The following is a 42892-nucleotide window of genomic DNA, read 5'->3' as shown; positions in this document are numbered from 1 at the left end:
CCATGGCTCATCTGCATCTGGGATTGTTGGCCTATTGGCTGGTAAACACGATCCGACATCAACTAAAGCCACATGGCATCAATAGCGGTTGGCGTGAGATCGTTCGTACCATGAACACCCAAAAAGCGGTGACCACATTGGCGCAAAATCAGCAGGATCAAGTAATCATGATTCGTCGATGCTCTGAGCCAAACCAAAATGTCCGCAAGCTTTACGATGCCCTAAAATACAAATACGCTCCCTTTACAAAGCGAAAATCTGTAGTACACAAATCGGAACTTGAAAATGAACAATTCATTGAAATACAGGCGATGGCTTTGGGATAGCTGCAAAGTGGGTTAAGGAATAACGCTTAAAATATCCGGATTTTTTGACATTAATGTAGATTTTTGAATGATAATTTAATAAGTATAGCAATGATTGTTCTGGGGGATAGTTTTGTTAATTTCTGATTGTAACAACATTTGTCTTTTCGGAATCACTCTTCAATCCTTTGTGTTAAAAAGGATTTTTCGTTTTTATCCTGCTGCGCAGTTGCCCGATTGGATCACGACACCTCTATCTCTCCGCCATACCAGCTCATGCTGTAATGCCGTCCCCAATTGGCTTTAGTTGCTTTCACATACGCCCAGCAGCGAGCCGTTTTAAAGCCAAGTGGCATTTTAAATCTGCAGATTCCTTCCTTGCGATATACGCCATCGAGCCTTAATGCGCGGTGCCAGTTGTCGCCTCATAATACGGGTATCACCTTGTCGTATGCATGGGCACCATCAATTGCTGACGTATCCCATTTGAGTTCAAATAAATCTTCGTTTTTGCTGATTGATAATCCGGGGGGGAGTACAGCATTCCCATAACTGATGATTGCTTGATGAAGGTCAATGGTCACATCGGGATATCCTCCCTTCATGGAAAACCCCATATTGTAAGACATGGCAGCACTATGCCCGCTCTTTTTGCCTCCAAATGTGGTAAATGTTTCATTCACAATATCCCGAAAGGGTTTCAGAAATCGACTGGCGGCACTAAACCGCATGCGATGTTGTTGCTGAGCAGGAGTTTGGGGGTTAAGCACATCTGAAGGTTTGGTCCGTACCAGCTTCTGTCCCTGTGATTCATAAAATATCAAATTGCCAATGGCGCCTTTGATGTTGTTTTGCGATGATAATCGTGCCATATATATAATGTTTAAGGTTTGAATTTACGGGTTACAATGCTCGATGACCTGTTCTTTCCCTCCACACACTTAGATCCTTCATATCAGTCACATGATTACATCGAGATAAATCTAAGAAATTTATTAATAATTTCTTAGGTATTTCCGTGTTTAGCTCAGAGATAATAGAGAGAAAACACGGAGAAGACACGGAGATGCCTCGAACATGGATGCTTGTTAGACTATCGCAATTCTGTGTGTAATGTAGCAAATTAATGAGACTGGAGCCTGTTCGTAGACTTCTGACTTCTTAAAAATACAAATTTCGAGTTGAATAATGCATTCAAGCATCAAAAGGTTCATTGTAAATCAGTAGCGTTAACGAAATGAGATGTTTAAGAGTTTTTTAAAACTTTTCAGCCCTTAAGCAGATAATCTCGGTAGGATGAAGGGGAAAATGTTTTGTTTTGCCCCATACCGGGCAAAAGACCAACCAACCGGTTGCTTGCGGCCGATCATTTTTCACTACGGGAAAATTCCAAACATCGTCTAAGAATTTGTTATTTATGCCCAGCGCCAAGAACTCTTTTATTGAGATTATTTGTGTAGCCATTCTTAATGTTGTGAATATAATTCTCAACTCTTGATTCGCATTTCTATCACAACAACTTCAAATTCGTATGATTTGCGGGCAAGAAATAGAAATACAAATATATTAAATGATTAACACATGAAACGTGCCTTGAGTATCGCCAGATCGACGAAGTCAAAGCCTCACTCACAACCAAGAATCGCAGATCTGCGAAACCAATGATTATTGGCAAGTTCCATTGAAACAACCAGGACAATCACCAATCGACACACAGGAAGAAGATTCAAAATCCTCATTGTTTTGCGTCTTGAGACTCATGTCTTAATACTTTCTTAGGTTGAATCATCAGATGTCTGTTGGAGATCTTCTGTGTTTTCAATATTTTTAATTTTAGCTTTTAATGTTTGTTTTAATGGACAAAAAGCGATAAAATTGTCTATTATAATGGACAATATGACATCGAAAACACTACTGCCACTTCATCGTCGAATGCTATTGGAGATGGGAGAGAATATAAAAATGGCGCGATTGCGGCGTAGGCTGACCACCACGCAGGTTGCCGAGCGTGCTAATATTACCCGAACGACATTGTATGCCATTGAACGAGGGGCTGAGACCGTCAGCATGGGCGCTTATTTTTCGGTGTTGGTTGCTTTGCGTCTGGAGCATGATATTTTATTGTTGGCCAAAGATGATGAATTTGGCCGCAAATTGCAGGATGCTGAGCTGGTTGTGAAAAAAAGAGCTCCCAAAAGAAAGGCTGAACATGAAGGTAAATAAAAATATAAGGCGTGAAATTGAGGTGTATGCCAATTGGGATGAGCAGAAACCTCCTGTATTGATGGGGCGACTATATGCCGAGCCTGTTCGTGGAAATGAGATCTTTTCTTTTGAATACGATAAATCGTATTTGAAGGATGGCATGGCCTCGGTTCTCGATCCGGATCTTCGATTGTATGGTGGTACGCAATATCTTGCACAAGGGAAAGAGAATTTTGGGTTGTTTTTGGATTCTTCGCCGGATCGCTGGGGGCGATTGTTGATGCGTCGTCGTGAGGCTGCACTGGCTCGTTATGAATCCCGGCCTGAAAGAACCTTGCTGGAGTCTGATTATCTGCTGGGCGTTTTTGATGAGCAGCGGATGGGGGCTTTGCGGTTTAAAACCGATGCAACGGGGCCTTTCCTCAATGATGATGTTCGGTTGTCATCACCGCCATGGATCAGCCTGCGAACCTTGGAAGAGATCAGCCTAAAATTGGAGAACGAGGATGCCGTCGATGACCCTGAATATTTGAAATGGTTAAACATGTTGATTCAACCGGGTTCCTCTTTGGGAGGGGCACGTCCCAAGGCCGGTGTCCATGATCCTGAAGGACATTTGTGGATTGCAAAGTTTCCAAGTCTTTCTGATGGGATAAATATCGGTGCCTGGGAGATGGTTGTTCATCAACTTGCGGTGGCTTCCGGAGTCAATATGGCGCAAGCCCAGATTCATAAATTTTCAAGCCCGTATGATACATTTTTGACCAAGCGATTTGACCGGAAACAGAGTGGGGGGAGAATTCATTTTGCATCTGCCATGACACTATTAGGGTACTCCGATGGAACTGACTTCCATGATGGGGTGAGTTATCTCGAATTGGCTGAGTTTATCATTCAGAATTGCTGTGAAGTAAATGCCGATTTGGAAGAAATGTGGCGTCGGATTGTTTTTCATATTGCGGTGTCCAATACCGATGACCATTTGAGAAATCATGGTTTTTTATTGACGAAAACCGGATGGCGACTCTCTCCCGCTTTTGATATCAACCCGAACCCGGATGGACGTGGATTGAAACTGAATATTTCAGAAAACGATAATTCGCTTGATCTGGAACTGGTCATGAGTGTGAAAGACTATTTCAGAGTGTCGGATAAAAAGGCTGATCAAATCGTCGGAAAAATCAGTGAGTCCGTTTCTCAATGGAAGTCTGTATCCTCTCGTTTGGGCATCTCAAGAAATGAACAGGAGTTGATGGAAAGGGCTTTCGGGCGGGTTTAGTTCAATCTTGATTTTTGATACGTGTTGATTATTAGGTGGTTTTGTTGAATTGTGGCGCACCGCAATCTGTGTAGCATTTATACCAATCCATGTCTCTTTGGTTAAATGTTTCACCTTTGTTCTAATGAAGATGTACTGGTGAAGCATTGGTGAAACAAATATAGAAAAAAGACGAAAATTGTTGAAGTGGTGAAACAACAAACCCCTTTGTTTAAAGGGGTTTGAAGGTGTGCGAAATCTCGCGAATGTCATTTTGTGGAGCTGGAGGGAATCGAACCCTCGTCCAAACCCGGAAGCCATATGCTTTCTACATGTTTATTCTGTCATTGATTTTCGTGTGTGGTCCGGAGGCAGACACCCTAACCACGCCTTAGCTCCTTTAGTTTCACCTGTTGGCCGGAGCTGCCATCAGGCTATTCCCGATTTATCTACACCTCAGTTTCGGGCCGCTTCAGGACATTAGCACCCGGGAGATGTCTCGTCCCCGCACCTAGTGCAGGGATGAAGCTAATCTACTATGATTCGATTAAGCAGCGAGAGCGTAATTGTTTTCGCCAGTTATAAGTTCGAGGCCTGAGATTTAAGAGCGGGAACCACAACGCTCTACATGCTTACATACCACTTTGCCAAGCTGTCAAATCCAGGTCAGCCCCATGGTAATGGTGCAAATATAAGCGAAATGTTGCAAAATGCCAAAGGCGAAAAAAAGCTCCGGAAGTTTGCTTCGCGTTTGCTGATAATCCTGGTGCCATACCATTCAGCAAAGAGAAGAAGACGAAATATTTTTAGACAGAGTCAGAATAAACGCAAAGGCGCGAAGGCGCTGAGTTATTTTGTTACGCCATGCGTTTAAATAACAAAGCAGATAACTCAAACTTGTTATATATTAGGATGAGATGAAGAAAGATATTCAGATGGCATTTAATGGTCTCATCACTCTTTTCTATCTGTCTAATATCTCAATATCTTCTTTTCTCTCTTGTTTTCTCTCTGCATCTTCGACTTAGCATTTCAATTGCTTCAGTTGCGCGATGGTTTCAATCGGGTCGGTTGAGCGGAACACGTAGCTGCCAGCCACCAGCACATCGGCACCGGCTTTGAGTAATCCCGGCGCAGTGTGGTTGTCTACGCCACCATCGACCTGAATGAGTGCCTGTGAATTTTTTTTAAGGATGAGCTCTTTGAGTTGCTCAACTTTGTGGTAGGTGTTTTCGATAAACGATTGACCTCCAAAGCCGGGGTTTACCGACATGAGGAGAACCAGATCTGCTTCGGTGATGATTTCTTCGAGCAAGGAAACGGGCGTGTGTGGGTTGAGGGTGACACCGGCTTTCATGCCTTGTTGTCGAATGGTTTGCAGTGTGCGGTGCAGATGTGGGCAGGCTTCGTAATGCACGTTGAGCCAATCGGCTCCTGCTGCCTTAAAGTCTGCAATGTAGCGGTCGGGTTGCACAATCATCAGATGTACGTCAAAAGGTTTGTTGACCTTTCCTTTTAGCGATTGCAATACCGGCAAGCCGAACGAAATGTTGGGCACAAACATGCCATCCATAATGTCAAGGTGCAGCCAATCGGCTTCGCTGCGGTTGAGCATGTCGAGGTCTGTTTTTAAATCCGCGAAATTGGCGGCGAGTAACGAAGGTGCGATCAAATGGTTCATGATGGTATGTTCAGGTTTGTTTGTGCAAAAATAATGAAAACATGCCATGCTGTTCCCCTGGGCTTTGGCTGTTGCCATAAAAAAAAGGGAATGACATTAAGCCATTCCCATTTTTTATCTGTTTAAAATTAGCTCCCTCATCCCCAAGAGGCACATTGTATTTGTTTCATCATTTTACAGATGATGCCTTTGCACCTTATCGCTCCTAAACGTCTCCACTCATAAACTATCAGTTTGTACTTCCGTCAATCAACATGCTTCTGTATGTTGAAGAATTAGATGTGGCTCGTTCAATATGTTGAAAAAAGAACTAAGACGTATGATGATTTTAATCATCTTCTTGTGTGTCGCTTGGTGACCGTTATGATTGTTTCATCAATTTATGAATTGATGGGGTCGGAGCAATATAAATTTGTAATGAATGACGATTGTGACCTTTTGAATTTGATGTGGATGTATTGGGTTATTGACCTAAATATGAACGCAATACTTTGCTTCTGTAGGTATGTTTAAGGCGTTTGATCCCTTTCTCCTTGATTTGTCGGACGCGTTCACGGGTCAGGTTAAAAAGTTTCCCAATTTCTTCAAGTGAATAGGGAGGCTCGTTACTCAGTCCATAGTAAAGACGAATGATGTCAGCTTCGCGATGGGAGAGGGTCGACAGGCAACGGTCAATCTCTTTGCGCAGAGAGTCGCTCAAAAGGTAAGCATCGGGACTTTCAGTGTCCTGTTCCAAGAGAATGTCATAGAGGGTGTTATCCTCGTCGCGTTTCAAGGGGGCATCCATCGAGACATGGCGCGATGATACCTTAAGAGCATCTTTCACCTCGCCGGCTGCAATTTGCAGCACATCGGCAATTTCATCGCTGGTTGGCTCACGCTGAAACTCTTGTTCCAATCGGGCAAATGTGTTATTTACCTTGTTAATGGCGCCGATTTTATTGAGCGGTAAACGCACAATGCGTGCCTGTTCGGCCAAAGCCTGAAGAATAGATTGACGAATCCACCAAACAGCATACGAGATGAACTTAAAGCCGCGGGTTTCGTCAAAACGTTGTGCAGCCTTGATGAGACCCAGGTTGCCTTCGTTGATTAAATCGGAGAGCGTGAGTCCCTGGTTCTGGTACTGTTTGGCCACCGATACCACGAATCGAAGATTCGAATTGACCAATCGTTCCAGCGATTTGGCATCGCCCTGTCGAATTAGTTTTGCCAATCCGACTTCTTCGTCGGTACTGATGAGCTTGACTTTTCCAATTTCGTGCAGGTATTTGTCCAAAGCCGGAGTCTCCCGGTTGGTCACCTGCTTGGTGATTTTTAACTGTCTCATAATCGGTTTATGTTGGTTTAGGATAAAAAGGACGACAACCCGTTGGCGATTGTCATATTTTAAAATTGCATATTTTTTTACGTTTCCAATTGCAAAAGGATGTTGTTTTTGACGAATTTTTGGTCAATGGCTATTTTTTGTTTGTAAAACTCATGTTGAATGTCTATTTTTGCTCAAAATCCCCTTAGGATATAAGGATGGGGCTACCCATTATGATCTGTTTCCTGTTCGAGGGTCTGGTTTTTTCCTTTTTTTATTCTTTTATTTCTGCTTAATTTCCAAAGTATTTTTATGTACGACATTTTAGAGCTAAACGAAAAGCTCCTGCCTGATTTAAGGCAAATTGCCAAAGATTTGAACATCAAACGAGTTGAGTCTTTTAAAAAACAAGAGTTGATTTATAAAATTCTTGATGAACAAGCCATTCAGGCTTCTGTTGAAAAGAAACCCGAACGCAATAATGACCAGCGAAATGCCACCGCTCGCCGTGGACGTCCTCCAAAAAATAAAATTAACGAAACGCTTGCTGCCAGTGCTGTTGAAATAAAAGATTCAACCGTCATTGACGAAAATGCACCTGTTGTTGAGTCTGTTGAAGCTGCTGAATCGGTGAGTGAGCCGGTTGTTGCTGAAACGACTCCTGATGAAACAATTTCCGTTACTCCTGTTGACGAGAAACCCCGCAAAGTCCTCGAAATTCGCAAGTTGCCACTCATTAAGAAAAATGTGGTGGTTGAGAAGGTGGATATGTTGGAGGATACCGTTGATGAACCCATCGCAGGCATTGATGATGTTGTGTCGAATGCAGATGCAAACCCAGACACTGTTGTTGGGGTGGCACCAGCCGATGAAGTAGTTGTTCGTGAAGAACGGTCGCTTACGGTGGGTCGAAAAAACCAAAATGCCAATGTTGAACGTCAGCCGCGTCAGCAACGTAAAGAAGAAAAAACATACGAATTTGAAGGCATTGTTACTGCTACCGGAGTTTTGGAAATAATGCCCGATGGATATGGCTTTTTGCGATCATCGGATTATAATTATCTGAACTCACCTGATGATGTGTATGTATCTCAATCACAGATTAAATTGCTGGGGTTGAAAACCGGTGATACCATTGTTGGTGGCATTCGTCCTCCCAAAGAAGGTGAGAAATATTTCCCGCTCATTAAGGTTGAGCAAATCAACGGTCGCACGCCTGATTATGTGCGTGATCGATTGTCATTTGACCATTTGACGCCAATATTCCCCAATGAAAAGTTTAATCTTACCGGAGGGCGTCGTCCCGGTTTGTCAGTTCGTGTGGTCGATTTGTTCGCACCCATTGGAAAAGGTCAGCGTGGTTTAATTGTTGCGCAGCCAAAAACCGGTAAGACCATGTTGCTTAAGGATATTGCCAATGCAATTGCAGCCAACCATCCCGAGGTGTACATGATTATCCTGCTCATTGATGAACGTCCCGAAGAGGTGACCGATATGGCTCGCAGCGTCAATGCCGAGGTGATTGCCTCGACCTTTGATGAGCCTGCCGAGCGTCATGTCAAAGTGGCCAATATCGTGTTAGAGAAGGCTAAGCGTATGGTCGAGTGTGGTCATGATGTGGTGATTTTGCTTGACTCCATCACTCGTTTGGCTCGTGCATACAATACTGTTTCACCGGCATCCGGTAAGGTGCTGTCTGGTGGTGTGGATGCCAATGCGTTGCACAAACCTAAACGTTTCTTTGGTGCAGCTCGTAATATCGAAGGTGGGGGGTCATTGACCATCCTGGCCACAGCACTGACCGATACGGGATCTAAAATGGACGAAGTGATTTTTGAGGAGTTTAAGGGAACAGGTAACATGGAGTTGCAACTCGATCGTCGTTTGTCTAACAAGCGTATCTTCCCGGCTGTGGATGTGAATTTGTCGAGCACACGTCGCGAAGATTTGTTGCTTGAACAAGATGTCATGAACCGCATTTGGATTCTTCGCAATTATCTTTCTGATATGACTCCGGTTGAGTCCATGGAATTCTTGAGCGACCGCATGTCTAAAACCATGTCTAATGAAGAATTTTTGATTTCGATGAATGCTCGATAATCAGAGCTTGATGATAATTGTCCCGATATCTTTTTGAGGTATCGGGATTTTTTTTGTATGCGATGTTGTTTGGCTGTTTGTTTGTCGATGCCAATTATTTGTTTTTGCATGTTTCTCGACGAATGATTAAATTGAGTATCGAATAAACAGCAAAGTCATGACAAAGAAATTGTTTCAAGTCGATGCTTTTACCTCTGAAGCATTTAAGGGGAATCCGGCCGGAGTGTTGTTGTCTGATACACATTTGGACGAATCGTTTATGCAGCAAATGGCTGCAGAGATGAATTTGTCAGAAACGGCATTTGTGACTCCGGGGGATGATTGTTTTAATATTCGTTTTTTTACACCCTATGCCGAAATCATGTTGTGTGGTCACGCCACATTGGCTGCAGCTGCGGTATTATACGATCAGCGCATGGTGGCGGAGGGTGATCCCATTTTTTTCAAATCATCGCATCATCATCTGTATGTAATGGGCGATCGGCATCATCTTAAAATGGACTTTCCCATTTTAGGTGTTTCATCCGTGCCTGTCACCGAGGATTTTACAGATACGACCGGATTGATGCCCGATGCGCTATATCGGAGTGAACATGGATGGTATTTGGCCTGGATGAAAGGCGTGGAAGATGTGCATCGTGCCCATCCGCGTATTCAGCACATGCGTCATTCAGAATATGGTCATTTGATAGTTGCTTCGCGGCCTCAGCAGCGTGAAGGGTATGATTGTTTTGTAAGGGTGTTTGTGCCGGCATTGGGAATTGACGAAGACCCGGTCACCGGTTCTGCGCAATGCGTTATTGCACCTGTTATGAAAGAGCGTCATGGTTTGGATTATTATACTGTTTTACAGGACTCAAGCCGTTCTGGTACCATGAGTGTTCGTTGTGTGAATGACGAGCGAATTGAAATAGAGGGCAGTGCTGTCATAATTTTTGAAGGCGTGGTTCGTGTCTAGTCTTTATGTTTGTGGCTATGCTTTAGAGGGAAATAGACTTATTGAAATAGGCACTTTGTATATAATCTTAAAGTCCCAACGTGGCGAAAGCGATCACTGCCTGTTTGGTTAAGTGCTGTGTCCAACAACGCTTTCGCCCCTTTGGGGCTTGTTCTTTACCACTCTCTTTTCCTATGGCTACGCCCAGGGCTGTATGATTATGCCCCGTTGGGGCTATGAGGCCAAGCCTTTTTGTAGGCGACTTGACTATATTGTCCATATGCCTATTTCAATAGACTTTTTAATCGCAGAATCTCTTTGGGGTGAACGGTTGTTGATAAATACGATAGTTTTGTGTTGATTCATGCGAATCTTTAGGATTATTAGGAAAAAGAGGCATGCCATTCACTAAAATTGTGAACGACATGCCTACTATATAACTCTTTTGTGTTATCTGCTTTGTTATTTAAACGCATGGCGCAACAAAATAACTCAGCGCCTTCGCGCCTTTGCGTTTATTCTGACTCTGTGATAGATAAATGCGCATGAATTTATCTGTTTAGCATCATGCGAATGCTTTGCCTGAACTAATTATTGAACGGTGATGATGGTGGATAATTTGTTGGCAGCGGCTTTCATTTGTGTCATGAAATATTCAGGATTGTTGAATTGTTCATCCTGATAACTCCAACCACTGAAGAAGTAGTGTTCGGCCGGATTATTATTTGTGGTGTTAATTTCTACCAGGTAGGTTTCGGTAATTCCATCACCGGTCATGCGTGATGTGTAGTTTTTATTAAAACTTGCTTTGGGTGTTAAAAGGCCTAATCCTAGATTTTCCCCCTTGTAGGCTTGAGCGCCATGTGTGCCAAAAATTTTGTAAAGCCCATGTTCGTCACTCATAAGCGCAAGGTCATGCTTGTGAACAATGCCTGTGACAATTTTTTCATTGCCTCGTGGGTTTAATAACCATGTCTGGCTCCGGTAAAAATGTTCTCCTGCATATATGGATATGCGGTGACGGACATCATAGGTGATGCTATCGGCTGTAGGAATGCCTTTAAAAGTAAATTCGAGGATGGTGCGTACAGGGCCTTGGGTAATAAGGTTTACATCTCCTTCGAGACAGGGACCTACGCGATACATTGTGTCGCCTGTGGCAATGGCAATAGCTCCGGCACCAAGCGAGTTAGCCACTTTCAGGATATCCATGCCCCAATTGTCCATTTCGTGGTAGTTTTGGGTGCGAATACCGGCACTGTCGAGCGCCATTTCATTGGTTTTTTTTCCAAAAATATCAATGCCGTTGCGGGCGTCGTAGTAGTTTCGGAATCCCACCAAGTCGTTTTCCCATGCCGGACCTTCCATTTGGTAAATTTCAGAGATGGTAGGGCTATCGTTCGATTTGAGTCTTTTCTCGCCGACGATATCGCGGTAAGGGGGCTGTTGTGAGCCAAATCGATAGTTTGTACGGGTGGGGAATTTGGGGCGTTGATTCTCGTCAATGGCCTTTAATTGCACATGGGTGTTTGCTTTAGCCGGGAGATTCATTAATAATACCATTTCGTCCCATTCTTCGTCACCATTCATGTCGTCGAACTGACAAGGGATGGTGTCGCCAGTGTCGGTGATGGCTAATATTAGCTGACTGTTGCTAAGTTTAGGAAGTTTGTTGGTGATGGTGGTGCGAGGAACCGTCACAGACATGTCTTGCAATGGTTGTTCGCCAGGGTTGGTAATGGTGAGGATGGGGCTTGTGCTGCAAGCTGTCAGCAAACCTGCCAGGGGAATGAGTTTCGAAAGTTTCATTAGCATTAAATATTAGTGTTTGAGTGTCAACACGCAAGTTACTTGAATTGATTAATTCGCCTCCTGTATATCGATATTGAAAGCATGATTCAATTTATTCGTTCGCCATTGGGTAAGCCAAGGAGGGATGAAATTATAATTATCTCGCAGGATTTAGTCCTTTACTCTTGTGAGTGGTAGCGGATAACCGGAGATAAAAACACCCATGATCGGAAGTTATCCGTTCATGGGTGAGTTCAAAATGTCAAATAACGATAGGATTTAAATATCCATTAAATCAGTCAATAATGTCGTTTTCGCCTTTCACATAGCCGAAGTTGGCCAAAATACCACCATCTACGTAAAGCACATGACCGTTGACAAAATCGCTGGCCTTAGAAACTAAGAACAGAGCTGCTTTGGCCACATCTTCGGGTTCTCCCCAACGTCCGGCGGGAGTGCGGGTCATCACCAGGTCGTTGAATGGGTGTCCGTTTTCGCGGATTGGACCAGTTTGTGCGGTGGCAATGTAACCGGGGCCAATGCCATTGATCTGGATGTTGTATTTGGCCCATTCGCAGCACATGTTGGCAGTCAGTAATTTCAAGCCGCCTTTGGCTGCTGCGTAAGCAGACACCGAGTTGCGACCGTACACGCTCATCATCGAGCAGATGTTGATAATTTTACCACTGCGTTTTTTAATCATACCCGGTGCCACGCGTTTGGCCACGATGAGAGGTGCGACCAAATCAACATCAATCACCTGTTGGAAATCGCTGATGGGCATGTCTAAAATAGGAATACGCTTGATGATCCCCGCATTGTTGATGAGGATATCTACTGATCCCAAGTCTTTTTCAATTTGTGAGATCCCTTTGTCAACGTCGGCTTCTTTGGTGACGTCGAACACCAGTGTGTAGACATCCACACCGGCTTTGGCATATTCAATTTTGCAGGCATCGAGTTTCTCTTGCGAGAGGTCGTTGACACAAATTTTGGCACCGGCTTGTCCCAATAATTTACCCATAGCCATTCCAATACCGTGTGTTGCGCCGGTAATGAGGGCGACTTTCCCTTTGAGGTCAAATAATTCCTGAATCATGGTGAGATGTTTATTTTAATTCATTTGGTTGACGAATGTCCATATCGCTGTAATCGAGGTTTTCACCGGCCATCCCCCAAATAAAGGTATAGTTGGATGTTCCGGCGGCACTGTGGATGCTCCATGATGGTGACAATACAGCCTGGTCGTTATTCATAAAAATGTGTCGTGTTTCATCGGGTTGACCCATGAAGTGACAAATGGTTTGATTGGCCGGTACTTCAAAGTAGAAGTAAGCCTCCATGCGTCGGTTGTGTGTGTGAGCAGGCATGGTATTCCAAACGCTGCCTGGTTTCAATTCTGTCATTCCCATTTGTAATTGACAGCTGGGAACCACACTGTTAACAATTAGTTTGTTGATGGTTCTGTGGTTCGACGACTCCAGGCTTCCCATTTCCACCACTTCAGCTTCGGCTTTGGTGACTTTCTTTGAAGGATAAGCATGGTGTGCCGGCGCTGAGTTGATGTATAATTTGGCCGGAACGTTTTTGTCGGTCGATTCAAAGATTACCTCCTTGGTTCCCATCCCAATATAAAGGGCTTCTTTGTATTTGAGCTCATAAACCACGCCATCGGCTGTGATTTTGGCATCTCCACCCACGTTGATGATTCCCATTTCGCGACGACGAAGAAAGAAATCGGCTTTAAGTTCCTCAATGGTTTCGAGTTTGAGCGCTTTGGTTACGGGCATGGCACCCCCAACGATGTAGCGATCGTACATTGAATAAACCAGTGATATCTCATCTTTTTCGAAGAGGGTAGGGATTAAAAATTCTTTGCGGATACGCGTGGTGTCATAGTTTTTAGCATCCTCGGGATGGGAGGCATAGCGAATTTCGTATTTCATCTCTTTTGAAATTAATATGTTGATACTAATGAAGATTGTCTGACAATTAAGCGAACGGGGATGATGTCGGTGTGGTCGTGTGCATTGTCTTTGTTTTCAATCATGTCGATGAGTGCCTGAGCAGCTCTTGTGCCCATTTCAAAGGCATTTTGCTCAACCGATGTGAGAGACGGAGTCATGATTTCAGAAAACGGTTCGTTGGCATAACCCACCACAGCCACTTGCTCGGGGACTGCAATGTTGAGGTTTTTGAGTTCCTGAATGGCTCCAAGGGCTGCATAGTCGCCTGCGCAAAAAATAGCATCGGCATTTAAACTCATAATTTTCCCAATATTCGCAGCACCACCGTCGCGGGTGATGGAGTTGTCGAATACCAGAGCCTGATCGGGTTGGATGCCATGGTCGGTAAGTGCTTGCATGTATCCCCTGAGACGCTCACGATACACATTTAAGTGGGGTGCTCCAGTGAGATGCGCAATGCGCTTGTGTCCCGTCTGAATGAGATGTTTAACCGCCAGATATGCTCCGTTGAAATTGTCGTTAATGACTTTGGGACCATGGACAAGATCGGTGACGCGGTCGAACTGTACCAATGCAATACCCTTGTTTTGCAGGTTATTCAGGTGTTCAAAGTGGGTTGTTTCAGCCGCGATGGATAAAATGATGCCGGCCACGCGATTCTTCATAAAGGCTTGTATCCCTTCTACTTCCTTTTGGTAAAGTTCTTCGGTCTGATAAATAAGAAGGTTGTAGCCGGCAGGATTGACAATGCGTTCAATTCCGCTAATGGCATTGCTAAAGAAATGACGGTTGATACGCGGGATGATGATTCCGATAGAACCACTACTGCCTTTGCGTAACATTGAGGCCATCACGTTTTGATGGTATCCCATTTTTTGAGCCGTTTCTTGTACTTTCTTTTTGGTCTTATCATTTACCCTGGGACTATCGCTCAATGCGCGAGAAACTGTCGATGGGGTAATGCCCAACTCTTTGGCGATATCACTGATGGTTATATTATGAGATTTCATATACAGTTTTGATGCTTACAAAAATACAAACGTTTGTATTAAATGGCTACTAAAAAGTCGTTTAATTTTCAGGAATGTTGTTTGTGTATTCGTAATGTGCATTAATTCAGGCGTATAATCTTGATATTGAAATTCTCTTCGATTGTAAATGTTCATTTTAATGATGGTTTTAATGCCATGAGCGCATGTCTTGAGTCATTCGACTGGATATTTTTTTTAAAATAATTCATTTATTTTATAGATGGATTCAGAATTAAGTCCTATATTGCAGCATCAAATTTTTATTAAAATGAATACAGGAACAGTTAAGTTCTTTAATACAACCAAAGGATTTGGTTTTATTAAAGATGAGTCTTCAGACAAAGAGTACTTTGTACACGTAACCGGTTTGAAAGACACCATTAAAGAAAATGACCAAGTGTCTTTCGAATTGCAAGAAGGACGCAAAGGTTTGAACGCCGTGAATGTAAAACTAGTTTAATTTATATATTACACTAAGTTATTGCAGTATCAGAAGAGCCTTACATTTTTGTAAGGCTTTTTTGTTGTTATACACTAAATGTTTGCTTTGGTCGTTATTTTTGTGATTCAGAGTCAGAATAAACGCTGAGGCGCTCATCGACGTAGTCGTTTGGCTATGCCAAGAAAGGTGCTGAGTAAATTTTAACGCTTTGCGTTTAAATATGATAGCAGATAACTCAAACGAGTTATGTCGTTGTTAGTCTGTAAGGTTTTGGTTCGTTTTTGCGAAATTTGAGGTTTGAAATTTGTTGTCAATGAAGTTTTTTTTGTTTTTTAGTCTGGGGATGTATCTTCTTTTTGCGTCAGGTTGTGCTTCTCGTGGCTCAGCAAGCGGAGGACATAAGGCTTTTGCAGCTGGGGAATATGCCCGTTCAGCCGGGATATATAAAAAAGCATTCTCAAACGAGAAAAATAAATTCACCAAAGGCGAAATAGCCTTTTATATGGGCGAGTCGTATCGACGCATCAATCAGCCCAATAAAGCTGCTGCGGCTTATTCGCGTGCCTTGCGCACGGGATTTGATCACCCTCGGATGCGTCTGTATTATGCGCAGTCGTTATTCAAAGCCGGAAAAGTGAAAGACGCGTTGGCTGAATTTGAAAAGATTCTTGAAAAAAGTCCCAATGATGCTTTGGCGCATGTGGGGCTTGCTTCGTGCAAAATGATTGAGCAACCCGCAAAAGCACCGCGCTGTGACGTGAAAAAATTCGATGCCATTAACTCCAAATTTAGTGATTTTTCACCTGCCTTTTCCATGGAGAGTGAGCCTGAGATTTACTTTTCTTCCATGAGGTCGCTTGCTAAAAAACGTAACATGAGCCGCATTACCGGTCAAGGCGGCGGAGACATATATTATATCTATAAAGATGCCAAGGGAAAATGGACAAAGCCCGAAATTGTTGACGATCCCGTAAGTACCACCTTCGACGAAGGTGCGTTGTCGTTGTCGTTCGATGGGAAAGAGATGTATTTTACCCGTTGTCGCTATGACCAAAGTAAAGTGATTGGGGCGGAGATATTTCGCATGAAACGCAGTGGCGGGCGATGGTCCGAACCCGAGTTGGTTCCCCTTGCCGGTGATAGTCTGGTGGTGGCGCACCCGGCGATTTCTCCGGATGGACTTACCCTTTATTTTGTTTCCGACATGCCCGGCTCGGTGGGAGGGAAGGATATATGGAAAGTGACACGTGCCGATGTTACCAGTGATTGGTCGCAACCTGTGAATGTTGGTGCGCCGGTAAATACTCACGGCGATGAGATGTTTCCCTATGTACGACACGATGGGGTGTTGTTTTTTAGTTCCGATGGACATCCCGGATTTGGCGGACTGGATGTATTTAGGTTGACGGAACAGGAATCCGGACCGGCAGTGGTTGAAAATTTATTGATGCCCATTAATTCCGGAGGGGACGATTTTGGGATTGTTTTTGAACGAGGTGTTGAGAAGGGATTGTTTTCTTCATCGCGTGATAATGTCAAAGGTGTTGATAATATCTATGAGTTTCAGTATCGACCGGTGTCCTTGGTTTTCAAGGGGCGTCTAACCCATGGTGATTCATCGGCGGCTCCTGAAGGTGCATTCGTTCGGGTGGCCGGTAACGATGGTGTTATTAAGAAGTTAGAGGTACAGCCAGACGGTGTATTCACATTCGATATTCAGCCCAATGTTGATTATGTGTTTTTGTGTGGGGCGCCCGGATATTTGAATCATCGTGAGAAATTTACGACCAACGGCGTGGGTGACGATAAAGTATTTGACTTTCGCATTGTGCTCAAACCCCGATAATTGTGTTGTTGGTGATTCGCTGTTTGCAAGATGAACGTAAATGGTTGTTGAGCTCATATTGTTCCATTTTTTCTAACATGCTTCATTTGCAGCAACGATTAATGAGGTGTTAAAACCTTGAATTTGTTTTGTTGTCACATTGTTTTGGCAGATATTTATCAGAATCAAAAGATCTGAGAAATGAGAAGTGATATACGATTTGGAATTCTTGGTACCGGTGGTATTGCCACAAAAATGTCGGAAGCGTTACCATTGGTCGAAGGTGCTACCATGTATGCCGTTGCCTCGCGGTCACAACAGCAAGCCGATGCATTTGCTGTCAGACATGGTTTTGAAAAGGCTTATGGATCATACGAAGCCTTGATAAATGATCCCCATGTGGATGTGGTTTATATTGCCACACCTCATAATTTGCATTTTTCTAATACCATGATGTGCATTGATGCCGGAAAGCATGTCTTGTGCGAAAAACCTTTTGCTGTCAATGCCCGTGAAGTACATCAGATGATTGATCGGGCGCGTGATAAAGGTGTCTTTTTGATGGAGGCCATGTGGAGTCGTTTCTTGCCACATATCATTCATGCTCATGAAATTGTGCAATCGGGTCAATTGGGTGACATCCGACTGTTGGTGGCAGATTTTTGCATCCATCGGCCAATGACGAATCCCAAGGATCGGAAATTTAATCCCGAGCTCATTGGTGGCGCATTGATGGATATTGGGATTTATCCTATGTTTTTGGCCGAGTTTATGTTGGGTAGTCCGCTCGATCAAGTGGCCATGGCCGGTTTGGGGGTGACGGGAGTCGATATGAATTGCAGTGCCGTGTTTCAATATCCCGGTCAGGCGCAAGCAGTTCTTTATAGTTCATTTTTGGCAGAGTCCGGAACCCGTGCCGCTATTTATGGCGAAAAAGGAACGCTCTTGTTTGATGATTTTTGGTTTATGCCCGGGAATTTACGTTTTGTGGATGCTCAAGGAAAAGAAACATCCATACCATTCGAGAAAATTGGAAATGGTTATCAATATGAAGCAGCCGAAGTGGTGCGTTGCATTCGTACCGGGTTACAACAAAGTGAGTTCATGAGTTGGGCTGACAGTATTCGCCTGATTGAACGATTAGACGCCATTCGTCATCAATGCGGTATTGTGTTTCCAGGTCACGATTAGTTATTTTATTGTACAACTCGATAGGAGAGAGATCATACGAGTGCTTTGAGGGGGATGAGATCGAATTCTGAAAGATTCAGTTGGGGGTTGTCTGCAATAAAGCGTTTGTTGATTTGAAATAATTCAGAGTTGAGAGTGTCTTGTTCAATCAGGTTATCGTCGTCAAAAGAATCATCATCAGCCTCTGTGAAGTTGAGTTCACAAATGTTGAGTTCCCATTCCGTCCCTGTTTCGTTCATGCTGAGCAGTGGTAAGCCATGAGTTCGGCAAATGATAGGGCGATGAGGATAAATGGTGCAAGCATGGTTTTTAAGAAATAAACACTTTTCGAGTTCACCAATGGGTTGATCCTTGTTGATTGTCTCAAAATGTTTGTTTAGTTGACCGGCAATGGCAAACCATTCAACAGGAAATACCCGAAAACTAAAACAACACTGATCGCATCCTTTTGCACAATGTAAGTGAGGTTGGTATATTTTTTCTAAGCGAGTGACTGTTTGGTCGATTTGCTGGCGAAAATTGAGGTATTCCGTGATGGCTGTGTGATTCATTGCAATAATAAATATCTGATTTTTATAGCCTGTGCTATTATGTCGTTTAGTTTGTGATGGAACTCCCCCATGGTCATCTTCTGGTGTGTCGAGGTGTTATACATGGCTCGTTTGATGTCTTCATTATTGCCAATGTATCGGGGATATTTCTACGGTACAAGCAATGTCTGTCCAATGGAAAGGATAGATCTGACGGTGATGTTGTTCAATTCGCAGATGTGAGAGATGGTCACGCCATAGCGTTTGGCGATGGAATAAAGGGTATCTCCCTTTTGAACTTTGTGTGATTTAGTTTCAGATGATGTGCTTTGGGCTGACGCTATCTGTGTTTCCGGCTCTGTAGCAGATGTTTTGATGCTGTTTTTTTGTGATGGGGACACAATGTGTCTTGCCAAAAATGAATTGTTTTCGAAATCGAAAATTTGTTGAGCGTTAATGGGTTTGCCGTTTACCCGTACTTCAAAATGAAGATGGGTTGTGGTGGCTCTGCCGGTTGAACCGCCTAGTCCGAGTACTTCCCCGGCTTTGATTGTTTGTCCTTTTTTAACCAGTATTTTCGAGAGATGGCTGTAGTAAGTTGTAATGCCTTGCGCATGCTCAACAGTGACCAGGAGGCCATAACCATAGTGCGGAGCAGCAATGTTGACAGTCCCGTCAAATGCACTGACCACAGTGTCTCCTTTTGCCAGTTTGATGTCGGTGCCGGTGTGCATTCGAGAGCCGCGAGGGCCAAACTTGCTGATGACTTTCCCCTGAAAAGGAATGCACATTTCTCCATATAATTCAGGCGTCAATTGAATGGCGCCTTGTGGTATTGAAACTGTATCGTTTTGTGCAATGATTGGTGTGCAAGCAAAGGCGATAAACAGGAATAAAATTGTGAATGATTTCATGATTAAGGTCATTTTGTTCGGCAAAATAACATATTAATGATGAAAAATCAAAAGGAAAGGGCAGGAAAGGTGGTTGGTTGGTGTGTTAACTCGTTGTTGGTGATTTGTTTGTGTTTAGTGTGCGCTGCCAAACAACAAAAGAGCGATGCCTGTGAGAATTCCGGCTAAGTAAACACCTTTTTCTCGGATACGTTTTTCTTTAAACACCCAGGCACCCACAATAAAGGCGATGACCACACTGCCCCTGCGGATGGCCGAAACGACTGATACCAGAGATTCGGGATGGCTGAGTGCAAAAAAGTATAAAAAATCAGTCACCAATAAGGTAATGCCGATCAAGGGGATTGACCATTTCCATTTGAAAGGAGTGGTTGAAGCGCGTTTGGGCCACCATAGTAATGCCACCACCGGCAGCATGATGGCGACCTGGTAAAACGTGAAATAGCATTGCACCGACATGCGGTGTATTTGTTTAAGCAGGAATTTGTCGTATAAGCTACTGGCAGCACCGGACAGTGTTCCTAAAATAATGAACCAAATCCATTTGTTGTTTCTAAACGAGATGCCCTCTTTGTGTCCCGAGGTTGAAAAGAGGTAGAAAAATGTGAGTGTCACGCCAATGCCACACCATTGCATCCAGGATAACTGTTCGCGAAAGATGATAATGGCACCCATCAATGTCCATAGGGGCCCCGTGGCGCGTATGGGTGAAACGATGGTGATGGGCAGGTGCTTGAGGGCGAAATAGGTAAATATCCAGGAGATAAGAACTATAATGGTTTTGATGAAGATGAGCAGATGCTCACGCGGTGTTGTGGCAGGGATGTAAAGCAGATGTTCCTGGCTGAGTATTCCCGTGTGGCTGGCAAACCAAACCGGCAGCATCACCAAAGAACTGGCCACGGTGCTGAAGAGCAATACCGGCAACACGGCGTTGGAGGTGACCGATACTTTTTTCAAGACCTCATAGACGCCAAGAAAAATGGCTGACGCTGCCGCTAATAGAAACCACATGATGTAAAATTTTAGATGTGCAAAACTATTGCTTTGCGAGATAGTTCAATCATTAAAAAAACTTAATTCATGGATGATTGAAAGCTGTCGGACAAATAAAATTGAATGCTTTTTTTTTATTCTCTAAATTGACACAATCAAGATTTATAATCCAATGTCGTTTCGTGAATGTTATTCAAACAAAAGACAAGAAAATTAATGGACTACAGACCCAGAGATTAGACTGAGGAAAGTGAGAACGCAGATTTAATCGTGTTTCTTCAGCTCATCATTTGTCGCATCGTCTGACGTTTTCTTATCTTAACAAAACGACCTTGATATATAATCCCTATTCATTACATATTTACATGACCACGAGTCGTATTCGTTAACCCTGTTGATGCATGAACTATTTATTGATAAAAAATGGGTTGATTGTCACCGGAAATAAGGTCTTTAAAGCGGATATGCTCATCGGTAACGAAACCATTATTGAGATTTCATCCACCATTGTCCGTCCCGATCCCATGACCCCCGTCATTGATGCCGGAGGACGGTTTATCATTCCCGGAGGCGTTGATTTTTATCATTATGATTTAACAGGTAAAGATATAGATACCCACGAACGTGATAAATTGGTAGGGGTGCAGGTCATCAATGGAACCACCACGTTATTCGAAACTATTGAACCGGAGAAAAGTGCCGATTTTGAACCGGTCATCGAACAGATGAGTACACAGCAACAAGCCGGGGTTCCTGATTTTGCTTATCATTTTTCCCCCATGCGGTATCGTTTCGAAAGCGAACAGGATTTATTTGAATGCTATGTGCATTTTGGGATGAGCACCATATATATCAATCAGGGTTTTGATTGTTTTCGTCATGAGAGTTTGTTTAAACGGCTCTATGCTTATGCCGAGAGGTTTAACCTGACTGTCATTATTGAGATTCCCGATTGTCTGGATTTTGAATGGGTGGGAGGATATACCACTTATACCATTGGTGAGGGGGGCGTGGGGTATCCGTCGTATCTGGAGAAAGTGCTGCAACGTTTGCGTAATGCCACATTTCCGGTGTTGTTGACCCGGTTAAGGTATCGTGAAGAAATTGAGGTGTTTCAGAAGTATCACGCTCGCAATAAAAACATGTATGCCGAAATAGAGATGCCATGTAGTTTGGGGGAGGGGCAGCAGTGGGGGACCCAAACACGGGAGGATAATTATACCGGCGTGCGTTTTCGCCCCATTGGTCACGAGATGTTTTGCAAGCTGATTTCACAGGATAATTACCTGGTCGCTCGGCCTTCGTTTAAGCTAATGATTGGCAATAGTTCTGAGTCCCCGGTGTTTAATCGTCCCGATAAGTTTTTTGGGCTGAAATATTACTCCAGCATGTTGTATACACTGACGGTCGTTTCGGGGCGTTTGGCCATCACCGATTTTGTGAATAATATGAGTACCAAGCCTGCCATGCTTATGGGGCTTTACCCTCAGAAGGGAGTAGTTCGCATTGGTTCCGATGCTGATTTCATGATTTGGAATCCTGATGTGGAGCGTAATCTTTATTGCAATTTTTTCAATGATGATCATTCCGAAGAGTGGAAGTTGCATGGTCGCCCTGAGTTTGTGTTTTGTAAAGGAAAAATGGTGTACGACGGGGAGACATTTTTTAGTGAAAACTTAAACGGTCATTACCTTTATCGCAGTCCCGGAGCTTGATGTTGGGATGGTTTTATAAAGAATTTTAAACGGGCAGCCAAATACGGGGATAAAATTATATTTTTGCACTTTGTTCATTGGCAACGTTTCGTTGACCATGGGCATTGAAGATGAACGTTGATAAAGGCTGAAGGCAGGAACTGTTGCCCTCGTAAAATCAAAACCATGCAAAACCTTATTCGAATTTGTTATCCGGCTGTTGCGTTAGTTTTATTGCTCATGACAGGGTGTATCCCTCAAAAGCAAACCCGTTATTTACAGGATCTCTCGGCCGATAAAGATTATCAAAACCCTTATGACACGCTTCCGGGGGTCACTGATCGGTATTTCTTACAACCCAACGATTATCTTTTTATTCAGGTTCGCACCCCCGATACTAAAATCTCTGAGTTTTTTAATGCCACATCGTCGGGAAGTTCCAATATGGGGCAAACCACCACGCGTTTGTACACCTATATGATTGACGACCGCATGAATGTGGATTTTCCCTATGCCGGGTTAATAAATTTGTCGGGTTGCAATATGCCCATGGCCAAGGAGCGCATTCGCAAGGCTTTAGAGCCATATCTGAAGGATGCCCAGGTGGTGGTGCGTCTGTCCAATAATTCCTTTTCGGTATTGGGAGAGGTGCGCAGTCCCGGCGTAAAGACCATGCACAAGGATCAGATTACCATCTTTGAAGCCATTGCCAGTTCGGGTGACCTGACGCCTTTCGGGAAACGTAAGAAGGTGATTTTGCTGCGTCAGACTGCTTCGGGAAGTCAAACGGTGATGCTCGATTTGACGGATAAAAACATTGTCGATTCAGACTACTATTATATTTACCCCAATGATGTGTTGTATGTTCGCCCCATGCGAGCTAAAAATTGGGGCATCGGCGAGTCATTCAGTATAGGAATCATCACCTCGGCGCTGGCCTTGTATTTAACCATTACCAGTTTAACCAAGTAACCCCGCGTCCATGAATTCTCAAACGACCCCTCATTCACCGGCAGCCCCTGCGGGTGGCGGCATGCAGTTTTCACTCGATTATAAACGTTTGTTACGCGATTTGCTCCATTACTGGTGGCTTTTTGCAATTTTTATTTCCATTGGCGTGGGCTCATATGTGTTGTATCATCGATACACCATCCCTGTTTATCGGGCTGATATGTCCATTATTATGGAGGAGAGAGGCGATGAACGTCCCACGGCCAGCATGATGGAAGGTTTTGGGTTGACGCCCGGCATGCGTTCGCTCGATAACCAGATTGCCCTTTTGTCGTCGTACGATATCATTCGCAAGACCATCGATCGACTCGATTTTCATGTGAGCTACTTTGCCAAGGGGCGTATGAAAGATACCGAGGTGTATGGAACCACTCCTTTTGTGATTCAGTTTGACTCGTTGCATCATCAGATGCTCAATGTGCCATTTCAGATCACCTTTGTCGATGCACAAACTTATCGGTTAGAGGTTCAGGTGGAGGAATCGGCATCGACTTTTTGTTATTTAACCGACATGAATGGCGCTTCGGTTGGGAAGATGCATTATCAGCAAGAGCATCGGATTGGTGAAGCTGTGGTGACCCCGTGGTGTTCGTTTGTGCTGAATGGCATCAGCGGTCAGTCGCTTAAAGGGCATGAAATGTATTTCCGCTTTAACCATCCCAACGATTTGGCGGCCTCGTATCGCGGCTCGTTCAGTGCCCGCAAGAATGACGAAAATTCCACCATTGTTCGGATGACCGTGTTGGGCGTCAATCAGCAAAAGAACATTCGTTTTCTCAATACTCTGGCGCAAGTGTTTATCGAAAACAATCTGGATAAGAAAAACCAGATTGCCATCAATACCATCCGTTTTATTGAGTCGCAGCTGATTAATATTTCCGATTCGTTGCGTATTACCGGATCGGAACTGAGCCGTTTCAGAGCCGACAACAAAATACAGAGTGCATCGGCTCAGGCCGAATTGCTGTACGAGAAGTTGCAAAAACTCGAGGAGACCATTGCCCAGCGTCTCATTGTGCGCAATTATTATTTATACCTTGAGAAGTATTTTCAGGGCGACAGTCTCTCGGAGGAGGTGATGGCGCCTGCCATGTATCAAATAGACAATCCCATATTGGCAGAGCAGATTCGTCAGATGATTGAATTGAATTCGGAGCGTTTGGCCATTGGCGAGTTTCAGAATCCTTATGACAAGGGTTTGTCAGAGCGCATTGAGGTAGCCCGCCAGACGGTGCTAAAGTCGCTCAAGAATCAGATTCAACTCGAAGAAGGCAATATGCACCGCATGCGCACCGATTTGGCGCTGGTGGAGACCGGCCTGTACGATTTGCCCGAAACGGAGCGCAAGATGTTGGGCATTGTGCGGAAATACGAACTCAATAACGAGGTGTATACTTTTTTGCTTCGCAAGCGCTCCGAAGCTCAGATACAAAAGGCTTCGAACACCTCCGACCATGAAGTGCTGGAGTCGGCACGCCCCGGAGGACAGGTGAGCCCGCAGGAAATTGCCGATTATCGCAAGGGGTTTCTCATTGGTCTGGTGATTCCGCTGGCTTTTTTGGTGCTTCGCCAATTGCTGAATAACAAAATTCTTTCGCCCGACGATATTGAACGATTGACCCATTTGCCCATTTTGGGGCAAGTCATTCACAGCGATAAAGAGCAGAGTAACGTGGTGATGAGTCATCCACGCTCGGTGATAACCGAGACTTTCAGACGTGTGCGCACCCGGTTGGAGTTTATGACCGCCAATCAGCCCAAACCTGTCATTGCGGTGACCTCGTCGATGCCCGGTGAGGGAAAGACCTTTTGCGCACTCAACCTGGCTGCCGTTTTCGCTTATTCGGGCAAGAAGACTGTGTTGATTGGCTTTGACATGCGCAAGCCCGGGTTAAATAAGATATTCGATTTCAGTGAGAAGGAAGGGGTGTCGAACTACCTGGCCGGTAAGGTCAAAATTGAAGATATCATTATTGCATCCGACCAGGCCAATTTGAGTTTTATTCCTTCGGGAGACATTCCCCCCAACCCGTCGGAACTCATCAGTAGCGGTAAAACGCAGGAGATGTTTGACTATTTGCGAACCCACTATGACGTGATATTGCTCGATACACCGCCCATGGGCATCGTATCGGATCCCTACTTGATTGCCCGATATGCCGACACCATCGTCTTTTTGTGTCGTCAGGGGTATACCATTAAAGAGGTGCTTCATCAAACCATCCGCAACATCAAAGACGAGGGATTTGATAACGTGGGCATCCTGCTCAACGATTTACAGGCCGGCAAATCTTCGTACGGGTATCGTTACGGTTATGGCTACGGCTATGGTTATGGCTACGGTTATGGTTATGGCTATGGCTATTACGATGAAGATGTTAAGAAATAATTTGGTGTCTTTGGGGGAGGAGTTTAGAAGTTTAGGAGTGGAGGAGTTTAGGAGTGGAGAAGTGGAGGGGTTTAGGAGTGGAGGTGTGGAGAAGAATCCTTTGAAATATGACGAAACGAATCCAAAGTCCCCCTTTGGGGGATTTTGGGGGCTAATTACAAACAGATGAAAACCGATTTATCGGCATACAACAACGATTGGTACGACGAGGGAGCCGGCTTGCTCAAACGCACGCTGTGGTTTTTTGTCAACGCGTTGTTTTTCATCAATCCGGCCAATCCTTTGTCGGGGATTAAGGTGTGGTGGCTGCGGCAGTTTGGCGCGACCATTGGCACCGGGGTGGTGGTGAAGCCCGGCGTTAACATTAAATATCCCTGGAAACTAACCATTGGCGATCATGTGTGGATTGGCGAGCGGGTTTGGATTGATAATCTGGATCGGGTTACCATAGGGAGCCATTGTTGTCTGTCGCAGGAGGCGCTGTTGCTGTGCGGCAATCACAATTACCGGGTGTCGACCTTCGACCTCAAGGTGAGCCCCATTGTGCTGTACGAGGGGGTTTGGATTGGCGCCCGAGCCATGGTCACCGGTGGCGTGGTGTGCGAATCGCATGCTGTGTTGGCTGCCGGAAGTGTGGCTTCGGCTTCGCTCGATGCTTATGGCGTGTATCGTGGCAATCCGGCCGTGAAGGTCAAGGAGCGATTGGGCTAAAGCGTCACGAAAACGAATGATGTGCCTTGTGCCAATGGCGTGTATGTAATATTGATAGAGTTGTAATCCATTATAAGCGTGAAAATTTCCATCATCACCGTGTGTTATCAGTCAGGGGCAACCTTGCGCCAGGCCATCGAGAGTGTGCTGAGCCAGCAGGATGCCGATATTGAATACATTGTTGTGGATGGCGGCTCCACCGATGGCACAGTGGCCATGCTCGAGGGCTACGGTGCGTCCATCAGCAAGTGGGTGAGCGAACCCGACAAGGGCATTTATGATGCCATGAACAAAGGCCTGCTGATGGCCACCGGCGATTTGGTGGGTTTTCTTCATGCCGATGATTTATTGGCGCATCCACGCATCATTGCCCAAATGGCTCAAGCAGCCGATGATCTGAAGGCCGATGTGGTGTACGGCGACCTGGTGTATGTGCAAAAAGAGAATCCCCATCAGGTGGTGCGCTATTGGCGAAGTTGTGCCTTTGAACCCAAACTGCTCAAGCGTGGCTGGATGCCTCCGCATCCGACGGTGTACGTGCGGCGCCATCTTTATGACACCATGGGGCTGTTTGACCTGCGCTTTCGCATTGCCGCCGATTATGATTTGATGTTACGATTGTTTCGCGCGCCCGGCCTGAAGACTGTTTACCTGCCACAGGTGATGGTGCGCATGCGCGTGGGCGGTGCCAGCAACCGGTCGCTCAAAAATATCATCCGCAAATCGAAAGAAGATTATCAAGCCCTGCGCAAAAACCACGTGGGTGGCATCGTGGCTTTGATGGTCAAAAACCTTTCGAAGGTGGGGCAGTTTTTTAAACGTTAATGCCGGCGAGTGAAGGCTCGTCTCTTTTTTATATCTTACGCAAAACTCATGACCGGCATGGCTGTTCATGAGGTGTAAGACCAGGCAGGGGCTCCGGTGCCCCGTTGATTAGTATGCGTGTTCATCAGTCAAACCCTCTCCAATCATCATGACAACCCCCGACCAACGTATTCCCCCGCCATCACCCTCGTCGCCACAGGACGGGATGTTGAGTTTTAAGCGCCTGCTGGGTATGGCCGTGCGTTACTGGTATTTCTTTGCCATCTCCATTCCCATTGCCATGGCTGCCGTTTGGGTGTATCATCATTATACCATTCCTATTTATCATGCACAGGCCACCTTGCTGTTTAAGGGAACCGATGAGCGGGTGATGCCCACCACCAATATCATTGGCGGGGTGGGGTTGTCGCCCGAGGATCGTAAAATTGAGAACCAGACTTTTTTGCTCAAGTCGCAGCGCATTGCCCGTAAAACCATCGATCGGCTCGATTACGGCATTGAATATTATGCCAAGGGGCGGGTGAAAGATACCGAAGTGTATCACACCGCTCCTTTTGAAGTGGTGATTGATTCCCTGGCGCCTCAGTTGCTCGACAGTGAAATAACCATTGCTTTTGATGACGACGACCGCATTCACCTGACCATTCAGGCCGAGGGAGGGCGGTTGTATCGCTATGCCGACCATCAGGTGACCGGCAGCAGCGGCGCCATTAATTTTAAAACCACCCTTGGGTGGGATGTTCCATTGGTAACACCCTTTGCTTCGTTTCGGATTCGTAAGGCGGGCACGGGATCTTTTGCCGGTAAAAGCTACTATGTGGTGTTTCGGGCGCACAGCGACCTGGCCTCGATGTATCGGGGGCGTTTGTCGGTGACCAACTACCGCGAAGGGTCATCCATCATGTTTTTGGGGGTGACCGGGCCAACGCCCGAGAAGCTGCGGAGGTATCTCGATGTGCTTTGTCAGGTGGTGATTGAGCACAACCTCATGCAAAAGAACGACATTGCCGACCGATCCCTGCACTTCATTCAAAAGCAGCTCGAGATGATTGCCGACACGCTCGATCGCACGCAAAATTTGTTGCTCAACTTTCGCAAGAACCACAAAATCACCGAGCCGCTCAATGCCGGCAAGCAAATGGCCTCGCAGTACTACGAGCTCGATAAGCAGCGTCAGTCGGTGGCCTTGCGCAGTTATTATTTCAATTTGTTGAAGAAGAAATTGGTTGAGGATCCTTTTTCGACCGACTTTATGTTGCCCGCTTTTTCGGACATGAATTACGATTTTGTGTCGACCATGGTCACTGAGCTGTTGACGCTCAATAATGAGATGGCCGAGTTTTCGGCACAGGCCAACGACACCAATCCCTATCTCACCGCTTTGCGGGGACGCATTGCCGTGGCGCGCGACAATTTGATGGTCTCCATCGACAAGGCTCTGGAGAGTCTTGCCATTGAAGACCGCATGCTGGCCGGCCAAATGACGGGCGTGGATAACCGCATGGATGAGCTCCCCGACATTGAGAAGGAGTACTTGCGCATTGAGCGCAACTACAAGCTCAACGATGCCATTTACACCTTTTTGCTTCAAAAAAATTCGGAGACGCAAATCACCAAGGCATCTAACTCACCCGATAACGAGGTGGTCGATCAGGCCGTGATGGGGGGCATTGTGTCGCCCAACAAACGCAGCAATTATACCCGGGCACTGATGCTGGCGCTGGCCATCCCCATCGGGTTGATTTTGCTCATCGAGTTCCTCAATGTGCGCATTCGCGGCACCGAAGATCTCACGCATCTGGCACCTCATTTGCCCGTGTTGGGGCAAATCCCGCACAGCCGTCTCGATGGGCAAAATGTGATTGTCAATTCGCCCAATTCCAACATTGCCGAAGCCTTTCGCAGCATTCGCACCCGATTAAATTTCCTCTCGGTTGACAAGCCGGTGAAAGTCATTGCCATTACGTCAACCAATACGGGCGATGGCAAAACCTTTGTGTCGATGAACCTGGCCTCGGCCTATGCCGTGTCGGGCAAAAAGACCATCGTGCTGGGCTTCGACCTGCGTCGCCCCAAAATGACAGAACTCTTTCAGCTCGATAATCGTGCCGGCATCAGCAATTTTCTGATCGGCCAAAGTGCGTTGCCCGACATCTGTTATGCCACCTCTCAGCCCCTGCTGCATGTGATGCCGGCCGGCGAAGTGCCTCCCAATCCGGCTGAGCTCATTGGCAGTTCACACACGGCCGAGTTGTTTGAATATCTGAGAAAGACCTACGAAGTCATCGTGGTCGATTTGCCGCCGGTGGGGGTGGTCTCCGACGGGCGGTTGGTGTTCCCCTTTGCCGATGCGTTGCTTTACATCACCCGTTTCAATCATACCCGAAAGGATCATTTTCAGCAAACCGTCCGCTACCTGGCCGACGAGCAGATCCGCTCCATGGGATTGCTGTTTAACGATGTGGAGTTGCCCGGACAGGGCTATGGATCCTATTATTCCGATTATTACGTCAAGGGATAGGGGCAGATGTGACTAGTGGAGGGGGCAAGTGTCGGGGTTCGGCTTTTTGTGGGCGATTTGTGTGGATGCATTCCGTTTTTTGTTTGGTTGGATGTCCTGATGGCATCTCCGAGCGCCGATGTTACCTCTTTGACAGGGAATGTACCCCCTCAGAGAGTCAATTGTCCCTCTCTGACAGACACTTTTTCCCCTTTGAGCAGCAATTTTCCCTCTCTGACAGGGAATGTTCCCTCTCTGAGCCTCGATGTTTCCTCTTTGAGAGGCAATGTTCCCTCTCCGGGAAGCAATGTTTCCTCTTTGAGAAGGAAATTTCTCGTTAAAAGAGGCAATGTTTCCTCTCCGAGAGGGAATGTTCCTTCTGAGATGGGGAACGTGCTTGTTCCGAGAGGCAATGATCCCTCTCCGATAGGGAAATTTCCTGTTTCAAGAGTCAATGATCCCGCTAAGAAGGGGAAGTTTCCCGTTTGGAGAGGATGCCTCCTGTTTTTTGCCTTTCGCGGGGGGAGGTAGACCCAAATCGTCGGTTTTTTGTTAGTTTTGGCAAAAAGTTTTTCGATGAACACCGTATCGTACCGCATTCAAAAGTTAGCACAATCGGAAACGCTGGCCATGGCGCAGCGCAGCCGCGAACTTCAGGCCAAGGGCATCGACGTCATCAACCTGAGCATTGGCGAACCCGATTTCAACACCCCCGACCATATCAAGCAGGCCGCCAAGCAGGCCATCGACGATAATTTTTCGCACTATACGCCAGTGCCGGGTTTGCCCGCGCTGCGACAGGCCATTGTCGATAAGCTCAAACGCGAAAACGGGCTCACTTATACCATCGACCAGGTGGTGGCTTCCACCGGTGGCAAGCAGGCCATTGCCAACGTGCTGTACGCGCTCATCAATCCGGGCGACGAAGTGGTGTTGCCGGCGCCCTATTGGGTGAGTTACATTGAGATGGTGCGACTGGCCGAGGGCGTGTGCATTGAAGTGAAGGCGGGCATCGAACAGGATTACAAAATCACCCCCGCGCAGCTCGAGCAGGCCATTACGCCGCGCACCCGTGCGTTTCTCTTTAGCTCGCCTTCAAACCCCACCGGCAGCGTTTATTCCCGTCAGGAGCTGGAAGCCCTGGCTGTGGTGTTTCGCAAGCATCCCCATGTCATTATCATTTCCGACGAAATATATGAGCACATCAACTACGATGGCGCGCATTGCAGTTTTGCCAACATCGACGACCTCAAGGAGCGTGTGGTGATTGTCAACGGCCTCTCCAAGGGCTATGCCATGACGGGGTGGCGACTGGGTTACATTGCTGCGCCGCAGTGGCTGGCCGCTGCCTGCATCAAGTTGCAGGGGCAGTACACCTCGGCCACTTGTTCTGTGACGCAAATGGCCGGTGTGGCTGCGCTGAACGGCGGCATTGAACCCTCGCGTCAAATGGTGCAGGCCTTTTTGCGTCGTCGAAACCTGGTGGTCGATCTGGCTTCGCAAATTCCCGGCATGAAGGTCAATCATCCCCAGGGTGCCTTTTACCTGTTCCCCGATGTGAGCGGCCTGTTTGGCAAAAAGTTTGGCGACCGCGTCATTGCCAATGCCCAGGATTTGACCATGTACTTCCTCGACGAGGCGCACGTGGCCACTGTGGCCGGCAATGCTTTTGGAAGCCCCGAGTGCATTCGCTTTTCGTATGCCACCGACGATGTGAAACTCACCGAAGCCATGCGCCGCCTCAAGGTGGCCGTCGAACAACTTACTTAATCACAAACCACAACCATTCAGGATATGATTGCCAGTTTTGAAATTTTCGCGTTGCTTTTATTTTTACTACTCACGGTGGGGATTTTGCTCATTGTGCATTGGTTTTTAAAATATTTCATGTTGCAGCAGCGCACCGCGCTCATGAAAGACGACCGCAAGCATTTGCTCAATTTGCGCCTGCAGGCCTATGAGCGGTTGACGTTGTTTTTGGAGCGGATGCACCCCGAATCGCTGGTGATACGCGAGCAGCAGTCGGGATTGGTGACCCACCAGTTTCACAACGTGCTGCTTAAGTCCATTCGCAGCGAGTTTGAGCACAACTTGGCCATGCAGCTATACGTGGCCGGCGATACCTGGGAACAGGTGAAAGAGGCTCGCGAAGAGGTGGTGAAGCTCATTAATACCTCTGCGGCACAGGTGGCACCCAATGCGCCATCGGTCGAGCTGGGGCGCGTGATTATTGAACAGGGCGGTGGTGCCACACTGCGCAGTTTAAAAAAAGCCATCGACAAAGTTAAAAGCGATGTCGCCCTGCTGGGCTGATTGAACCGACCATTGTCATTGCCGCTAATGTTTTCGCGTTTTTGTTTTGATGATGCCATCACACTAAATCACGGAATCATTGGCGGTATTTATTTGTCATTTTTTAGAGGCCCCATAGGGGCCAAATGTCGGTAGTATTAAGGGGAATCGTTTACCTCTCGCCCCAATCGGGGCGAAAGATGGTTTGCTTACCTTCTTCTACCGGGCTTTGGTGCCCAGAGGCACCATAATATAAGCTCGAATGGTCAAGTCCGATATGAATTTAAGACATGAGAATTGGGCGAAATGATAGCAAATCACTCACTAAATGATGTTGATTCCTAATCTCAAAGTTGCAAAGCTTCAAAGTGTCAAAGCATCAAAGTGCCTAAGCTTCAAAGCCCTATTTTTTCACTCCTAAACTCCTCCACTCCTAAACTTCTCCACTCTTAAACTCCTCAACTCCTCCACTCCTCCACTCTTCCACTCCTAAACTCCTCCACTCCTAAACTCTTCCTCTCTCATGAAAAACATATTAGTTACCGGCGGGGCCAACGGCATAGGCCGAGCCATTGCCATCAAATTTGCCGAGGCCGATTGCCGGGTGGTGGTGGTCGATGTTGACGAGCAGCGTGGTCGCGAGCTGGCCGGGTTGTACGATGGCATCGTGTTCTATTCGCTCGATGTGGCCGATGCTCCGGCCATTGAATCGTTGATGACTGACTTATCGGCCCACGATCTTTGTCCCGATGTGCTGGTCAACAATGTGGGGGTTTCCATTTTTAAGCCCCTGCTTGAGTTGACTTGGCAGGAGTGGGATCAGATTTTGAACGTTAACTTGCGATCGGCGTTTTTATTCTCGCAGGCTTTTGTGCGTCATCGCCCATCCACTCATTCCGGCCGCATCATCAATATTGCCTCCACGCGCCACCTGATGAGCGAGCCCCATGGCGAAGCCTATGCGGCCAGTAAAGGTGGCCTGGTGAGCCTGACGCATGCCCTGGCCGTGTCGCTGAGCAACACCCGCATCACGGTCAATTGCATTTCGCCCGGATGGATTCACACCGGCAGTATTGACGAGCTCTCGGCTGCCGATCATGCACAGCATCCTGCCGGACGCGTGGGGCAGCCATCGGATGTGGCCGATCTCTGTCTTTATCTGGCTCGGGAGGAGAGCGGATTCATCACCGGCCAAAACTTTTACGTGGATGGCGGGATGACCAAAAAGATGATTTACGAATAAGTTTCAATTCTTTTGATGATGCAAAAGTTGTGTGTGATCATTCTGTGGGTGTTGTTGATGCCGTTGAGCTTGGGGGCGCAAACGCTTCGTGAGCGCATGGCTGCCCATGTTTCATTTTTGGCCTCCGATTCGTTGCAGGGGCGTGGCCTTGGAACCCGCGGCAAAACGCTGGCGCGCGACTATGTGGTGAATGCCTTTGTGGACGCCGGTTTGATGCCTTTTCACGGCCAGTGGTTGCAGCCTTTCGGGTTTAAGGTGTCGCTGGTGCAGGTGTCGGGGCACAACGTGATGGGGTATTTGCCCGGCACCGATTCGACCTTGTGTCATGAATGGGTGGTGGTGGGTGCCCATTACGACCACCTGGGGCTGGAAGTCGACTCGGACGATGGCACCTATTTTCCCGGTGCCGACGATAATGCGTCGGGTGTGGCCATGCTCATCGAAACGGCGCGTCATCTGTCGATGAATCGCCATCGTTTGAAGCGGGGCGTGATATTCGTGGCCTTCGATGCCGAGGAAATTGGTCTGAGAGGGTCGTCTTATTTTGTGGCGCATCCGCCGGTTCCGCTGTCAAGTGTGAAGGTGATGTTTAGTTGCGACATGGTGGGCATGTATGCCAAAAACAAAGGAGTGCATCTCAAGGGCATTGAAGCGCTGGCGCAAGGCGACCCACTGGCCGGGGCGTTGGCGCAAAGTCATTCGCTCACTGTGCTCAATCGCGGTTTTCGCTACGAAAAGCACACCGACACGGATCCTTTCGGGCGTAAGGGCATTCCGGCGGTGCACCTGTTTACCGGCACCGTCTCGCCTTATCATCAGCCCGGCGACCAGGCACACCTGCTCGACTACGATGGCATGGTGCTGTTGAATGAATATTTTCGTGAGTTGGTGTTGCAATTGTCCGAGGCATCTGTGTTGACTCCTTCGGATGCATTTGTCGCCTGGCAGGCATCATCCACCCGACCCAAAAACTTCAGTTGGGGCTTGATGTTGACGGCAGGCGAGGGGCATCATGTTTATGACAACCGTTATTATCGGGCCAATTCGGTGCCGGTGGGTAGCGTCGGGGGGTATGTGCAGATGAATTTGTCGTCGCATGTGCAGTTGCAATCCGAACTGCTTTATGATTTCAGTGGGAGTGACCATCCCGGAGGCGTGTTTCGTCGTCATTCGGTCACGGTGCCCATGTCTGTGAAACTGACCACGGGCGTGTCGTCGTTCGATTCGCCTCAGCTGTTTGTGTTGGGCGGCCCTTGGGGACGTTATCATTTTGGGGGCGATGATGCCCGTTTTTCCAATGTCAGTTCAATGGCGCAATACGAGTGGGGATTGAGTTATGGCGTAGGCTTGTCGGTGTGGCGTTTGCAGGCCGGATGGGTGTGCCGGCGTGCCATATCGCCCCTGTTTTATTGGGATGGGGATGCGGTGCGCGATGTAAGTAATCGCGTGTTTTTGGGGTGGCAATTCTGAGGATAATCCTCAGTGCCGCTTACGCATTGTCGAGCGCCAGCATCAATGGGTTTGCGATGGCGTTGGTGAGTTCGGGGCCAACCGGGCAGAGTGAGTTGTCGCGTGCATGGGCAATGTCGTCAAAGAGTTGTGCTATGTATTGTTCCAATTCATCGGCGTTGCACGAAATATTTAATTCGCCAATGTCAATCAGTTGCCCGTGATTGATGGCTTTGATGTTTTTGATGATGTTGTTGGTCGTTGTGCTCAGGTCATGAGTGATGTCCTGCCATGAGAACTGATAGGCCCTGGCAATGATGATGACATCCAGCAGGCATTCAGCCGAGGTCGTTTCGCTCAACTGATGAAGGATGTTGATGAAGACGTTGTATAAATCGTCGACGGAAATGAGATTGGTGATGACCGGCGATTTGAGACGAGGATGGTTGTTTTTTGTGATGAATAAGGTGATTGATGCCATGTCGTTGCCGATGATCAGTTTTGCCGTGTTGTTGAGGGTTTCTTCTGATTCAATGCAGTGAGTGTGACCCAATGCCGACACAATCATTTGGTGGATGATTTGGATGTCTTCATCGTTTTCAACCAAAAAATGGAGTTGTGAATTGTGTCGGTGGTTCAAATAAAAGTGTGAAATAGCAGCACCGTCTGTTAAGTATATGTGCCCCGGAAGTCCGGAAAGCGCTTGGATAATGTCTCTCTTTAGATGGATGAGATTTTTTGAAGAATGATTTGCCATAATCGTGTAGTGATGGCCTTTGTGTTCTCCGTTTCCCCCATGTTGAGGGAGGGTTGGTAAAGGTCTGTTATTTGTTTTGCGTTGTTTGCAAAGGTATGTGAAATATTGTTTTAACGATTTTGTTTTCCTTAAAAAAATGCATCCGGCTCTTTATTCTGTTTGAGTTCGATGATGGCTGGTGTGTGAATAAATTTACCTTTGCGGTGTAATAAAACTGAACACATCAAGTGGCGAAGAAACTTTTTTTTCAGAATGATTTATCGTGCAGTGTCGATGGACTGAAAAGTCTTACCGAGCAGTTGCGCGAGGTCGCCTGTCAGTTGCAGGCGCACGATTTCTGTTATGTGTTGCTGCGCGATGGCATTTGTGTGGATCGGGTGGTGGCATGTGGCGATGTGCCTAAGGTGCTGTCGATGTATTTTGAGCCGGGTAAGCGGCTTTCATTTTCTCATTATTCTTCGGAGGTTCCTTTTGAGTTTTCGACACCCGATGGGCAGAAGTGGTGGGCGATATCCTCTGTTTTGGAGGGTGACTCGTGGTCGTTGATGGCGGTTTTTCCGCAATCGTATGATTCCCGATTGGCTGAAATGCTCTTTACGCTCATGCTGCAGTTGGTGCATGAGCGTATGATGGGGATTCAGATGCAGCAAAACATCGAGAATAATAACAGTTTTACTTTTGCCATCATGAATTCCCTTCGTTTTGGGGTCATTGCCATCGATTTGGAAGGACACATTTTGTATGCCAATGACACGGCATGTGTGATGGTAAATATTCGTCGCAGGGATTTGTTGCTCATTCCCATTCATCAATTGGTGCAGGGATGGGCAGCCATTTCGGAGAGTGTGGTCGCTGGGGTGAAGTTTCAAAACGAAGAAGTCCCCGTGATGACGGCCGATGCAGTTGCACGTTTTAATATCAATGTGTCGCCTATTAACGACTTGAGTGGGCATTTGCTGGGCATGGTGGTGTCGTTGCGTGAAATTGAAAATCTTTACGAGATTGTTAATAAATACACCGGGATGCAGGCTCGTTACACCTTTGACGATGTGGTGGGTAAAAGCAAAGAGATGCGTCGCTTGGTTGATTATGCCCGTACCATCGCCGATAGTCCATCGACCGTGTTGATTGAAGGCGAGAGCGGAACCGGGAAAGAGGTTTTTGCACAGAGCATTCACAATGGCAGCAGCCGTCGTGATGCCGGTTTTGTGGCCATCAATTGTGCTGCGATACCCGAGAATTTAATTGAGAGTGAGTTGTTTGGTTACGATGATGGGGCTTTTACCGGCGCCAAAAAAGGCGGTCATCCTGGAAAATTTGAGTTGGCACATAAAGGCACCCTTTTTTTAGATGAAATCGGGGAGATGAAGGCTGATATGCAAGCGAAGTTGTTGCGTGCCATTCAGGAAGGGGCGGTGATGCGCATCGGCGGAACCAAACTGATCCCTGTGGACGTCCGAATTATTGCAGCCACCAACAAAAACCTGAAAAGGGAGGTTGAAAAAGGTCTATTTCGGTTGGATTTGTTCTATCGATTGAGTGTCATCCCATTGAAGTTGCCGCCTTTACGACAGCGAAAAAGCGATTTGCCATCGTTGATTCGTTTGTTGATGCAAAAAAAGAGTTTGCGATTGCATAAAAATATTCCGCACTTGCATTATTCCGAGTTTCAGCAGATGCTGGATTACGCCTGGCCTGGAAACATTCGTGAATTGGAAAATTTTATTGAACAATTGGTCAATTTGGACGGTAAGTTTTCGTTTGATTATTTCAAACAACAGATGACCGACTCATATCATTCAACTGTGATGGCCGATGCAGATGAGTATCGTGTTGGCGGTTTTATTCCTTGTTCGATGGATGAGCTCGAAAAGGAGCATATTAAGAAGATGATTGACCATTGTTCAGGCAATATGTCGCAGGTCGCCCGACTGTTGGGTGTGAGTCGCAACACGCTTTATTTGAAGATGAAAAAGTATGAATTGGTTCGTTAATGTTGAATGATCTCTCGTTCTTTCATCTTGTTGTTAAATTTTTCAAACGTTGACATTGTTTGGGGTTGTGTCCTAAAATGCATCATTGTTTTAATATAGGACATGTTATTTGTGTGCATTGTACTATATTTGCGCAGTTGTAGATTTGGGGTGTTTGTTAATAGGTTCTTTGTTAGTGTATTGTAGTTTTTGGCAAGATTGTTGATAGAAAGGAGTGTCGAAAAGGAGCAACCTTAATGGCTCCGGACAAAAAATCAAATACGAATTTATGATTTATTACAACAATGCGATTCAGACAAAGCGTGAACTGCTCATGCGCATTGTCAAGTTGTTGAAAAAAGGCGAATTGCTCGAGAAAATTGACCGCATTCCTGTCGAAATGCGACCTAAGTCAAAACACCCGATTCGATGCTGTGTGCATAAGGATCGGGCAGTGGTTCGGTATAAAATCATGGCCATTTTGGGTTTTGACATTGCCGATGAAACCGACGAGTTGACTCCATTAAAGCGTTATGCGCATTTAGCGATGGAGCGTAAACTGCCCGGAAATAACTTTTTAACAGTGGTGGATGAGGCTTGTAGTTCGTGTGTGCAGGTCAATTATACGGTGAGTAATCTTTGCATGGGCTGCGAAGCCCGGTCGTGTCAGTTTAATTGTCCCAAAGATGCCATTACCGTGTTCGATGGTAAGGCACACATCGACCAGCGTAAGTGCATCAACTGTGGTTTATGCCAAAAGGCTTGTCCTTACCATGCCATTGCTTATATTCCTGTGCCCTGCGAAGAGGCTTGCCCCGTAAAAGCCATCTCGAAAAATGATGAAGGGATTCAGGTGATTGATCATACCAAGTGCATTGATTGCGGACGTTGCATGAATGCGTGTCCTTTTGGCGCCATCTTGGAAAAAACGCAGGTCATTGATGTGTTTCAAACCATTCAGACCGGTCAGGAAATCGTGGCCATGGTGGCACCGGCACTTTTGGGGCAGTTCCAAACCACTCCGGCTCGTTTATTGGGTGCCATACGTCAATTGGGATTTACCGGAGTGATGGAAGTGGCCGAAGGTGCTGATATTACTGCTCGTCATGAAACCCATGAGTGGCAAGAGTTGGTTGCTCAAAAGGGGGAGGAATTTATTACTAGTTCTTGCTGTCCGTCATACATGGCTTTGGTCAATAAGCATATTCCCGGCATCAAACCTAAGGTGTCGCACACCCGGTCGCCCATGTATTATACGGCCGAATTGGCCAAGCAACGCTATCCCAAAGCGAAATTGGTATTTGTGAGTCCTTGTTTGGCCAAACGACAGGAAGCCAAAGATAGTGGGTTGGTGGATTTTGTGTTGACAATAGAGGAATTGGAGGCATACTTCAAAGCTTATGACATTGATTTGACTGCAGGCGTAGAAACGAACGTCGATGGTGCCATTTCGAAAGAAGCACGTGGTTTTGCCATGAGTGGCGGGGTGGCCAACGCCATTCGTCAGAGCCTGCCTGTGGGGGCTCCTTTTAAACCATTGATGATTGAAGGCCTCAATAAGAAGAATATCGGCATGTTGCGTGCCATGGCTAAAAAAGGGAATGGTTATAATTTCATTGAAGTAATGTCGTGCGAAGGCGGATGTGTGAATGGGCCTTGTACTGTGAGTCGTTATGAAGCGGCCAAACAAAACCTGGTAAAGGTGATTGATGAAATTGATTCGCTTCAAGAGGTGGATGAACAGGTTTAAAATGATTGTCTATATAAAAACAAAACCCCTGTCGTATGCAGGGGTTTTGTTTTTATGGCAATGGGGGTTATTTCAGTCCTCGTCTGGTCAATAAAGGTTCAACCGATGGGTCTGCACCTCTAAATTTTCGGTAGAGGGTCATCCCTTCGTCTTCTCCGCTGTCGCGAAGGCAATGTTGACGGAATCTGTTGGCCAAGTCGCGGTTAAAAATGTCACCTGATTCTTTAAAAGCTGCAAATGCATCGGCATCGAGCACTGCCGCCCAAATGTAAACGTAGTATCCGGCCGAATAGCCTCCGTCAAAAATATGCGAGAAATAGGAGCTCCGGTATCTGGGGAGTATTTCAGGGATAAGACCAATCCCGGTCATGGCTTCTTGTTCGAATGTGTTGGCGTCGATGATTTTGGTGGAGGCATCAATGTCATGCCAAGCCATGTCGAGGTACGATGCCGCTAAGTACTCGGTGGTCATAAATCCCTGGTTGAAATGGGCGCTTTTTTCAATCTTTTGTATCAGGCTTTCAGGAATGGTTTCTCCTGTTTGATAGTGTTTGGCATATTGACGGAGAACTTGTGGTTCTGAGGCCCAATTTTCCATGATTTGTGAAGGCAATTCTACGTAGTCGCGAGGCACAACCCCGGCCGTGCGTTTGTATTGACCATCAGTGAAGAGGGCGTGCAGGGCATGACCAAATTCATGGAAGATGGTGGTGACTTCATCCCATGTTAATAGGGCAGGCGTGTCGCCCATAGGTTTGGTAAAGTTGCAGACGATGGATACCACCGGGGCAATGCGATGTCCGTTTTGGCTTTGTGCATCGCGAAAGGTGGTACACCAGGCTCCGGGGCGTTTCCCTGCACGGGGATGGTAATCGAGGTATAAAATGCCAAGATGGCTGCCGTCTTCATCTTTCACTTCCCAAGTTTCGACTTCGGGATGATACACGGGCAGGTTATTCATTGGATTGAATGTGATGCCGTAAAGTTTGTTGGCCACATCAAACATCCCATTTCGCACGTTTTGGAGTTCAAAGTAGGGAAGAAGTTCGGCTTCGTCGAGGTCGTATTTGGCTTTGCGCAGTTTTTCGGCATAGAACCACCAATCCCATGATTGCAGAGGGCTGTTGAGGCCTTCGTTCTTGGCTATTTGCTGCATCTCCGTCAGTTCGTTTTTAGCTCTGTTGAGGGCAGGCATCCACAGCTGGTCGAGGAAACGAGTGACATTATCAGGTTTTTCAGCCATGTTTTCTTCAATCACCCATTGAGCGTGTGTGGAATACCCCAAAAGACGTGCACGTTGCGCTCTCAGTTGGGCAATTTCAGTCACGATGGTGCCATTGTTGTTCGCGTTGTCGTTGTCGCCACGCATGAAATAACCGCGATAAAGTTTTTCGCGCAGTTGACGATTGGTGGCGTATTGCAAAAAAGGAATCCAACTGGGTTTTTGCAGGGTGAAAGCCCATTTGCCTTCGTGCCCTTGTTGTTTGGCTTCCAATGCTGCTGTTTCACGGATGGCTTGAGGCAGTCCATCCAGATCGTTTGGGTTGTCGATGAGGAGGAGGAAGTTTTGGTTGGTTTCGGCCAATAGGTTCTCACCAAATTGAAGGCAGAGCATTGATATTTTCTCGTTGAGAACACGCAGGGTGTCTTGCGAGTCATTAGGCAATAGTGCTCCATTTCGCACAAAATCCATGTAGTATTTCTCAACAACCCTTTTTTGAGCAGGGGACAATGTGGATGACTCTTTTTGATTCCAAACGTGTTGAATACGCTTAAAGAGTTTTTCATTCAGAGCCAGATTGTCTGCGTGACGAGTTAGCAATGGTGTCACTTCGCGAGCGATGCTTTGTAGTGAATCGTCGACGTCGGATGACATTAGGTTGAAAAAAAGAAGGCTGATTCGGTGAAGCAGTTCGCCGGATTGGTCAAAGGCTAAAATGGTGTTGTCGAATGTTGCAGAATCAGTACTTGTGATGATTTGATCCACCATTTGGTTCTGTTGTTCGATACCCGCTTTAAAGGCGGGGAGGTAGTGTTCGTGTTGAATCTGGTCAAAAGGCGGAACTTCAAATGGGGTGTTGTAGGTGGTCAGTAGCGGGTTGTTTTCCCGTGTGGTGGGTTGACATGCAGTCATGATAGTGGTTATTAATCCAATGAGTAAATAGGGTCGCATTGTTGATGTTTTTTTATAATAGTTCAAAAGTACAATTTTGAGTGTGATATTTGTTGGGGTTTCTGATTTTGAGTATCCAAAATTTGCAGTGCATAAATCGGATAAAATAGTCTTTTAATGTTTGAAGTGTGAGAATAAAAAGATAAATTTGTCCGAATATAATTCAATATCAAATGCCATGAAAGAATCACAGTTCGAATCAAGTGAAAACCTGAGTTATGCAGGGAATGCCGAAAAAAGCCATGCTTGCAAGTGTGGTGGCAATTGTCAGTGCAAATCACAGAAACAACCCGAACATGCTTGCGAGTGTGGTGGTTCTTGTAACTGTAGGTAATCCCCATCATCATCGATAGATGATGTTGTTGTGTTTAAATCTCTGTATTTCTGTGTTGTGAGGATGATGCATCAGCCGTAAAGGTTTTGCTTTGTGTGTTCTCATTAACTCCGAAGTATGGAGATTTTTTTATACAGGGTGATGTCTGTCATGTGATAAAATTGAAGAAACGGTTTTTCCTCTCTTGTTGTCTGTTTATATTTGAACAATGGAAGCATCGTCACTTACCCCCAATCAGTTTCAGACACTTTTGTTCCTTTGTCGCGAGCAAAAAGTTGAGTCTGTTGAAATGAACCGTCCGATGATGGACTTTATTAAATCGGCCGGTTTGGCACCTCGATTATATCATTTGATCAAACAAAATGGTTGGGAGCATGGCTTTACCAATGACGCTTTGAGTCAGTTCAAGTTGGCATACATGAGTACGTTGGTTCGAAATCGTCAAATCTGGTCTGTTTGGCAGGCGGTGGCATCGATTCTTAATGCTCATGAAATTGATCTGATCGCATTAAAAGGCAGTGCGCTGGCTTTTACCGTTTACCCCGATGAAGGCATTCGTCCCATGGGCGATTTGGATCTGCTTGTGAGAGAGGGGAATGGTGCGCGTGCACGTCAGCTGCTGTTGGATGCGGGTGCAGTTGCCCGATATGTGCCCCAGTCGCAGGTTCACGACCAAGTGCATGCTCATGTGAGTGCCATCACCTACAAGGGGGTATTGGTCGAAATACATCAGCGCTTGTATGCGATGGGTGACCCGCTAAACCCACCATCAGAACCTCTTTGGGCTCAATGTCAATCACGAATGGTTGCAGGGAGTGTGATGACGGTGCTTGATGATGCTCACATGGTTTATCACATTGCCACGCATGCCTGGCATGGCTATCGGTTAGGCGGGATGCGTTTGGGGTGGTTGCTTGATATTGTGGCTGTGATGATGCGCCATGTTGATGAGCTACATGTGTTTAATAAGCACGTTGAAGCCTTAACCCATTTTGCAGCTATCCTAAAGCCAGCGCCTGTATTTCAATGAATTGTTCATTTTCGAGTTCGGATTTGTGTACTACAGATTTTCGCTTTGTAAAGGTAGCGTAATGACGCTAGCTCTCCACTAAACACGGTAATAACCGCTATAGATTCCCGTTTCGGGGTTGGTGCGCATGGATACTTTGAAATACATGCCCCAAAGTAAACATGTAAACCGCTGATATACAATACCCCCTTGTGTACTACAAATGATTTTTCGAAAATTCAGACACTGATTATCAATGTATTACAAAAGCAAATAGAGCAAAAGAGACTATTTTGAGGT

General features: G+C 46.2%; 33 protein-coding genes, 1 other RNA gene and 1 pseudogene. 21 read left to right on the top strand and 14 right to left on the bottom strand.

What is annotated here, in order from left to right:
* Positions 1-326: pseudogene (locus tag LX69_RS14405) on the top strand (IS1634 family transposase); the annotation flags it as partial.
* Between the two features lie 404 nt (positions 327-730).
* Here LX69_RS14405 and LX69_RS14400 read toward each other — a convergent pair.
* Both LX69_RS14400 and LX69_RS14395 read right to left on the bottom strand, forming a co-directional pair.
* The gene (locus LX69_RS14400) at positions 731-1177 is read right to left on the bottom strand and encodes a DUF6266 family protein (protein ID WP_111446746.1); all 447 of its coding nucleotides are present in this window, start codon (positions 1175-1177) and stop codon (positions 731-733) included.
* 385 nt (positions 1178-1562) lie between these two features.
* Entirely contained in the window at positions 1563-1769 is a 207-nt protein-coding gene (locus LX69_RS14395; RefSeq protein ID WP_111446745.1) for a hypothetical protein, read from the bottom strand.
* 432 nt (positions 1770-2201) lie between these two features.
* On the opposite strand from LX69_RS14395, the gene LX69_RS14390 reads away from it, so the two are divergent.
* Positions 2202-2528 (top strand): helix-turn-helix transcriptional regulator, encoded by a 327-nt coding sequence (locus LX69_RS14390; protein WP_111446751.1) that lies wholly within the window; start codon positions 2202-2204, stop codon positions 2526-2528.
* Positions 2529-2550: 22 nt separating this feature from the next.
* Positions 2551-3789 carry a type II toxin-antitoxin system HipA family toxin gene (locus LX69_RS14385; RefSeq protein ID WP_221621369.1) on the top strand — a complete coding sequence of 413 codons (1239 nt, stop codon included), beginning with the start codon at positions 2551-2553 and terminating at the stop codon, positions 3787-3789.
* A gap of 253 nt (positions 3790-4042) precedes the next feature.
* On the opposite strand, the gene ssrA is transcribed toward LX69_RS14385, so the two are convergent.
* The 3 genes from ssrA to LX69_RS14370 all read right to left on the bottom strand — a co-directional run bounded on the left by ssrA (position 4043) and on the right by LX69_RS14370 (position 6779).
* Positions 4043-4442: a transfer-messenger RNA gene (ssrA, locus tag LX69_RS14380) on the bottom strand.
* A 350-nt stretch (positions 4443-4792) separates the two neighbouring features.
* Positions 4793-5449 (bottom strand): ribulose-phosphate 3-epimerase, encoded by a 657-nt coding sequence (rpe, locus tag LX69_RS14375; protein ID WP_111446750.1) that lies wholly within the window; start codon positions 5447-5449, stop codon positions 4793-4795.
* Positions 5450-5912: 463 nt separating this feature from the next.
* On the bottom strand, positions 5913-6779 hold the full coding sequence (locus LX69_RS14370; protein WP_111446744.1) for a sigma-70 family RNA polymerase sigma factor: 867 nt from the start codon (positions 6777-6779) through the stop codon (positions 5913-5915).
* 291 nt (positions 6780-7070) lie between these two features.
* On the opposite strand from LX69_RS14370, the gene rho reads away from it, so the two are divergent.
* The gene (rho, locus tag LX69_RS14365) at positions 7071-8858 is read left to right on the top strand and encodes a transcription termination factor Rho (RefSeq protein ID WP_185741719.1); all 1788 of its coding nucleotides are present in this window, start codon (positions 7071-7073) and stop codon (positions 8856-8858) included.
* A gap of 157 nt (positions 8859-9015) precedes the next feature.
* Entirely contained in the window at positions 9016-9816 is an 801-nt protein-coding gene (locus LX69_RS14360; RefSeq protein WP_111446742.1) for a PhzF family phenazine biosynthesis protein, read from the top strand.
* Positions 9817-10386: 570 nt separating this feature from the next.
* Here LX69_RS14360 and LX69_RS14350 read toward each other — a convergent pair.
* The 4 genes from LX69_RS14350 to LX69_RS14335 all read right to left on the bottom strand — a co-directional run bounded on the left by LX69_RS14350 (position 10387) and on the right by LX69_RS14335 (position 14563).
* Entirely contained in the window at positions 10387-11604 is a 1218-nt protein-coding gene (locus LX69_RS14350; protein ID WP_111446740.1) for a DUF4861 family protein, read from the bottom strand.
* A 277-nt stretch (positions 11605-11881) separates the two neighbouring features.
* A complete protein-coding gene (locus LX69_RS14345) occupies positions 11882-12685 on the bottom strand; it encodes a gluconate 5-dehydrogenase (protein WP_111446739.1) in 804 nt (267 codons plus the stop codon).
* A 10-nt stretch (positions 12686-12695) separates the two neighbouring features.
* On the bottom strand, positions 12696-13532 hold the full coding sequence (gene kduI / locus LX69_RS14340) for a 5-dehydro-4-deoxy-D-glucuronate isomerase (RefSeq protein ID WP_111446738.1): 837 nt from the start codon (positions 13530-13532) through the stop codon (positions 12696-12698).
* A gap of 11 nt (positions 13533-13543) precedes the next feature.
* Entirely contained in the window at positions 13544-14563 is a 1020-nt protein-coding gene (locus LX69_RS14335) for a LacI family DNA-binding transcriptional regulator (protein WP_111446737.1), read from the bottom strand.
* A gap of 241 nt (positions 14564-14804) precedes the next feature.
* On the opposite strand from LX69_RS14335, the gene LX69_RS14330 reads away from it, so the two are divergent.
* From LX69_RS14330 to LX69_RS14320, 3 genes are all read left to right on the top strand, one after another.
* The gene (locus LX69_RS14330) at positions 14805-15044 is read left to right on the top strand and encodes a cold-shock protein (RefSeq protein ID WP_317046408.1); all 240 of its coding nucleotides are present in this window, start codon (positions 14805-14807) and stop codon (positions 15042-15044) included.
* 295 nt (positions 15045-15339) lie between these two features.
* Complete coding sequence (locus LX69_RS14325) at positions 15340-16872, top strand: tetratricopeptide repeat protein (protein ID WP_111446736.1); 1533 nt, start codon at positions 15340-15342, stop codon at positions 16870-16872.
* Positions 16873-17052: 180 nt separating this feature from the next.
* Complete coding sequence (locus tag LX69_RS14320) at positions 17053-18042, top strand: Gfo/Idh/MocA family protein (RefSeq protein WP_111446735.1); 990 nt, start codon at positions 17053-17055, stop codon at positions 18040-18042.
* Between the two features lie 32 nt (positions 18043-18074).
* Here the strand turns inward: LX69_RS14320 and LX69_RS14315 are convergent, their stop codons facing one another.
* From LX69_RS14315 to LX69_RS14305, 3 genes are all read right to left on the bottom strand, one after another.
* A complete protein-coding gene (locus tag LX69_RS14315; protein ID WP_111446734.1) occupies positions 18075-18593 on the bottom strand; it encodes a YkgJ family cysteine cluster protein in 519 nt (172 codons plus the stop codon).
* A gap of 149 nt (positions 18594-18742) precedes the next feature.
* Positions 18743-19486, bottom strand: a complete 744-nt coding sequence (locus LX69_RS18300; protein ID WP_170124411.1) for a M23 family metallopeptidase — start codon at positions 19484-19486, stop codon at positions 18743-18745.
* A 114-nt stretch (positions 19487-19600) separates the two neighbouring features.
* Complete coding sequence (locus LX69_RS14305; RefSeq protein ID WP_111446732.1) at positions 19601-20500, bottom strand: DMT family transporter; 900 nt, start codon at positions 20498-20500, stop codon at positions 19601-19603.
* Between the two features lie 383 nt (positions 20501-20883).
* Between LX69_RS14305 and LX69_RS14300 the strand changes: the two genes are divergently transcribed.
* The 10 genes from LX69_RS14300 (at position 20884) to LX69_RS14250 (ending at position 34617) form a co-directional block, all read left to right on the top strand.
* Positions 20884-22197, top strand: coding sequence for an amidohydrolase family protein (locus LX69_RS14300; protein ID WP_111446731.1), 1314 nt, complete (start codon positions 20884-20886; stop codon positions 22195-22197).
* 165 nt (positions 22198-22362) lie between these two features.
* Positions 22363-23148 carry a polysaccharide biosynthesis/export family protein gene (locus LX69_RS14295; RefSeq protein ID WP_111446730.1) on the top strand — a complete coding sequence of 262 codons (786 nt, stop codon included), beginning with the start codon at positions 22363-22365 and terminating at the stop codon, positions 23146-23148.
* A gap of 10 nt (positions 23149-23158) precedes the next feature.
* Positions 23159-25576: a polysaccharide biosynthesis tyrosine autokinase gene (locus LX69_RS14290; RefSeq protein ID WP_245935029.1), complete on the top strand. Its 2418-nt coding sequence runs from the start codon at positions 23159-23161 to the stop codon at positions 25574-25576.
* 165 nt (positions 25577-25741) lie between these two features.
* A complete protein-coding gene (locus LX69_RS14285) occupies positions 25742-26287 on the top strand; it encodes a WcaF family extracellular polysaccharide biosynthesis acetyltransferase (protein ID WP_111446729.1) in 546 nt (181 codons plus the stop codon).
* A 78-nt stretch (positions 26288-26365) separates the two neighbouring features.
* Complete coding sequence (locus LX69_RS14280; protein WP_111446728.1) at positions 26366-27112, top strand: glycosyltransferase family 2 protein; 747 nt, start codon at positions 26366-26368, stop codon at positions 27110-27112.
* Between the two features lie 148 nt (positions 27113-27260).
* On the top strand, positions 27261-29633 hold the full coding sequence (locus tag LX69_RS14275; protein ID WP_111446727.1) for a GumC family protein: 2373 nt from the start codon (positions 27261-27263) through the stop codon (positions 29631-29633).
* 555 nt (positions 29634-30188) lie between these two features.
* Positions 30189-31382 carry a pyridoxal phosphate-dependent aminotransferase gene (locus tag LX69_RS14265; RefSeq protein ID WP_111446725.1) on the top strand — a complete coding sequence of 398 codons (1194 nt, stop codon included), beginning with the start codon at positions 30189-30191 and terminating at the stop codon, positions 31380-31382.
* Between the two features lie 24 nt (positions 31383-31406).
* Complete coding sequence (locus LX69_RS14260) at positions 31407-31925, top strand: DUF7935 family protein (protein ID WP_245935028.1); 519 nt, start codon at positions 31407-31409, stop codon at positions 31923-31925.
* A gap of 502 nt (positions 31926-32427) precedes the next feature.
* Positions 32428-33147 (top strand): SDR family NAD(P)-dependent oxidoreductase, encoded by a 720-nt coding sequence (locus tag LX69_RS14255; protein WP_111446724.1) that lies wholly within the window; start codon positions 32428-32430, stop codon positions 33145-33147.
* Between the two features lie 18 nt (positions 33148-33165).
* Positions 33166-34617, top strand: coding sequence for a M20/M25/M40 family metallo-hydrolase (locus LX69_RS14250; RefSeq protein ID WP_170124410.1), 1452 nt, complete (start codon positions 33166-33168; stop codon positions 34615-34617).
* A gap of 19 nt (positions 34618-34636) precedes the next feature.
* Here the strand turns inward: LX69_RS14250 and LX69_RS14245 are convergent, their stop codons facing one another.
* Entirely contained in the window at positions 34637-35203 is a 567-nt protein-coding gene (locus LX69_RS14245) for a hypothetical protein (protein ID WP_111446722.1), read from the bottom strand.
* A gap of 377 nt (positions 35204-35580) precedes the next feature.
* Here LX69_RS14245 and LX69_RS14240 point away from each other — a divergent pair, with 377 nt between their 5' ends.
* Complete coding sequence (locus LX69_RS14240; protein ID WP_111446721.1) at positions 35581-37347, top strand: sigma-54 interaction domain-containing protein; 1767 nt, start codon at positions 35581-35583, stop codon at positions 37345-37347.
* 268 nt (positions 37348-37615) lie between these two features.
* Positions 37616-39076, top strand: a complete 1461-nt coding sequence (locus LX69_RS14235; protein WP_111446720.1) for a monomeric [FeFe] hydrogenase — start codon at positions 37616-37618, stop codon at positions 39074-39076.
* Between the two features lie 67 nt (positions 39077-39143).
* Here the strand turns inward: LX69_RS14235 and LX69_RS14230 are convergent, their stop codons facing one another.
* Positions 39144-41210: a M3 family metallopeptidase gene (locus LX69_RS14230; RefSeq protein WP_245935027.1), complete on the bottom strand. Its 2067-nt coding sequence runs from the start codon at positions 41208-41210 to the stop codon at positions 39144-39146.
* 581 nt (positions 41211-41791) lie between these two features.
* On the opposite strand from LX69_RS14230, the gene LX69_RS14225 reads away from it, so the two are divergent.
* On the top strand, positions 41792-42613 hold the full coding sequence (locus LX69_RS14225; RefSeq protein ID WP_111446718.1) for a nucleotidyltransferase family protein: 822 nt from the start codon (positions 41792-41794) through the stop codon (positions 42611-42613).
* Positions 42614-42892: the final 279 nt, after the last annotated feature.

It is taken from the genome of Breznakibacter xylanolyticus, assembly GCF_003254275.1.
In the GTDB taxonomy this organism is placed as follows: Bacteria; Bacteroidota; Bacteroidia; order Bacteroidales; family Marinilabiliaceae; genus Breznakibacter; species Breznakibacter xylanolyticus.
This window is presented reverse-complemented; position numbering and strand designations above follow the sequence as displayed.

Coding starts and splice junctions, on each gene's coding strand:
- LX69_RS14330 (WP_317046408.1), top strand. CDS start 14,805: ATGGATTCAGAATTAAGTCCTATATTGCAGCATCAAATTTTTATTAAA.
- kduI (WP_111446738.1), bottom strand. CDS start 13,532: ATGAAATACGAAATTCGCTATGCCTCCCATCCCGAGGATGCTAAAAAC.
- LX69_RS14300 (WP_111446731.1), top strand. CDS start 20,884: ATGAACTATTTATTGATAAAAAATGGGTTGATTGTCACCGGAAATAAG.
- LX69_RS14230 (WP_245935027.1), bottom strand. CDS start 41,210: ATGACTGCATGTCAACCCACCACACGGGAAAACAACCCGCTACTGACC.
- LX69_RS18300 (WP_170124411.1), bottom strand. CDS start 19,486: ATGAAATCATTCACAATTTTATTCCTGTTTATCGCCTTTGCTTGCACA.
- LX69_RS14370 (WP_111446744.1), bottom strand. CDS start 6,779: ATGAGACAGTTAAAAATCACCAAGCAGGTGACCAACCGGGAGACTCCG.
- LX69_RS14250 (WP_170124410.1), top strand. CDS start 33,166: ATGCAAAAGTTGTGTGTGATCATTCTGTGGGTGTTGTTGATGCCGTTG.
- LX69_RS14320 (WP_111446735.1), top strand. CDS start 17,053: ATGAGAAGTGATATACGATTTGGAATTCTTGGTACCGGTGGTATTGCC.
- LX69_RS14305 (WP_111446732.1), bottom strand. CDS start 20,500: ATGTGGTTTCTATTAGCGGCAGCGTCAGCCATTTTTCTTGGCGTCTAT.
- rpe (WP_111446750.1), bottom strand. CDS start 5,449: ATGAACCATTTGATCGCACCTTCGTTACTCGCCGCCAATTTCGCGGAT.
- LX69_RS14350 (WP_111446740.1), bottom strand. CDS start 11,604: ATGAAACTTTCGAAACTCATTCCCCTGGCAGGTTTGCTGACAGCTTGC.
- LX69_RS14345 (WP_111446739.1), bottom strand. CDS start 12,685: ATGATTCAGGAATTATTTGACCTCAAAGGGAAAGTCGCCCTCATTACC.
- LX69_RS14290 (WP_245935029.1), top strand. CDS start 23,159: ATGAATTCTCAAACGACCCCTCATTCACCGGCAGCCCCTGCGGGTGGC.
- LX69_RS14265 (WP_111446725.1), top strand. CDS start 30,189: ATGAACACCGTATCGTACCGCATTCAAAAGTTAGCACAATCGGAAACG.
- LX69_RS14275 (WP_111446727.1), top strand. CDS start 27,261: ATGACAACCCCCGACCAACGTATTCCCCCGCCATCACCCTCGTCGCCA.
- rho (WP_185741719.1), top strand. CDS start 7,071: ATGTACGACATTTTAGAGCTAAACGAAAAGCTCCTGCCTGATTTAAGG.
- LX69_RS14260 (WP_245935028.1), top strand. CDS start 31,407: ATGATTGCCAGTTTTGAAATTTTCGCGTTGCTTTTATTTTTACTACTC.
- LX69_RS14335 (WP_111446737.1), bottom strand. CDS start 14,563: ATGAAATCTCATAATATAACCATCAGTGATATCGCCAAAGAGTTGGGC.
- LX69_RS14315 (WP_111446734.1), bottom strand. CDS start 18,593: ATGAATCACACAGCCATCACGGAATACCTCAATTTTCGCCAGCAAATC.
- LX69_RS14400 (WP_111446746.1), bottom strand. CDS start 1,177: ATGGCACGATTATCATCGCAAAACAACATCAAAGGCGCCATTGGCAAT.
- LX69_RS14255 (WP_111446724.1), top strand. CDS start 32,428: ATGAAAAACATATTAGTTACCGGCGGGGCCAACGGCATAGGCCGAGCC.
- LX69_RS14395 (WP_111446745.1), bottom strand. CDS start 1,769: ATGGCTACACAAATAATCTCAATAAAAGAGTTCTTGGCGCTGGGCATA.
- LX69_RS14390 (WP_111446751.1), top strand. CDS start 2,202: ATGACATCGAAAACACTACTGCCACTTCATCGTCGAATGCTATTGGAG.
- LX69_RS14360 (WP_111446742.1), top strand. CDS start 9,016: ATGACAAAGAAATTGTTTCAAGTCGATGCTTTTACCTCTGAAGCATTT.
- LX69_RS14225 (WP_111446718.1), top strand. CDS start 41,792: ATGGAAGCATCGTCACTTACCCCCAATCAGTTTCAGACACTTTTGTTC.
- LX69_RS14285 (WP_111446729.1), top strand. CDS start 25,742: ATGAAAACCGATTTATCGGCATACAACAACGATTGGTACGACGAGGGA.
- LX69_RS14325 (WP_111446736.1), top strand. CDS start 15,340: ATGAAGTTTTTTTTGTTTTTTAGTCTGGGGATGTATCTTCTTTTTGCG.
- LX69_RS14295 (WP_111446730.1), top strand. CDS start 22,363: ATGCAAAACCTTATTCGAATTTGTTATCCGGCTGTTGCGTTAGTTTTA.
- LX69_RS14235 (WP_111446720.1), top strand. CDS start 37,616: ATGATTTATTACAACAATGCGATTCAGACAAAGCGTGAACTGCTCATG.